At 72.6% G+C, this 56,947-nt stretch carries 49 protein-coding genes, 1 tRNA gene and 1 rRNA gene (1 of these 51 cut by a window edge); 31 read left to right on the forward strand and 20 right to left on the reverse strand.

Annotation, left to right across the window (positions count from 1 at the left end; translation table 11 throughout):
• From rrf to ACZ60J_RS26685, 4 genes are all read left to right on the forward strand, one after another.
• Positions 1-93 (forward strand): 5S ribosomal RNA (gene rrf / locus ACZ60J_RS26670); the annotation flags it as partial.
• 5 nt (positions 94-98) lie between these two features.
• A tRNA-Thr gene (locus tag ACZ60J_RS26675) sits at positions 99-174 on the forward strand.
• Positions 175-247: 73 nt separating this feature from the next.
• The gene (locus ACZ60J_RS26680) at positions 248-886 is read left to right on the forward strand and encodes a hypothetical protein (protein ID WP_469685621.1); all 639 of its coding nucleotides are present in this window, start codon (positions 248-250) and stop codon (positions 884-886) included.
• Positions 887-1,058: 172 nt separating this feature from the next.
• A complete protein-coding gene (locus ACZ60J_RS26685) occupies positions 1,059-1,250 on the forward strand; it encodes a hypothetical protein (protein WP_469685622.1) in 192 nt (63 codons plus the stop codon).
• A 20-nt stretch (positions 1,251-1,270) separates the two neighbouring features.
• Here the strand turns inward: ACZ60J_RS26685 and ACZ60J_RS26690 are convergent, their stop codons facing one another.
• Positions 1,271-3,793 carry a SpoIIE family protein phosphatase gene (locus ACZ60J_RS26690; protein ID WP_469685624.1) on the reverse strand — a complete coding sequence of 841 codons (2,523 nt, stop codon included), beginning with the start codon at positions 3,791-3,793 and terminating at the stop codon, positions 1,271-1,273.
• A gap of 222 nt (positions 3,794-4,015) precedes the next feature.
• On the opposite strand from ACZ60J_RS26690, the gene ACZ60J_RS26695 reads away from it, so the two are divergent.
• The 9 genes from ACZ60J_RS26695 to ACZ60J_RS26735 all read left to right on the forward strand — a co-directional run bounded on the left by ACZ60J_RS26695 (position 4,016) and on the right by ACZ60J_RS26735 (position 18,521).
• A complete protein-coding gene (locus ACZ60J_RS26695) occupies positions 4,016-9,526 on the forward strand; it encodes a HAMP domain-containing protein (RefSeq protein WP_469685626.1) in 5,511 nt (1,836 codons plus the stop codon).
• 229 nt (positions 9,527-9,755) lie between these two features.
• A complete protein-coding gene (locus ACZ60J_RS26700) occupies positions 9,756-10,442 on the forward strand; it encodes a response regulator (RefSeq protein WP_250751754.1) in 687 nt (228 codons plus the stop codon).
• A gap of 232 nt (positions 10,443-10,674) precedes the next feature.
• Positions 10,675-13,512 (forward strand): FtsK/SpoIIIE family DNA translocase, encoded by a 2,838-nt coding sequence (locus tag ACZ60J_RS26705; protein ID WP_469685628.1) that lies wholly within the window; start codon positions 10,675-10,677, stop codon positions 13,510-13,512.
• A gap of 235 nt (positions 13,513-13,747) precedes the next feature.
• Positions 13,748-14,644 carry a helix-turn-helix domain-containing protein gene (locus tag ACZ60J_RS26710; RefSeq protein ID WP_469685630.1) on the forward strand — a complete coding sequence of 299 codons (897 nt, stop codon included), beginning with the start codon at positions 13,748-13,750 and terminating at the stop codon, positions 14,642-14,644.
• A 126-nt stretch (positions 14,645-14,770) separates the two neighbouring features.
• Positions 14,771-16,264, forward strand: coding sequence for a 30S ribosomal protein S12 methylthiotransferase RimO (gene rimO / locus ACZ60J_RS26715; protein WP_469685631.1), 1,494 nt, complete (start codon positions 14,771-14,773; stop codon positions 16,262-16,264).
• Positions 16,261-16,917 carry a CDP-diacylglycerol--glycerol-3-phosphate 3-phosphatidyltransferase gene (pgsA, locus tag ACZ60J_RS26720; RefSeq protein WP_469685633.1) on the forward strand — a complete coding sequence of 219 codons (657 nt, stop codon included), beginning with the start codon at positions 16,261-16,263 and terminating at the stop codon, positions 16,915-16,917. The genes rimO and pgsA overlap by 4 nt, the downstream gene beginning before the upstream one ends.
• A gap of 47 nt (positions 16,918-16,964) precedes the next feature.
• Complete coding sequence (locus tag ACZ60J_RS26725; protein ID WP_469685634.1) at positions 16,965-17,519, forward strand: CinA family protein; 555 nt, start codon at positions 16,965-16,967, stop codon at positions 17,517-17,519.
• A 109-nt stretch (positions 17,520-17,628) separates the two neighbouring features.
• Positions 17,629-18,009 carry a helix-turn-helix domain-containing protein gene (locus tag ACZ60J_RS26730; protein ID WP_469685636.1) on the forward strand — a complete coding sequence of 127 codons (381 nt, stop codon included), beginning with the start codon at positions 17,629-17,631 and terminating at the stop codon, positions 18,007-18,009.
• A 194-nt stretch (positions 18,010-18,203) separates the two neighbouring features.
• On the forward strand, positions 18,204-18,521 hold the full coding sequence (locus ACZ60J_RS26735) for a hypothetical protein (protein ID WP_469685638.1): 318 nt from the start codon (positions 18,204-18,206) through the stop codon (positions 18,519-18,521).
• A 66-nt stretch (positions 18,522-18,587) separates the two neighbouring features.
• Here the strand turns inward: ACZ60J_RS26735 and ACZ60J_RS26740 are convergent, their stop codons facing one another.
• From ACZ60J_RS26740 to ACZ60J_RS26755, 4 genes are all read right to left on the reverse strand, one after another.
• Complete coding sequence (locus tag ACZ60J_RS26740) at positions 18,588-19,355, reverse strand: SDR family NAD(P)-dependent oxidoreductase (protein ID WP_469685640.1); 768 nt, start codon at positions 19,353-19,355, stop codon at positions 18,588-18,590.
• 36 nt (positions 19,356-19,391) lie between these two features.
• Positions 19,392-20,243, reverse strand: a complete 852-nt coding sequence (locus tag ACZ60J_RS26745) for an Fpg/Nei family DNA glycosylase (protein ID WP_469685642.1) — start codon at positions 20,241-20,243, stop codon at positions 19,392-19,394.
• A gap of 376 nt (positions 20,244-20,619) precedes the next feature.
• Complete coding sequence (locus ACZ60J_RS26750) at positions 20,620-21,093, reverse strand: hypothetical protein (protein ID WP_469685644.1); 474 nt, start codon at positions 21,091-21,093, stop codon at positions 20,620-20,622.
• A gap of 39 nt (positions 21,094-21,132) precedes the next feature.
• Positions 21,133-25,734: an ATP-dependent helicase gene (locus tag ACZ60J_RS26755; protein WP_469685646.1), complete on the reverse strand. Its 4,602-nt coding sequence runs from the start codon at positions 25,732-25,734 to the stop codon at positions 21,133-21,135.
• A gap of 80 nt (positions 25,735-25,814) precedes the next feature.
• Between ACZ60J_RS26755 and ACZ60J_RS26760 the strand changes: the two genes are divergently transcribed.
• The gene (locus ACZ60J_RS26760) at positions 25,815-26,663 is read left to right on the forward strand and encodes an AraC family transcriptional regulator (RefSeq protein ID WP_469685647.1); all 849 of its coding nucleotides are present in this window, start codon (positions 25,815-25,817) and stop codon (positions 26,661-26,663) included.
• 7 nt (positions 26,664-26,670) lie between these two features.
• On the opposite strand, the gene ACZ60J_RS26765 is transcribed toward ACZ60J_RS26760, so the two are convergent.
• Positions 26,671-27,474 (reverse strand): nucleotidyltransferase family protein, encoded by an 804-nt coding sequence (locus ACZ60J_RS26765; RefSeq protein ID WP_469685648.1) that lies wholly within the window; start codon positions 27,472-27,474, stop codon positions 26,671-26,673.
• A gap of 66 nt (positions 27,475-27,540) precedes the next feature.
• Here ACZ60J_RS26765 and ACZ60J_RS26770 point away from each other — a divergent pair, with 66 nt between their 5' ends.
• Together ACZ60J_RS26770 and ACZ60J_RS26775 are read left to right on the forward strand one after the other, a co-directional pair.
• On the forward strand, positions 27,541-28,260 hold the full coding sequence (locus ACZ60J_RS26770; protein WP_469685649.1) for an AzlC family ABC transporter permease: 720 nt from the start codon (positions 27,541-27,543) through the stop codon (positions 28,258-28,260).
• Entirely contained in the window at positions 28,257-28,565 is a 309-nt protein-coding gene (locus ACZ60J_RS26775; protein WP_250751798.1) for an AzlD domain-containing protein, read from the forward strand. Before ACZ60J_RS26770 ends, ACZ60J_RS26775 begins: the two co-directional genes overlap by 4 nt.
• On the opposite strand, the gene ACZ60J_RS26780 is transcribed toward ACZ60J_RS26775, so the two are convergent.
• A complete protein-coding gene (locus tag ACZ60J_RS26780; protein ID WP_469685650.1) occupies positions 28,534-29,523 on the reverse strand; it encodes a hypothetical protein in 990 nt (329 codons plus the stop codon). The genes ACZ60J_RS26775 and ACZ60J_RS26780 overlap by 32 nt on opposite strands.
• Before the next feature lie 81 nt (positions 29,524-29,604).
• On the opposite strand from ACZ60J_RS26780, the gene ACZ60J_RS26785 reads away from it, so the two are divergent.
• Both ACZ60J_RS26785 and ACZ60J_RS26790 read left to right on the forward strand, forming a co-directional pair.
• On the forward strand, positions 29,605-29,799 hold the full coding sequence (locus tag ACZ60J_RS26785; protein ID WP_214955542.1) for a DUF3046 domain-containing protein: 195 nt from the start codon (positions 29,605-29,607) through the stop codon (positions 29,797-29,799).
• A gap of 140 nt (positions 29,800-29,939) precedes the next feature.
• A complete protein-coding gene (locus ACZ60J_RS26790; RefSeq protein ID WP_469685652.1) occupies positions 29,940-31,202 on the forward strand; it encodes an AI-2E family transporter in 1,263 nt (420 codons plus the stop codon).
• On the opposite strand, the gene ACZ60J_RS26795 is transcribed toward ACZ60J_RS26790, so the two are convergent.
• Entirely contained in the window at positions 31,150-31,911 is a 762-nt protein-coding gene (locus ACZ60J_RS26795) for a Clp protease N-terminal domain-containing protein (RefSeq protein ID WP_469685654.1), read from the reverse strand. The genes ACZ60J_RS26790 and ACZ60J_RS26795 overlap by 53 nt on opposite strands.
• Positions 31,912-32,000: 89 nt before the next feature.
• Positions 32,001-32,561: a 2'-5' RNA ligase family protein gene (locus ACZ60J_RS26800; RefSeq protein WP_469685656.1), complete on the reverse strand. Its 561-nt coding sequence runs from the start codon at positions 32,559-32,561 to the stop codon at positions 32,001-32,003.
• 184 nt (positions 32,562-32,745) lie between these two features.
• Here ACZ60J_RS26800 and recA point away from each other — a divergent pair, with 184 nt between their 5' ends.
• The 3 genes from recA to ACZ60J_RS26815 all read left to right on the forward strand — a co-directional run bounded on the left by recA (position 32,746) and on the right by ACZ60J_RS26815 (position 37,186).
• Positions 32,746-33,858 (forward strand): recombinase RecA, encoded by a 1,113-nt coding sequence (gene recA / locus ACZ60J_RS26805; protein ID WP_469685657.1) that lies wholly within the window; start codon positions 32,746-32,748, stop codon positions 33,856-33,858.
• Positions 33,859-33,861: 3 nt separating this feature from the next.
• On the forward strand, positions 33,862-34,515 hold the full coding sequence (recX, locus tag ACZ60J_RS26810; protein ID WP_469685659.1) for a recombination regulator RecX: 654 nt from the start codon (positions 33,862-33,864) through the stop codon (positions 34,513-34,515).
• 124 nt (positions 34,516-34,639) lie between these two features.
• On the forward strand, positions 34,640-37,186 hold the full coding sequence (locus tag ACZ60J_RS26815; protein WP_469685661.1) for an FtsX-like permease family protein: 2,547 nt from the start codon (positions 34,640-34,642) through the stop codon (positions 37,184-37,186).
• Between the two features lie 676 nt (positions 37,187-37,862).
• Here the strand turns inward: ACZ60J_RS26815 and ACZ60J_RS26820 are convergent.
• The 8 genes from ACZ60J_RS26820 to ACZ60J_RS26855 form a co-directional block, all read right to left on the reverse strand.
• On the reverse strand, positions 37,863-38,252 hold the full coding sequence (locus ACZ60J_RS26820; protein WP_469686155.1) for a rhodanese-like domain-containing protein: 390 nt from the start codon (positions 38,250-38,252) through the stop codon (positions 37,863-37,865).
• Positions 38,243-38,788, reverse strand: a complete 546-nt coding sequence (locus ACZ60J_RS26825; RefSeq protein WP_469685663.1) for a cupin domain-containing protein — start codon at positions 38,786-38,788, stop codon at positions 38,243-38,245. The genes ACZ60J_RS26820 and ACZ60J_RS26825 overlap by 10 nt, the downstream gene beginning before the upstream one ends.
• A 73-nt stretch (positions 38,789-38,861) precedes the next feature.
• Positions 38,862-38,948 (reverse strand): putative leader peptide, encoded by an 87-nt coding sequence (locus ACZ60J_RS26830; RefSeq protein ID WP_311318651.1) that lies wholly within the window; start codon positions 38,946-38,948, stop codon positions 38,862-38,864.
• A 32-nt stretch (positions 38,949-38,980) separates the two neighbouring features.
• A complete protein-coding gene (locus ACZ60J_RS26835; RefSeq protein WP_469685665.1) occupies positions 38,981-40,564 on the reverse strand; it encodes an FAD-dependent monooxygenase in 1,584 nt (527 codons plus the stop codon).
• A 220-nt stretch (positions 40,565-40,784) separates the two neighbouring features.
• Complete coding sequence (locus ACZ60J_RS26840) at positions 40,785-41,654, reverse strand: amino acid ABC transporter permease (RefSeq protein WP_469685666.1); 870 nt, start codon at positions 41,652-41,654, stop codon at positions 40,785-40,787.
• A complete protein-coding gene (locus ACZ60J_RS26845; RefSeq protein WP_469685668.1) occupies positions 41,651-42,322 on the reverse strand; it encodes an amino acid ABC transporter permease in 672 nt (223 codons plus the stop codon). Before ACZ60J_RS26845 ends, ACZ60J_RS26840 begins: the two co-directional genes overlap by 4 nt.
• Before the next feature lie 116 nt (positions 42,323-42,438).
• On the reverse strand, positions 42,439-43,290 hold the full coding sequence (locus ACZ60J_RS26850; RefSeq protein WP_469685669.1) for a glutamate ABC transporter substrate-binding protein: 852 nt from the start codon (positions 43,288-43,290) through the stop codon (positions 42,439-42,441).
• Positions 43,291-43,394: 104 nt separating this feature from the next.
• Positions 43,395-44,180: an amino acid ABC transporter ATP-binding protein gene (locus ACZ60J_RS26855; protein ID WP_469685671.1), complete on the reverse strand. Its 786-nt coding sequence runs from the start codon at positions 44,178-44,180 to the stop codon at positions 43,395-43,397.
• 284 nt (positions 44,181-44,464) lie between these two features.
• Between ACZ60J_RS26855 and ACZ60J_RS26860 the strand changes: the two genes are divergently transcribed.
• The 3 genes from ACZ60J_RS26860 (at position 44,465) to ACZ60J_RS26870 (ending at position 47,795) form a co-directional block, all read left to right on the forward strand.
• The gene (locus ACZ60J_RS26860; protein ID WP_469685673.1) at positions 44,465-45,226 is read left to right on the forward strand and encodes a response regulator transcription factor; all 762 of its coding nucleotides are present in this window, start codon (positions 44,465-44,467) and stop codon (positions 45,224-45,226) included.
• Between the two features lie 12 nt (positions 45,227-45,238).
• Positions 45,239-46,657, forward strand: coding sequence for a sensor histidine kinase (locus ACZ60J_RS26865; RefSeq protein ID WP_469685674.1), 1,419 nt, complete (start codon positions 45,239-45,241; stop codon positions 46,655-46,657).
• A gap of 220 nt (positions 46,658-46,877) precedes the next feature.
• A complete protein-coding gene (locus ACZ60J_RS26870; RefSeq protein WP_469686157.1) occupies positions 46,878-47,795 on the forward strand; it encodes an ROK family protein in 918 nt (305 codons plus the stop codon).
• Positions 47,796-47,805: 10 nt separating this feature from the next.
• Here the strand turns inward: ACZ60J_RS26870 and ACZ60J_RS26875 are convergent, their stop codons facing one another.
• A complete protein-coding gene (locus ACZ60J_RS26875) occupies positions 47,806-48,801 on the reverse strand; it encodes a TAXI family TRAP transporter solute-binding subunit (RefSeq protein ID WP_469685676.1) in 996 nt (331 codons plus the stop codon).
• Positions 48,802-48,913: 112 nt separating this feature from the next.
• Here ACZ60J_RS26875 and miaB point away from each other — a divergent pair, with 112 nt between their 5' ends.
• Positions 48,914-50,428, forward strand: coding sequence for a tRNA (N6-isopentenyl adenosine(37)-C2)-methylthiotransferase MiaB (gene miaB, locus ACZ60J_RS26880; RefSeq protein WP_469685677.1), 1,515 nt, complete (start codon positions 48,914-48,916; stop codon positions 50,426-50,428).
• A gap of 74 nt (positions 50,429-50,502) precedes the next feature.
• The gene (locus ACZ60J_RS26885; RefSeq protein WP_469685679.1) at positions 50,503-51,210 is read left to right on the forward strand and encodes a class III extradiol ring-cleavage dioxygenase family protein; all 708 of its coding nucleotides are present in this window, start codon (positions 50,503-50,505) and stop codon (positions 51,208-51,210) included.
• 82 nt (positions 51,211-51,292) lie between these two features.
• On the opposite strand, the gene ACZ60J_RS26890 is transcribed toward ACZ60J_RS26885, so the two are convergent.
• A complete protein-coding gene (locus ACZ60J_RS26890; protein ID WP_469685680.1) occupies positions 51,293-51,538 on the reverse strand; it encodes an antitoxin in 246 nt (81 codons plus the stop codon).
• 22 nt (positions 51,539-51,560) lie between these two features.
• A complete protein-coding gene (locus ACZ60J_RS26895; RefSeq protein ID WP_469685681.1) occupies positions 51,561-51,779 on the reverse strand; it encodes a gliding motility protein in 219 nt (72 codons plus the stop codon).
• Between the two features lie 174 nt (positions 51,780-51,953).
• Here ACZ60J_RS26895 and miaA point away from each other — a divergent pair, with 174 nt between their 5' ends.
• From miaA to ACZ60J_RS26920, 5 genes are all read left to right on the forward strand, one after another.
• Positions 51,954-52,892, forward strand: a complete 939-nt coding sequence (miaA, locus tag ACZ60J_RS26900) for a tRNA (adenosine(37)-N6)-dimethylallyltransferase MiaA (protein ID WP_469685683.1) — start codon at positions 51,954-51,956, stop codon at positions 52,890-52,892.
• 127 nt (positions 52,893-53,019) lie between these two features.
• Positions 53,020-53,598, forward strand: a complete 579-nt coding sequence (locus ACZ60J_RS26905; RefSeq protein ID WP_469685684.1) for a hypothetical protein — start codon at positions 53,020-53,022, stop codon at positions 53,596-53,598.
• Positions 53,599-53,679: 81 nt separating this feature from the next.
• On the forward strand, positions 53,680-54,555 hold the full coding sequence (gene dapF / locus ACZ60J_RS26910; RefSeq protein ID WP_469685686.1) for a diaminopimelate epimerase: 876 nt from the start codon (positions 53,680-53,682) through the stop codon (positions 54,553-54,555).
• 140 nt (positions 54,556-54,695) lie between these two features.
• A complete protein-coding gene (locus ACZ60J_RS26915; RefSeq protein WP_469685687.1) occupies positions 54,696-56,795 on the forward strand; it encodes a RelA/SpoT family protein in 2,100 nt (699 codons plus the stop codon).
• 76 nt (positions 56,796-56,871) lie between these two features.
• Positions 56,872-56,947: the 5' portion of a M1 family metallopeptidase gene (locus tag ACZ60J_RS26920; RefSeq protein WP_469685688.1), read on the forward strand. 1,373 nt of this gene lie beyond the right edge of the window; only the first 76 of its 1,449 coding nucleotides appear in the window; the start codon lies at positions 56,872-56,874; its stop codon lies off the right edge, out of view.

Consider the following 56,947-nt stretch of genomic DNA (forward strand, 5'->3'; position numbering starts at 1 on the left):
CGCCCGGTTTACATTCCGAACCCGGAAGCTAAGCCTTTCAGCGCCGATGGTACTGCAGGGGGGACCCTGTGGGAGAGTAGGACGCCGCCGAACAACCCGCCCTTTTAGCTCAGTCGGTAGAGCGTCTCCATGGTAAGGAGAAGGTCAACGGTTCGATTCCGTTAAAGGGCTCCAAAAAGAGAAGGCCCCCGCCGTTGGCGGGGGCCTTTTTGCGTTCAAGGATGCTGTTCATGGGGAGGGACGTGTGATGTCGGATCAGACTCCGGCCGAGGCAGAGTTCGAGCAGGCCTGGGCCGATGCGAGGTATACCCGGGCGGTTCTGCCGGCCGTGGACGTGAACCGGATCCTGGAGGAGCGGTACGTCGCCGCCGAGCCGGTGGCGCTGGACCGGGCGGGGGTCTGGGACATGGAGGTCCGGAAGGCCGGCAATCCCGGGGCCTTCATTCCGTACGTCATCAAGGAGGGCTCTGCCTCCGCCTGGGTGCCGGGCGGCACGGGTGCGGAGCTGGGGGCCGCGTTCGTCAGGCAGTCGCAGCAGAGGCTGTGGCTCGATCCGGATGCGTACGGACTCGTGCTCGAAGAGACGTACCTGAACCACGAGAAGCAGGTGGTCACCTTCCTCGGCCGGGAGACCTTCTCGGACGCGCAGGGCGGTCCGCTGCACGCGGACGAGCGCCAGCCGCTGTTCCACGTGCAGCACGGGGTCGCGGGTACGGACGAGCAGCCGCTCAACACCTGGCGGATCGTGCTGCTGACCGACCGGCCGGACGACCGGCTCGTGAAGGTCTTCGACCGGATGGCCCGTGATCCTTGGCTGCCCGAGTTCGTCGAGCGCTACGTCCGGGACGTGCTCGGGATCGCGCTGACGCGCCGGGACGACGTCTGAAGGACGGCGTAGGAGAAGGGCCCCTGCCGGGTGGCGGGGGCCCTTTTGCGTGTGAGGGGGTCCGGGGCTTGGCGTCAAGCCCCGAATCTTCGGGCCGTGACCAGGGGCGGGGCTCGGGGCGCAATGGGATCAGCAGGAGTTCCCAGGCCCTCGATCCACGGGAGGAACGCTCATGAACACCGACCGGATCCGACACCTCGCCCACACGTTCAGGACGGCCCGGGCTGCCGACGGCGCCTCCCCGTCCTCCTCCAAGGCCCCGTCCGCGTCCCCTGACTCCGTCGTCGAGACGGGCAGTGCCCCCTGGACCGGGGAGATGGCGGCCCCGTCGTTCATGATCCTGGTGCCGGGGCCCCGCCGCTGAGGCGCACGGCGCGACGGTGCTCAGTCGCCGTCGCGCTGCCGGGGGATGCGGAAGGCAAGGATGGCCATGTCGTCGGAGGCAGGCTCGGCGGCGAAGCGTTCCACCGCGCGCAGGACGCGGGAGGCGACGGCGCCGGCGGTGAGGCCCGTACAGGTGGTGAGGACCTCGGCGAGGCCGTCGTCACCGAGCATGCGCGTGCCCTCGCGGCGTTCGGTGACGCCGTCGGTGACGCAGAGGAGCACGTCACCGGGGTCCAGGGTGAGGGTCTGCTCGTAGAGGTCCAGGTCGTCGAGGACGCCGAGGAGGGGCTGCGGGACGGCGGCGGAGGTGACCTCGCCGTTCGGGCGCAGACGCAGCGGCAGCGGGTGACCCGCGCAGACGACCTTCATGTGGGCGCCGCCGTCGGGCTGCGGGTACAGCTCGCCGTACAGGAGGGTGAGGAAGCGGCTGCGGTCGCCCTCGTCGAGGATGGCCGCGTTGAGGCGTTCCAGGACGGCCGGGCCGCCGAGGCCCTCGCGGGCCAGGAGGCGCAGGGCGTGGCGGGCCAGGCCGGTGACGGCGGCCGCCTCCGGGCCGGTACCGCAGACGTCGCCGATGGCGAACCCGTAGACGCCGGGGCGGATCGGGAAGACGTCGTAGAAGTCACCGCCCACTTCGTTGCCCTCGCCGGCCGCGCGGTAGATGACCTCGACCTCGATGCCGGGGATGGTCGGGGAGCCGGGAGGCAGCAGGCTGCGCTGGAGCGAACGGCTGATGGCGGTGCGCTCGGAGTACAGGCGGGCGTTGTCCAGGGCGAGGGCGGCGCGGCGGGAGAGGTCCTCCGCGAGTTCGAGGATCTCCTGCCGGAAGTGCTCCTCGGAGGGCTTGCCGAGGGTGAGCATGCCGATGACGCGGTTGCGGGCGAGGAGCGGGAGGACCACCGTCTCGCCGCCGACCGCGAGGGAGGTCTCGGGCCAGGGGCGGGCGCCGGACTCGCGGACCGGTTCGGGCGGGCTGACCTGGGCGAGCAGGGCCTTCAGGCCGTCGATGCGTTCCTCGTCCTCGTGCAGGACGTACGAGAGGAACGGGTCGGAGGCCTGGTCGGCGATCGTGTAGACGGCGCACCAGGTCGCGAGGGTGGGGACGGTCATCTGGGCCATGAGGGCCAGGGTCTGGTCCCGGTCGAGGGTGCCCGCGAGCAGGTCGGAGGCCTCGACGAGGAAGGAGAGGGAGCCCCGGCGCAGTCGTTCGAGCTCGCCGAGGCGGGCCGATTCCACGGCGAGGGCGATCCGGTCCGCGGCGAACTGCAGGCGCAGGGCGTCGTCGTTGGAGTAGCGGCCGGGGATTTCGGCGGCCACTCCGAGGGAGCCGGTGAGGCGGCCTTCGACCTTGAGGGGGACGGTGAGGGCGGAGCGCATGCCGGTGGATTCCAGGAGGGGTACCGCACCGGGGACGACGACGAGGTCCTCGTGGACGGCGGGCATGCGGGCGCTGCCCCAGCGGTTGGTGCCCGCTTCCACGGGGACGCGGGCGAAGCGCTGGCGGGTGGAGGGCAGGCCGGTGGTGGCGCGGACCTCGAGCTCGGTCTCGTCGTCGGTGGCGAGCAGGAGGAAGGCGGAGTCGGCGTCGAGGAGGTCGCGGGCGCGTTCCACGGTGCGCTGGAGGAGGCCGTCGAGGTCGTCGGGGGCGGGGGAGCCGATGAAGATCTCGAAGGGGTCCGTGGGGCGGGACTCGGTGAGCTGGCCGCCGTCCATGGGGACCCGTACGGGGCTCTGCAGCAGGGCCCGCTCGTCGTCGTGCACGAGCAGGCAGACGATGGAGGGCTCCCCGTGGGCGTCGCGGACCCGCAGGTGGGAGGCGTAGACGGGGATGACGCGGCCGTCGGCGCCGCGAATGCCGTAGCTGCCCTCCCAGCGGGACAGGCGCAGGGCCTCGGCGATCCCGGTACCGGTGCCGGGGGTCTGCGGCCAGGCGGCGAGCTCCGCGAGCGGGCGGCCCACGGCCTTCGAGGCGAGGTGGCCGAAGATGATCTCGGCGTCCTCGTTCCAGGCGGAGACGGTGCCGGCGGAGTCGATCTGCAGGACGGCGACGCGGACCCGGCTGTCGGCCAGGGGGAGGAGCTGGTCGGGGACGACGGGTCCCGCGGAGCGGGTACCGACCGGCCGGTCCGGCATGTCGAGCCGGAACCACACGTGCTTGTGCGTGGCCGTGTACTCGACGCCCCAGCGGGTGGCGAGGGCGGCGCAGAGCATCAGCCCGCGGCCGTTCTCGCGGTCCGGATCGGCGTACGGGCGCTCGCCGGGGTGCTGGAGCGGGAGCTCGCGCTCCGGGTAGCGGTCGGCGACCTCGACCCGTACGCCGTCCTCGGTGCGCAGGCACAGGACCTCGGCGCGGGTGCCGGCGTGGACCACGGCGTTGGTGACGAGCTCGCTGGTGAGGACCACCGCGTCGTCGACGATGTCCGCAAAACCCCAGCCCTGGAGGGTGTCGCGGACGAATGCGCGGGCAGCAGCGACTGAACGCCCCTGTGGATCGAAACTGGCAGCCGCCCGTGCCGTGATCACAAGTCTCCTTCGACGCGGTGGACAACGGATGCCAGGTTACTTACCTTCGCGGTCGCCATGGTGCCGTCGTCCGGGAATCCACCCGCAGGGTGCGGCCGGTGTGCGATGGTGCCGAAGTGTTATGGCCGGGTTCGGCCGGGGTGAAACACTGGGCAGGCTCGAAGCCGGGTAGTAAACGAGGTGCCCGGTGGTACGACGGTCGACCCTTTCGGGAGGGACACGGTGGAGGCTGGCGCGGCGGTGCGGCGTACGGGAACGCGCCCGAAGGGAGGACGCTCCCGGCGGGGCGTCACGACGGAAGTCGATACCGCGGCCCTGAACAGGCTGCTCACGGCCTTGGTCTCGATGCGGGACGGCAACTTCCGCAAGCGGCTGACGGTGTCCGGCGACGGGGTGATGGCGGAGATCGCCGCCGTCTACAACGAGGTCGCCGACCGCAATCTCCACCTGACGGGGGAGCTGTCCCGCGTGCGACGCATGGTCGGCCGCGAGGGCAAGCTCAGCGAACGGCTGGAAACAGGCGCCTGCGAGGGCTCCTGGGCTGCCGCGATCGACGCCTCGAACCAGCTCGTGGACGACCTGGCCCGGCCGGTGTCCGAGGTGGGCCGGGTGCTGTCGGCGGTCGCCGAGGGCGACCTCGACCAGCGCATGGACCTGCGGACCCAGGCCGCGGAGGGTGCCGGGCACCCGCTGCGCGGGGAGTTCCTGAAGGTCGGGCGGACGGTCAACAACCTGGTCGACCAGCTCTCCGCGTTCACCGACGAGGTGACGCGGGTGGCGCTGGAGGTCGGTACCGAGGGCAAGCTCGGCGGCCAGGCGCAGGTGCGCGGGATGTCCGGATCCTGGAAGGATCTGACCGACTCCGTCAACACGATGGCGTACCGGCTCACCGCCCAGGTGCGTGACATTGCTCTCGTGACGACGGCGGTCGCCAAGGGCGATCTGTCGCGCAAGGTCACGGTGCACGTGGCCGGCGAGATGCTGCAGCTGAAGAACACCGTGAACACGATGGTGGACCAGCTGTCCTCGTTCTCCTCCGAGGTGACCCGCGTGGCCCGCGAGGTGGGTACGGAGGGCGAGCTCGGCGGCCAGGCGAAGGTGCCCGGGGTCGCGGGCGTGTGGAAGGACCTGACCGACTCCGTCAACACCATGGCTGGCAACCTGACGGCCCAGGTGCGCGGCATCGCGCAGGTGACGACGGCGGTGGCCAACGGCGACCTGTCGCAGAAGGTCCGGGTCAGCGCGCGCGGCGAGGTCGCGCAGCTGGCCGAAACGATCAACCAGATGACCGAGACGCTACGGACCTTCGCGGACGAGGTCACCCGCGTGGCCAGCGAGGTCGGGGCTAAGGGCCTGCTCGGCGGGCAGGCGCAGGTGCCGGGTGCGGCCGGCACGTGGAAGGACCTCACCGACTCGGTGAACACGGTCTTCCGCAACCTCACCACGCAGGTGCGCGACATCGCCCAGGTGACGACGGCGGTGGCCAACGGCGACCTGTCGCAGAAGGTCACCGTGAACGTGGCCGGCGAGATGCTGGAGCTGAAGAACACCGTCAACACGATGGTGGACCAGCTCCAGTCCTTCGGTGCCGAAGTGACGCGGGTGGCGCGTGAGGTCGGTGTCGAAGGCGAGCTGGGCGGGCAGGCGCAGGTGCCGGGCGCGGCCGGCACGTGGAAGGACCTCACCGACTCGGTGAACACCGCCTTCCGCAACCTCACCGGGCAGGTCCGCAACATCGCCCAGGTGACGACGGCGGTGGCCAACGGCGACCTGTCGCAGAAGGTCACGGTCGACGTCTCCGGCGAGATGCTCCAGCTGAAGAACACCGTGAACACGATGGTGGACCAGCTGTCCTCCTTCGCCGACCAGGTCACGCGGATGGCGCGGGACGTGGGCACGGAGGGCCGGCTCGGCGGCCAGGCGCGGGTCGAGGGGGTGTCCGGCACCTGGAAGGAGCTCACCGACTCCGTCAACTTCATGGCCGGGAACCTGACCTCCCAGGTGCGCCAGATCGCGCAGGTGACCACGGCGGTGGCCCGCGGCGACCTCTCCCAGAAGATCGACGTGGACGCCCGCGGCGAGATCCTGGAGCTGAAGAACACCATCAACACGATGGTCGACCAGCTCTCGGCCTTCGCCGAGCAGGTGACCCGGGTGGCCCGGGACGTGGGTACGGAGGGCCGGCTCGGCGGTCAGGCGCAGGTGCCGGGTGTGGCCGGCGTGTGGCGCGACCTGACGGACTCCGTGAACGGCATGGCCGGGAACCTGACCTCGCAGGTCCGCAACATCGCGCAGGTCGCCACCGCGGTGGCGCGCGGCGACCTGTCGCAGAAGATCGAGGTCGACGCCCGGGGCGAGATCCTGGAGCTGAAGAACACCCTCAACACGATGGTCGACCAGCTCTCGAACTTCGCGGAGCAGGTGACCCGGGTGGCCCGGGAGGTGGGCACCGAGGGCATCCTGGGCGGCCAGGCGGAGGTGAAGGGGGTCTCCGGCACCTGGAAGGACCTCACGCAGTCCGTCAACTTCATGGCGAACAACCTGACCTCGCAGGTGCGCAACATCGCCGAGGTGACCACGGCGGTCGCCATGGGCGACCTCTCCAAGAAGATCACCGTCGATGCCAAGGGCGAGATCCTGGAGCTCGTCACCACGGTGAACACGATGGTGGACCAGCTGTCCTCCTTCGCCGAGCAGGTCACGCGGGTGGCCCGCGAGGTGGGTACCGAGGGCATCCTCGGCGGCCAGGCCCGGGTGCGCGGGGTCACCGGCATCTGGAAGGACCTCAGCGACAACGTCAACACCATGGCCGGCAATCTGACCGCCCAGGTGCGCGGGATCGCGCAGGTGTCGACCGCGGTGGCCAACGGCGACCTGACCAAGACGGTCACCGTCGAGGCGCGCGGCGAGGTCGCGCAGCTCGCCGACACCGTCAACACGATGGTCAAGACCCTGTCCTCCTTCGCCGACGAGGTCACGCGCGTGGCCCGCGAGGTGGGTACGGAGGGCCGCCTCGGCGGCCAGGCGCACGTGCCCGGGGTCTCCGGGACCTGGAAGGACCTCACCGACTCGGTGAACTTCATGGCCTCCAACCTCACCGGTCAGGTGCGGCAGATCGCCATGGTCACGACCGCCATCGCCAAGGGCGACATGACCAAGAAGATCGACATCGATGCGCGCGGGGAGATCCTGGAGCTCAAGACCACGATCAACACGATGGTCGACCAGCTCTCCTCCTTCGCCGACCAGGTGACCCGCGTGGCCCGCGAGGTGGGCACCGAGGGCATCCTCGGCGGCCAGGCCCGGGTCCGGGACGTGGACGGCACCTGGCGGGACCTGACCGAGTCCGTGAACGAGATGGCCGGGAACCTCACCCGGCAGGTGCGCGCCATCGCGGCCGTGGCCACCGCGGTGACGCGCGGCGACCTCAACCTGAAGATCGACGTGGACGCCGCCGGCGAGATCCAGGTCCTCCAGGACAACATCAACACGATGATCGCCAACCTGCGCGACACCACCCTGGCCAACAAGGAGCAGGACTGGCTCAAGGGCAACCTCGCCCGGATCTCGGCCCTGATGCAGGGCCGCCGCGAGCTGGACGACGTGGCCTCGCTGATCATGAGCGAGCTGACGCCGGTGGTCTCCGCGCAGCACGGGGCGTTCTTCCTGGCGCTGCCGACCGGGGGCACCACCGAGATCGGGACCGACGGGGGCGCTGACGGCTCGTACGAGCTGCGGATGCGCGGGAGTTACGCGTACGCCGGCGGGCAGATGCCCATCTCCTTCCGGCCCGGCGAGGGCCTGATCGGGATGGTCGCCGAGGAGAAGCGGATGGTGCTCATCGAGAACACCCCGCCCGGCTACCTGAAGATCTCCTCCGGGCTCGGCGAGGCACCGCCCGCGCACGTGATCGTGCTGCCGGTGCTCTTCGAGGGGAAGGTGCTCGGCGTCATCGAGCTGGCCTCCTTCCAGCCCTTCACGCAGATCCAGAAGGACTTCCTCAGCCAGATCGCCGAGATGATCGGCACGAGCGTCAACACCATCTCCGTCAACTCCAAGACGGAGATGCTGCTCAAGCAGTCACAGGAGATGACCGAGCAGCTGCGCGAGCGCTCCGACGAGCTGGAGAACCGGCAGAAGGCCCTCCAGGCGGCCAACGCCGAACTGGAGGAGAAGGCCGAGCTGCTGGCCCAGCAGAACCGGGACATCGAGGTGAAGAACACCGAGATCGAGGAGGCCCGGCAGGTCCTGGAGGAGCGCGCCGAGCAGCTCGCGGTCTCGATGCGGTACAAGAGCGAGTTCCTGGCGAACATGTCCCACGAGCTGCGGACCCCGCTCAACTCGCTGCTGATCCTGGCCAAGCTGCTCGCCGACAACGCGGACGGGAACCTCTCGCCGAAGCAGGTGGAGTTCGCCGAGACCATCCACGGGGCCGGCTCCGACCTGCTCCAGCTGATCAACGACATCCTCGACCTGTCGAAGGTCGAGGCCGGGAAGATGGACGTCTCCCCGACGCGGATCGCGCTGGTCCAGCTCGTCGACTACGTGGAGGCCACCTTCCGGCCGCTGACCGCGGAGAAGGGGCTCGACTTCTCGGTACGCGTCTCCCCGGAGCTCCCCGCCACCCTGCACACCGACGAGCAGCGGCTGCTCCAGGTGCTGCGCAACCTGCTGTCGAACGCGGTGAAGTTCACCGACACCGGGGCGGTGGAGCTGGTGATCCGGCCCGCCGGGGCCGATGTGCCCATCGCGATCCGCGAACAGCTCCTGGAGGCCGGTTCGCTGCGGGAGCCCGACGCCGACCTGATCGCCTTCTCGGTGACCGACACCGGGATCGGGATCGCCGCGAGCAAGATGCTGGTGATCTTCGAGGCGTTCAAGCAGGCCGACGGGACGACGAGCCGCAAGTACGGCGGCACCGGGCTGGGGCTGTCCATCAGCCGGGAGATCGCCCGGCTGCTGGGCGGGGAGATCCACGCGGCGAGCGAGCCCGGGCGCGGGTCGACCTTCACGCTGTACCTGCCGCTGCACCCGAGCGAGCTGCCCCCGCAGGGGTACGCGCCGCCGACGCCCGGCGGGGCGCGCGGGGAGCTGTACCGGCGCCCGGCCGCCGAGGAGGCGCGGCCCGAACTGCCGGCGGCCCCGGTGGCGCAGGGCCCCGTAGCGTCCGTGGGGCCGATGGCACTGCCGCGGGCCGGGGAACCGGCCGGGCAGGGGTCCTCGGCGCTGTTCCGGCGGCGCCGCAAGGCGATGGCCGAGCCGCCGCTGCGGGTGGACGTGCCCGGACAGGGCGACGCGGAGGCGTGGTCCGTCGAGGAACCGCTGCCTTCGACGCCGCGGACGTACGACTTCCACGGCGAGCGGGTGCTGATCGTGGACGACGACGTGCGCAACGTCTTCGCGCTGACCAGCGTGCTGGAACAGCACGGTCTGGCGGTGCTGTACGCGGAGAACGGCCGGGAGGGCATCGAGGTCCTGGAACAGCACGACGACGTGGCGCTCGTGCTGATGGACATCATGATGCCGGAGATGGACGGGTACGCGACGACCTCGGCGATCCGGCGGATGCCGCAGTTCGAGGGGCTGCCGATCATCGCGCTGACGGCGAAGGCCATGAAGGGCGACCGGGAGAAGGCGATCGAGTCCGGTGCCTCGGACTACGTGACCAAGCCGGTCGAGCCCGACTACCTACTGTCGGTCATGGAAGGACACATGCGCGGGGCCGGGGCGTGACCGGGCGGGCAGAGGGGGACTCCCGAGGGAACCTTCTGCCCTCCCACCACGTTTCCGCTTCGTGTGCTGTGACATCTTGGTGACAGGGTGTGGCGATCTCGGGACTGGGGCTACGATGACCGGCACAAGGACGGACGGCGCAAGGATGCCGTCCTCTGGGGCGGGGCCCGGCGCACAGGCCGGAGCCAGGAGCCGGGGAGGCCCCATGCCGGGGCGAGGAGGACAGGGCATGGTGCAGAAGGCCAAGATCCTCCTGGTCGACGACCGGCCGGAGAATCTGCTGGCGCTGGAGGCCATCCTCTCCGCGCTCGATCAGACACTGGTCCGGGCGTCGTCAGGGGAGGAAGCGCTCAAGGCGCTGCTGACGGACGACTTCGCGGTCATCCTGCTCGACGTGCAGATGCCGGGCATGGACGGGTTCGAGACGGCCGCGCACATCAAGCGGCGGGAGCGGACCCGGGACATCCCGATCATCTTCCTCACGGCGATCAACCACGGTCCGCACCACACCTTCCGCGGGTACGCGGCGGGCGCGGTGGACTACATCTCCAAGCCCTTCGACCCGTGGGTGCTGCGGGCCAAGGTCTCGGTGTTCGTCGAGCTGTATACGAAGAACTGCCAACTGCGCGAGCAGGCGGCGCTGCTGAGGCTCCAGCTGGAGGGCGGCGGCTCCAACGGCGCGGTGGACGGCTCCAAGGAGACGGCCGGCCTGCTGGCCGAGCTCTCCGCGCGGCTCGCCGCGGTGGAGGAGCAGGCGGAGGCGCTGACCAAGCAGCTCGGTGAGGAAGCGGCCGACCCCTCGGTGGTGGCGACCGCCGCGCACCTGGAGCGCAAGCTCACCGGACTGCGGCGGGCGCTCGACGCGCTGGAGCCCGGAACGGGCGGCGGGGCTCCCGTGCTGCCCGCTCACGGCTGAGGTCCACTGCCGGGCTCCGTGGAGGGGCCCGGACTCGTGGAGCCCGGTCATGACCCGGTAGGGGCGTGTGCGGGCCCGTTTGGCGGGCCGTCAGGTCTGGCGGAACGTCAGGGCGGGCCGCCGGTACGGGCCGAGCTCGCGGGCCTCTCCCACCCGAGACCCGGAACGACACGAACGGGTGAAGGGGTGGGCACGCGTGTCCACCGGCGCGCGCACCGGTAACCTCGGGCCCATGGCCTCAAGTACGTCCGGTAAGGGTTCCCAGAGCACGGCGGGCACCGCGAAGGGCCGCACCGGCCGGACGTCGGCGCCGGCGAAGAAGGCTGCCCCGACGCGCAAGCCGCCCGCCAAGAAGGCGGCGCCCGCCGCCAAGCGCGGCCCCGTCAAGAAGGTGCCGCCGAAGCCCGCTCCGTCCCCCACCGGGGGAGTGCTGCGGCTGGTGCGCGCCTTCTGGCTCGGCATCGCGCACGCCGTCGGCGCGATCTTCCGCGGCATCGGGCAGGGCGCGAAGAACCTCGACCCGGCCCACCGCAAGGACGGCCTCGCCCTGCTGCTGCTCGCACTCGCGCTGATCGTCGCCGCCGGGACCTGGTCGAACCTGAGCGGGCCCGTCGGAGACCTGGTCACCATGCTGGTCACCGGCGCCTTCGGGCGGCTCGACCTGCTCGTGCCGGTCCTGCTCGGCGTCATGGCGGTACGTTTCATCCGCCATCCCGAACAGGCCGACGCCAACGGCCGCATCGGCATCGGGCTCTCGGCCCTGGTCGTCGGAGTCCTGGGGCTCGTGCACATCGCCTGCGGAGCCCCCGGGCGCGACGAGGGCACCACCGCCATGCAGAACGCCGGCGGGCTGATCGGCTGGGGCGCCTCGAAGCCGCTGATCTTCACCATGGGTGCGCCGCTGGCCGTGCCGATGCTGGTGCTGCTCACCGTGTTCGGGCTGCTGGTGGTCACCGCTACCCCGGTCAACGCGATCCCGCAGCGGCTGCGGAGCGCGGGGATCCGCCTCGGGGTCATCGCCCCGAACGAACACGACGCCGAGTACGCCGCGTACGGGGACCCCGCGAGCGCGGCCTCGGCCGCCGCGGACCGGCACGATGCCGAGCAGTGGCGGGCCCGCTCCGGCGCTGCCGGGCCGGCAGACCCGGCGGAGGCCGCCGAGGAGGAGGCGCTCGCCCGGCGGCGGCGCCCCCGGCGGGCCGCGGGCCGGCCCATGGACCGCGGGATGGACGCCGTCGACGTGGCCGCGGCGGCCGCCGCCGCGCTGGACGGGGTGGTGTACGGCGGGATGCCGCCCTCCCCGCTGGTCGCCGACCTCACCCAGGGCATCTCGGGGGAGCGCGAAGGCCGCGAGGGGGTGGAGATCACCGCTCCGGTTCCGGCGGCCCGGGAGGAGGGCCCGTCCCGCGAGGCTGCCCGCGAGGCAGTCCGGGAGGAGAAGGCCGCCGGGGAGCAGAAGCCCGTCGATGCCGCGGCCCCGCCGCACGACACCACGGCGGCGGCCTCCGGGACGCTGTCCGTTCCCGACCTGACCAAGACCCCGCCCGCGCCCCAGGCGCTGCCGCCCCGCGCGGAGCAGCTCCAGCTGCGCGGGGACATCACGTACTCCCTGCCCTCGCTGGACCTGCTGGAGAAGGGCGGCCCGGGCAAGACCCGCAGCGCCGCGAACGACGCGGTCGTGGCCTCGCTGACGAACGTGTTCACGGAGTTCAAGGTCGACGCGAAGGTCACCGGTTTCACCCGGGGCCCGACGGTGACCCGCTACGAGGTGGAGCTCGGCCCGGCCGTGAAGGTCGAGCGGATCACGGCGCTGGCGAAGAACATCGCCTACGCCGTGGCCTCGCCGGACGTGCGCATCATCAGCCCGATCCCGGGCAAGTCGGCGGTCGGCATCGAGATCCCGAACACCGACCGGGAGATGGTCAACCTCGGGGACGTGCTCAGGCTGGCGGACGCGGCCGAGGACGACCACCCGATGCTGGTGGCGCTCGGCAAGGACGTCGAGGGCGGCTACGTCATGGCCAACCTCGCGAAGATGCCGCACGTGCTGGTCGCCGGAGCCACCGGTTCCGGCAAGTCCTCCTGCATCAACTGCCTGATCACCTCGGTGATGGTGCGGGCCACCCCGGAGGACGTCCGAATGGTGCTCGTGGACCCCAAGCGGGTGGAGCTGACGGCGTACGAGGGCATCCCGCACCTGATCACGCCGATCATCACCAACCCCAAGCGGGCCGCCGAGGCACTGCAGTGGGTCGTGCGCGAGATGGACCTGCGCTACGACGACCTGGCCGCCTTCGGATACCGGCACATCGACGACTTCAACCAGGCGATCCGCGACGGCAAGATCAAACTGCCGCCGGGCAGCGAGCGGGAGCTCAGCCCGTACCCGTACCTCCTGGTGATCGTCGACGAGCTCGCCGACCTGATGATGGTGGCCCCGCGCGACGTGGAGGACTCGATCGTCCGCATCACCCAGCTGGCCCGCGCGGCCGGCATCCACCTGGTGCTCGCGACCCAGCGGCCCTCGGTGGACGTGGTGACCGGCCTGATCAAGGCGAACGTGCCCTCGCGGCTCGCCTTCGCCACCTCCTCGCTCGCCGACAGCCGGGTCATCCTCGACCAGCCGGGCGCGGAGAAGCTCATCGGCAAGGGCGACGGTCTGTTCCTACCCATGGGCGCGAACAAGCCGGTGCGGCTGCAGGGCGCCTTCGTCACCGAGGACGAGATCGCCGGCATCGTGCAGCACTGCAAGGACCAGATGGCCCCGGTCTTCCGCAACGACGTCACCGTCGGACAGAAGCAGACGAAGGAGATCGACGAGGAGATCGGCGACGACCTCGACCTGCTGTGCCAGGCGGCCGAGCTGGTGGTCTCCACGCAGTTCGGCTCCACCTCGATGCTCCAGCGCAAGCTGCGCGTCGGGTTCGCGAAGGCCGGGCGGCTGATGGACCTGATGGAGTCCCGGGGGATCGTCGGACCGAGCGAGGGGTCGAAGGCGCGCGACGTGCTGCTGAAGGCCGACGAACTCGACGGCGTGCTCGCGGTGATCCGCGGGGAGACTCCCGAGTAGGGAGACGTCCGCGTACGGAGACTTCCGAGGAACGGGCAAAGGATCGGGGGCAACCGTTTCCCCCGGTCGTGTGTCTAGTTGAGGGAGTGGCGGTCCTTTCCGGGCCGCCGCACCGGGCGGGAGCCCCCTGGCCATTCGTATGGCGTAGGGAGGCGCCCCTCCGGTTGCTCCACCCTTTCGTCACCCCCCTAGACTGGACTTCCAGCAGGTGGCTACACGCTCGAAAGGCGCCCTCGTGTCCATCGGCAACGCCAACTCCCCCGAAGAAGAGCGGCCTTCGACCGACGACCGGTCCGAGGACCGCCTCGTCGAACGTTCCGTCGAAGAGCCGTCCATCGGGACGGCCCTCAAGAAGGCCCGGATCGCCGCCGGGCTGACTGTCGACGAGGTCAGTTCCACCACCCGCGTGCGCATTCCGATCGTGCACGCGATCGAAACCGACGATTTCACGCGCTGCGGCGGCGACGTCTATGCCCGCGGCCACATCCGTACGCTCGCCCGTGCCGTAGGGCTCGATCCGGAACCCCTGATCGAGAGCTACGACGCGGCCCACGGCGGCCGGCCGGCACCCACCCCCGCCGCGCCGATGTTCGAAGCCGAGCGGATCCGCCCCGAACGGCAGCGGCCCAACTGGACCGCCGCCATGGTCGCCGCCATCGTCGCCGTGATCGGCTTCGTCGGCTTCACGGCCTTCGGCGGCGCCGACGAGAAGTCCAAGCGGCCGGTGGCGGAGGGTTCCGCCGCACCGAAGCCCGCACCCACCCCCAACGCGTCCAAGCCGTCGGTCCAGGCACCGCCGGCGCCCACGGCTCCCAAGCCGGAGCCTTCGGACAGCGCCATCGCCGCCGCGCCCAAGGACCTCGTCACGGTCGTCCTGACGGCCAACGACGGCGAGAGCTGGATCTCGGCCAAGGACCACAGCGGCCGGCTCCTCTTCGACGGCACCCTCGAACAGGGTCAGTCGAAGACGTTCACGGACAAGGAGTCCATCGACCTGGTGCTCGGCGATGCCGGGGTCGTGAAGCTCTTCGTGAACGGCAAGGAGATCAAGGACGAGTTCCAGCCAGGACAGGTGGAACGTCTCACTTACACCAAGGACGACCCGCGTCAGGGCCAGGCCCAGGCGGGCTGACCGGCCGGGCTGACCAGCAGGGAATAAAACGTTCCGGATCCCCGGGGTGCCGCGCCGCACCCCGGGGATCTTGTCGTCCGGGACGGGAGGCGGGGGCCGGTGCCGGGACGAAGTAGTCTTGAGTCCATGCCCGAACGCCGTACCGTCGCCCTTGTCACTCTTGGCTGCGCCCGTAACGAGGTGGACTCGGAGGAGCTCGCAGGCCGCTTGGCGGCGGATGGCTGGGAGCTCGTCGAGGACGCCGCCGATGCGGACGTAGCCGTCGTCAACACCTGTGGCTTCGTCGAAGCCGCCAAGAAGGACTCCGTAGACGCCCTGCTCGAAGCCAACGATCTCAAGGATCACGGCAAGACCCAGGCCGTCGTAGCCGTCGGCTGCATGGCCGAGCGCTACGGCAAGGAACTCGCCGAAGCGCTCCCCGAAGCCGACGGAGTACTCGGCTTCGACGACTACGCCGACATCTCCAACCGCCTCCAGACCATCCTGAACGGCGGCAGCGTGGAGGCCCACACCCCGCGCGACCGGCGCAAGCTGCTGCCGATCAGCCCGGCCGAGCGCCAGGCCACCCCCGTGGCCCTGCCCGGGCACGCCCAGGAGCCCGAGGCGGCGCCCGCCGACCTCCCGGACGGGGTCGCCCCCGCCTCCGGTCCTCGCGCCCCGCTGCGCCGCCGCCTGGACAAGAGCCCGGTCGCCTCGGTCAAGCTCGCCTCCGGCTGCGACCGCCGCTGCTCCTTCTGCGCCATCCCGTCCTTCCGCGGCTCCTTCATCTCCCGCCGCCCCAGCGACGTGCTGGGCGAGACGCGCTGGCTCGCGGAGCAGGGCGTCAAGGAGATCATGCTGGTCTCCGAGAACAACACCTCGTACGGCAAGGACCTGGGCGACATCCGCCTGCTGGAGACCCTGCTGCCCGAGCTGGCCGAGGTGGACGGCATCGAGCGCGTCCGCGTCAGCTACCTCCAGCCCGCCGAGATGCGGCCCGGCCTGATCGACGTACTCACCTCGACCCCCAAGGTCGTCCCGTACTTCGACCTCTCCTTCCAGCACTCGGCCCCCGACGTGCTGCGCGCCATGCGCCGCTTCGGTGACACCGACCGCTTCCTGGAGCTGCTGGACACCATCCGCAGCAAGGCCCCGACGGCCGGCGTCCGGTCCAACTTCATCGTCGGCTTCCCCGGCGAGAGCGAGGCCGACTTCGCCGAGCTGGAGCGCTTCCTCACCAGCGCGCGGCTCGACGCCATCGGCGTCTTCGGCTACTCCGACGAGGACGGCACCGAGGCCGTCACGTACGAGAACAAGCTCGACGAGGACACCATCGCCGAGCGCCTCGCCCACATGCAGCGCCTCGCCGAGGAGCTCACCTCGCAGCGCGCGGAGGAGCGGATCGGAGAGACCCTGGAGGTGCTCGTCGAGACGGTCGTCCCGATCGACGAGGCGGAGGAGGGCGAGGGCGCCTACGGGCGCGCCGCCCACCAGGCACCCGAGACCGACGGCCAGGTCGTCTTCACCGACGGCGCGGGCCTGGTCCCGGGGCGTATCGTCACCGCGAAGGTGGTCGGCACCCTGGGTGTGGACCTCGTCGCGGAGCCCCTGGGCGTGGATCTTGAGGAGGCGGCCGGATGACCGGAGCCCCGGCATCTGCGGCGGGCGGGACCGGCCGCCGGCCCGCGCCCGGCGCGAAGCTGGGCGCCGCGGCGGTCAATCAGGCCAGCCTGTGGAACATCGCCAACATCCTGACGATGATCCGGCTGGTCCTGGTGCCGGGATTCGTGATGCTGCTGCTCGCCGACGGGGGCTACGACCCCCAGTGGCGGGCGCTGGCGTGGGCGGCGTTCGCCGTCGCCATGATCACCGACATCTTCGACGGGCATCTGGCCCGTACGTACAACCTGGTCACCGACTTCGGCAAGATCGCCGACCCCATCGCCGACAAGGCGATCATGGGGTCGGCATTGGTGTGTCTGTCCTGGCTCGGCGATCTGCCCTGGTGGGTCACCGGGGTGATCCTGGGCCGGGAACTCGGGATCACGCTCATGCGTTTCTGGGTCATCAGGTACGGAGTGATTCCGGCGAGCCGGGGCGGGAAGCTGAAGACCCTGGCCCAGGGCACGGCCGTGGGCATGTACGTGCTCGCGCTGACCGGGCCGCTGGCGACACTGCGGTTCTGGGTGATGGCGGTCGCCGTCGTCCTGACCGTCGTCACCGGTCTGGACTACATCCGGCAGGCCGTCGTGCTCCGGCGCAAGGGGCTCGCCGCGGAGCGTGCCGCGCGGTGAACCTGCCGGGGGATGGCGCGGGGCGGCAAGAGACGGGTGGATCTTCGGTGACCGGTGAAGCGCTGCGGAATGCGGTCGGGTCCGCCGGGGCCGGTGGGGTGGCTGCGGCCGAGGTGCTGAGCCTCCTTGCGGAGAGTAACGGTACGGTTGCGGTCGCGGAGTCGCTGACCGGCGGCATGGTCGCCGCGGAGCTCACGGCCGTCCCCGGGGCCTCCAAGTCCTTCCGCGGGTCGGTCACGGCGTACGCCACCGAGCTGAAGCACCAGGTGCTCGGAGTGGACGCCGGGCTACTCGCGGCCGAAGGCGCGGTGAACCCGCAGGTCGCGGAGGAGATGGCGGCCGGAGTGCGGCGCGTGCTCGGTGCCTCCTGGGGCATCGCGACCACCGGAGTGGCCGGTCCCGAACCGCAGGACGGGCAGCCGGTCGGCACGGTTTTCGTCGCCGTGGCGGGTCCCCGGGGCAGGAAAACGGCCCGGCTGAGGTTGAAAGGCTCCCGCGCGGAAATTCGTAGGGAGAGTGCACGGACAGTGCTCGAGCTGCTCGCGAGCGAACTCCGCGAGAATCTGCGGGGGCAGGATACGGAACAGGACGGGGGGATTTGATGTTTGCAGCCCTGAGTGAACACGACATCGCTCCCCGCACGGCCGCCGCGCGAGGCGGTACGGTGGGGCGTGAAGGTTACGGCTACACGGTCAGAGGAGGGAGCCACCGATGATTCTGCTCCGTCGCCTGCTGGGTGACGTGCTGCGTCGGCAGCGCCAGCGCCAGGGCCGTACTCTGCGCGAAGTCTCCTCGTCCGCCCGAGTTTCGCTCGGCTATCTCTCCGAGGTGGAGCGGGGGCAGAAGGAGGCATCTTCCGAGCTGCTCTCCGCGATCTGCGACGCGCTTGACGTACGGATGTCAGAGCTGATGCGGGAAGTCAGCGACGAGCTTTCGCTCGCCGAGCTGGCCCAGTCCGCCGCGGCGAGCGAACCGGTGTCCGCACCGGTCCGCCCGATGCTCAATGCGGTATCCGTGGCCTCGGTCACGGGTGGCCCGGAACGGGTGACCATCAAGGCACCTGTGGAAGCGGTGAATGTCGTAGCCGCGTGATGCGTGCGTGCGTGCTGAGCGTATGAGTGTGGCCGGAGCCCCGGCCGGTGCCCTTGGGCGCCGGGCGGGGCTCCTTGCCGTTCCGGGTGCGGGTGCGGTGCCGGTGCTGCCTCGGTGGCGGCGCGAGGGGGTGCGGGTGGGGGCGGGGTGCGGGAGGATGGGCCCGTTCGGGTCTCCGGCCCCTGGAGGTGGCCGTGCAGCGGTTGCTGGGTATACCCGTGGGTCTGGCCCTCGCGCTGTCGGTGGGCGTCCTGTGGTGGTGGGCCGTGCTGCGGCTCGTGCTGGCGCCGGCCGAGGCCGGGCCGGTGGAGGGGGCGATAGCCGTCGGGGGGTGGGGGCTGGGGCTGCTGCCGGTCCACTGCGTGCCGGGGCCGGTCGGCGGACGCCGCCGCCGTGGGGCGGCGGGTGGTCGTGGTGACGGGGGCGGAGCCGAGGGTGACGGCGGGGAGCCGGCCGGTGCCGGGCCGGCGGTGGTCGGGGAGCCGGGTGGCGGGGCGTCTGGGGGTTGGTGATCGTGGGCTTGGGCTTGGGCTTGGGCTTGGGCTTGGGCTTGGGCTTGGGCGGCGGGTGGCCGGTGGTTACCAGGGCATGGAGACTCCTCCGTTCGGGCGAAGGATCTGGCCCGTCATGAAGGACGAGGCGTCTGAGGCGAGGTAGAGCACCGCCTGGGCTATGTCCTCGGGCTCGCCCACGCGGCGTAGCGGGGACATCCGGGTCATCATCGCTTCGGTCTGCTCCTGGACCTCGGGGCTGTGCCGGCCGGTCATCGGGGTGCGGATCCAGCCGGGCGCGACGGCGTTGACGCGGATGCCGTGCGGGCCGGCCTCGGTGGCGAGGGTCTTGGTCAGCTGGACGACGGCGGCCTTGGCGGCGCTGTAGCAGAGCAGGCCGGGCTGGGCGGCGTCCACGGCGCCGGAGGCCATGGTGATGATCGAACCGGGCCGGCCGGCCGCGATCATGGCGCGGGCCGCCTCCTGGCAGGTGCGCAGCACCCCCTTGAAGTTGATGTCCAGGACCCGGTCGAGGTCCTCGTCGGACGTCTCCAGGACGCTGCTGCTGTGCATGACCCCGGCGATCGCGGCGGCGATGTCCAGCGGACCGGCCTGGGTGATGGCCGCCTTGATCGCGGCGCGGTCGGTGACGTCCAGGGGGTGGGCGGTGGCCCGGCCGCCGGCCTTGGCGATCAGCTCGACCGTCTCCTGGAGGCCCTGGGCATCGCGGTCCGCGCAGTGCACGGCGGCTCCGGCCTCGGCGAGCAGTACGGCGGTGGCCCGGCCGATGCCGCTGGCGGCGCCGGTGATCAGAGCGGTGCGGCCGGTGAGTTCGTACGCGCTGGGTGTAGGCATGCGGGGACGGTACGACCGTATCTGACGGGGCGTCAACTAAGGTGTCGGTCCGGATTGGCAACGGGGACACCAGTACGTGGGCCGGTCGTCCTGCGGAGCCTCGCGGACGGGGGCGCCGCAGCGCAGGCAGGGGCGGTGGGCGCGGCCGTAGACGAACAGGTCCTGGCCGGGGCGGCGGCTGCCGGTGGTGTTGCGGTGGCGGCCGGGGGCCTTGTTCGCTTCGAGGAGCCGGTGCGCGGCCGCGGCGAGGCGGGGGAGCGTGGTGGGCGGCAGATCGCCCACCGGGGTCCAGGGAGTGACCTGGGCGAGGAAGCAGAGCTCGGACTTGTAGATGTTGCCGATGCCGGCCAGGTTGCGCTGGTCGAGGAGGGCTTCGCCGAGGGGGCGGGCGGGGGCGGTGAGGAGGTTCGCGGCGGCGGTGGCCTCGTCCCAGTCGGGGCCGAGGAGGTCGGGGCCCAGGTGGCCGACGGCGCGGTGTTCGTCGGCGGTGCGGAGCAGTTCGACGACGGGGAGGCGGTAGCCGACGGCGGTGCGGTCGGCGGTGGCGAGGATGACGCGGATCTCGTGGGCGGGGCCGGGCAGGCGGGGGGACCCGGTGGGGGTGGTGTGCAGGATGCGCCAGGCGCCGTCCATGCGGAGGTGGGTGTGGAGGGTGAGGAGGGTTTCGGCCCGGGCCGCCGGTCCGCCGGTTTGTCCGCCGTCGGCTGTCGGGCGGCCGAAGCGCATGAGGAGGTGCTTGCCCCGGGGGACGACGGCGAGGGTGGTGAGGCCGGTGAGGTCCGCGGTGGCGAAGCGGGGGACGCGGAGGTCGGAGCGGGTGAGTTCCCTGCCCGCCAGGGCTTCGCGGAGCCGGGCCGCGACGTGATAGACGCTGTCTCCTTCGGGCATGGGTTCATTCTCCTGCGGAGTCGGGCCGGTGGGGCGGGGCCGGGGGCGCCGCCGCTGCGCGGTGCTTGCTCCCCGCCCCACCCTTCCTCCGTTCCCCGGGGCTGCGCCCCGGACCCGCCTCGGGGCTGCGCCCCCGACCCGCCTCGGGGCTGTGCCCCGGCCCCCCGGGCTGCGCCCCGGACCCGCCCGGGCCATGCCCCGCCCCCCCGGTGCTGTGCCCTGGCACGCCTCGGGGCTGTGTGCCGGACTCGTTGGGGCTGTGCCCCGGAACCCGGGGGTTGTACTCCGGACTGCTTGGGGCTGTGTCCCGGGCCCCCTGAGGATGTTCCCGTGGGGCTGGGCCCTGGGCTGCTGTGAGCCGCTTGGGTGGGGTGGGCTAGCGGAGTGGGCCGCGCTCGTCGATGAAGGTGGGCGGCGGTGACAGGAACACGTTGGGGTTCGTGGGGCCGTAGGCGATGTTGAAGGTGTCCAGCCAGTACGACCAGTCCTGCATGCCCGCCGCGCTGCTGAAGCGGTAGTTCAGCTGCCAACGCACCCACTGCCCCGGGCGGAGACGTACCGCCGGCGGCCGGCGCGGGCGGGGCGGCAGTCCGAGCAGGGGGGCCACCCGGGGAAGCACCCGTAGGCGGCCGTCCGTCTCCCGGAGGTCGACGGCCAGCCTGTGGCGCTCCTCCTGGGTTTCCTGCGGCTCGAAGTGGTGGCTTTCGTGCATGCGGACTACGTGCGCGAGGGGAGCCGGAGCCGGAGGCAGCACGAAGCCCGCCGGGGCGGCGTTCCGGCGGGCGGCGGCCTCGCCTCCCCGGGAGTGTTTTGTCCATGACGTTCTGATCCACTGGACCGTGATCTCCACAGCACCCTCCTCCCGGCGAAGGATACGGAGAGCGGCGGGTCAGTGGCGGAGGCGGAGGCCCTGGGGGGTGGCATGGAAGCCGGAGGCTTCCGTGGGTGGGGCGTAGGGGGAGGTGAGGGCGGGGGCGGCGTTGATGCGTTCCACCGTGAGGGTGGGGAGGGTGCCGTTGCGGGAGGCGGTGGTGAGGGCCGTCAGGGCGGCCGTCAGGCGGGGGTCTTCCGGGTCGGGCCAGGCCAGGAGGGTCTTGCCGCCGCGCTCCAGGTAGAGGGTGAGTTCGCCGTCGACCAGGACGACCAGGGAGCCCGCCTTGCGGCCCGGCTTGTGGGTGGCGCCGGTCGGGGGCTCCGGCCACGGGAGGGCGGCGCCGTAGGCGTTCGCCGGGTCGGCTGCGGCGAGGACCACCGCCGCCAGCGGGGGCGGGGTGCGCTCGGCGGCGCGGAGACGGTCGACCGCGCCGTCCATGGCGAACTGGGCCGCGCCCAGGCCTTCGACCACGTAGCCCCTGCGCGCCTGGCCGCTGTCCTCGAAGGCCGAGAGGACGCGGTAGACCGCGCTGAAGCCGCCTTCCACGCCTTCCGCTGCGACCGCGCCCCGGGTCACCACCCCATGGCGGTCCAGCAGGGTGCGGGCCAGGGCGTGTGCGCGGTGCGTCGGGTCCGGGGCGTGGACCGGGAGCAGGGACCAGCGGCCCGACACCGTGGGCGGGCCCGTACGGGACGAGGGGCCGGTGAGGGTGCCGTAGCGGCCGCGGGGGATCGTACGGCGGGCACGGTGGGCGGTGGCGCCCGCCGTGCGGCCCGAGCCGAGGAGGGAGCGCAGAGGGGCCAGGGTGTCGTTGGTCAGGCGGCCCGACCAGGCCAGGTCCCAGACGGCGGAGGAGAGGTCCGCGTCCGAGGCGTCCGGGTGCAGGGAGCGGGCCCGGTCCGTGAGCTGGCGGAAGAACAGGCCGTATCCGCCGGACAGGGCGGAGAGGACCGCTTCGTGGAGCGGGGTGAGCTCCAGGGGGTGTGGGGGCGGCAGGAGCAGGGGGGCCGCGTCCGCGAGGTAGAGGGAGACCCAGCCGTCCTTGCCCGGCAGGGCGCCCGCGCCCGCCCAGACGACCTCGCCGGTGGTGGTGAGCTCGTCGAGGAGGGTGGGGGAGTACCCCGCGACGCGGGAGGGGAGGATCAGGCGTTCGAGGGCGGAGGCGGGCACCGCGGCGCCCTGGAGCTGTTCGATCGCCCGGGCCAGGCCGTCGATGCCGCGCAGGGCTCCGCCCAGGTGCTGCCACTGGGGGAGGAAGGTGGCGAGGGAGGCGGGAGGAACCGGCTCCAGTTCCTGGCGCAGAGCGGCCAGGGAGCGCCGCCGCAGCCGTCGCAGAACCGTGGCGTCGCACCATTCCTGGCCGATGCCCGCCGGGTGGAACTCGCCCTGCACCACCCGGCCGGCCGCCGCGAGCCGGTGCAGCGCACCGTCCGTCACGGCCGTGCCCAGCCCGAAGCGGGCGGCGGCGGTGACCGTGGTGAAGGGGCCGTGGGTGCGGGCGTACCGGGCCAGGAGGTCGCCGAGCGGGTCCTTCACCGGCTCGGTGAACGCCTCCGGGACACCCACCGGGAGCGCCGTGCCCAGCGCGTCGCGCAGCCGGCCGGCGTCCTCGACGGCCGCCCAGTGGTCCTCGCCCGCGATCCGGACCCGGATCGCCCGGCGGGAGGCGCCGAGGGACGGCGCCCACTCCGCTTCCGCCCCGCGGGCGGCCAGCTCGGCCGGGGTGAGCGGGCCCAGCAGGCGCAGCAGGTCGGCCACCGACTCGGCGTCCTTGGCCCGCCGGTCCCCGGTCAGCCACTGGAGCTCCTGCTCCAGCTCCGCCAGTACCTCCGCGTCGAGCAGTTCGCGGAGCTCGGCCTGGCCGAGCAGCTCGGCCAGCAGCCGGGAGTCCAGCGACAGTGCGGCCGCCCTGCGCTCGGCGAGGGGCGAGTCGCCCTCGTAGAGGAACTGGGCGACGTACCCGAAGAGGAGGGAGCGGGCGAAGGGGGACGGTTCGGGCGTCGTGACCTCGACGAGGCGGACCCGGCGTGCCTCGATGTCTCCCATCAGCTCGGTCAGGCCCGGCACGTCGAAGACGTCCTGCAGGCACTCCCGTACGGCTTCCAGCACGATCGGGAAGGAACCGAACTCGGAGGCCACCTGGAGCAGTTGCGAGGCGCGTTGCCGCTGCTGCCACAGGGGGGTGCGCTTGCCCGGGTTGCGACGGGGCAGCAGCAGGGCGCGGGCCGCGCACTCGCGGAAGCGGGAGGCGAACAGGGCGGAGCCGCCCACCTGGTCGGTGACGATCTGCTGGACGTCCCCGTGGTCGAAGGCGACGTCCGCCGCGCCCAGCGGGGGCTTCTCGTCGTCGAAGTCGAAGGCGGCGGAGCCGCCCCGCGCGGGGTCGTGGTCCAGCAGGTCCAGGTCCATGCTCAGCAGGTCCGCGTCCGGCAGGCGGAGCACGATGCCGTCGTCGGCGTGCATGACCTGCGCGTCCATCCCGTACCGCTCGGAGAGCCGGGCGCCGAGCGCCAGCGCCCAGGGGGCGTGCACCTGGGCGCCGAACGGGGAGTGGACGACGACCCGCCAGTCGCCGAGCTCGTCGCGGAACCGCTCGACGACGATGGTCCGGTCGTCCGGTACGTGGCCGCAGGCCTCGCGCTGTTCGGCGAGGTAGGACAGGACGTTCTCGGCGGCCCAGGCGTCCAGGCCCGCCGCCAGCAGGCGCAGCCGGGCGTCCTCGGGCGCGAGGCCGCCGAGCTCCCGCAGGAACGCGCCGACCGCGCGGCCCAGCTCCAGCGGGCGGCCCAGCTGGTCGCCCTTCCAGAACGGGAGGCGGCCCGGGACGCCGGGAGCGGGGGTGACCAGGACGCGGTCGCGGGTGATGTCCACGATCCGCCACGAGGTGGTGCCGAGGGTGAAGACGTCGCCGACGCGGGACTCGTAGACCATCTCCTCGTCGAGCTCGCCGACCCGGCCGCCGCCCTTCTTCGGGTCGGACCCGGCCAGGAAGACGCCGAAGAGCCCGCGGTCCGGGATGGTCCCGCCGGAGGTGACCGCGAGCCGCTGGGCGCCGGGCCGGCCGGTGATCGTACCGGCGACGCGGTCCCATACGACACGGGGCCTGAGCTCGGCGAACGCGTCCGAGGGGTAGCGGCCCGCCAGCATGTCCAGCACCGCCGTGAAGGCCGAGTCGGGCAGCGCCGCGAAGGGGGCCGCCCGGCGCACCAGGGCGAGCAGGTCGTCGAGCTGCCAGGTGTCCATCGCGGTCATCGCGACGAGCTGCTGGGCGAGGACGTCCAGCGGGTTGGAGGGGATCCGCAGGGACTCGATCGAGCCCGTGCGCATCCGCTCGGTGACCACGGCCGCCTGGACGAGGTCGCCCCGGTACTTGGGGAAGACGACACCGGTGGAGACCGCGCCCACCTGGTGCCCGGCGCGGCCCACCCGCTGCAGCCCGGAGGCAACCGACGGCGGGGACTCCACCTGGATGACGAGGTCCACGGCGCCCATGTCGATGCCGAGCTCCAGGCTGGAGGTGGCGACCACGGCGGGCAGCCGGCCCGCCTTCAGGTCCTCCTCCACCAGCGCCCGCTGCTCCTTGGAGACCGAGCCGTGGTGGGCGCGGGCCATCAGCGGCGGGGCGCCCTGGGCGGCGCCCGACTGGGCCATGATCTCGGCCGGGGGCGGGCCCTCGGGCAGCGGGCCGCCCGTGGCACGCTCGTACGCGATCTCGTTGAGCCGGTTGCACAGCCGCTCGGCGAGGCGGCGGGAGTTGGCGAACACGATGGTGGACCGGTGGGCCTGCACCAGATCGGCGATCCGCTCCTCCACCTGCGGCCAGATGGAGGGCTTGTCGCCGCCCTCCTTGCCCTCGGTGGCGGGCGATCCGCCCAACTCCCCCATGTCCTCGACCGGGACGACCACCGACAGGTCGAACTCCTTGGTGGAGGGCGGCTGGACGATCTCCACCTTGCCGCGCGGAGCGAGGTAACGGGCCACCTCCTCCACCGGGCGGACCGTCGCCGAAAGGCCGATCCGGCGCGCGGGGCGGGGCAGCAGCTCGTCCAACCGCTCCAGGGACAGCGCGAGATGGGCGCCGCGCTTGGTGCCGGCGACCGCGTGCACCTCGTCCAGGATCACCGTCTCGATCCCGGACAGGGCCTCGCGGGCGGCCGAGGTCAGCATCAGGAACAGCGACTCGGGCGTGGTGATCAGGATGTCCGGCGGCCGGGTCACCAGCGCGCGCCGCTCGGCCGGCGGGGTGTCGCCGGAGCGGATCCCGACCCGGATCTCGGGCTCGGGCAGGCCCAGGCGCACCGATTCCTGCCGGATACCGGTCAGCGGGCTGCGGAGATTGCGCTCCACGTCCACCGCCAGGGCCTTCAGGGGCGAGATGTACAGCACCCGGCAGCGCTTCTTCGGATCCGCCGGGGGCGGGGTCGAGGCGAGCTGGTCGAGGGCGGCGAGGAAGGCGGCCAGGGTCTTGCCGGAGCCGGTGGGAGCCACCACCAGCACGTCCGAACCCGCACCGATGGCCCGCCAGGCGCCCTCCTGGGCCGCGGTGGGCGAGACGAAGGCCCCCGTGAACCAGGAACGGGTCGCGGGGGAGAACGAGTCGAGCGCAGTACCGGACATGCCCCCATCGTGCACCCACCCGCTGACAACGGGCCGGACCTGTGGAAACACCCCGGCCGGGCCGGGCGCAGAATGGGGGCATGGGGACCGGGACCGGATCGGACGAGGGCCGTCGGGAGTGGGCGCGGCACTGGCAGTACGCGGAACTGCCCGGGCTGGACCTGCTGCGCGCCCACTACGTGCGCCACACCTTCCCGCGCCACGCCCACGACGGGTACGTCATCGCGGCCGTCACCGGCGGCATCGAGGAGATCGGCCTGCCCGGGGACACCCTGCAGGCCGGGCCCGGCAGCGTCGTCCTGATCAACCCCGAGGTCCCGCACACCGCACGCGCCGGGGTTCCCGAGGGCTGGGCCTACGCCACCCTCTACCCCTCCCGGGCGCTGATCGCCGAGGTCGCCACCGAGATCGGGACCCTGCGCGGGACCCCCGGCTTCACCGCCGCCATGGTCACCGACCCGCAGGCCTCGCGGGCCATCACCGAGGTCCACCGGGCGGCCGAGGCCGGCAACGCGCTGGCCGCCGACACCCTGCTGCGCGGAGTGGTGGCCCGGATGCTGACCCGGCACGCCGGGCCGCTGCCCGCCCGGACGGCGGGCCGCGCGGGCGCCGCCGACGCCGAGCGGGCCCGGGCCGTACTGGAGGAGCGGATGGCGGATCCCCCGTCCCTGGAGCAGCTCGCGGCGGAGCTGGGGACCAGCCCCTTCGCCCTGCTGCGCGCCTTCCGGGACCGGTACGGCATGCCCCCGCACACCTGGCTGACCGACGCCCGGGTCCGGCGGGCGCGCCGGCTGCTCGACGCCGGGATCCCCCCGGCGGAGGCAGCCGTCACCGTCGGCTTCACCGACCAGCCGCACCTGAACCGGCACTTCACCCGCATCGTGGGGGTCCCCCCGGGGGCGTACCGGCGGGGGCGGGCGGCCGGTTAGGTCGTCTCTATGCGGCCAGCGCCGCGCGGGTCTCCTCGATCAGGGTGCGGGCCTCGGCCACCGTGGCCGTCAGGGACTCGGGAGTGGTGCCCTGGGCGCCCAGCAGGGTGCGGACGCGGTCGCCGAAGCCGGCGGGGGCCGACGGCAGGAGTTCCGCCGCGGCCAGGGCGCCCTTCTCGTTGAGGCACCAGCGGCGGTCCGCCGCGTACAGGGCCTGGACGAGGATGCCGAAGGCGCGGGAGAGGCAGAGGGAGACGTACAGGGCGTCCGCGCGGGCCGCGCCCTTCGCGGCGCCCGCGGCGAGGAACTCCGCCTCCCAGGCCCCGGCGATCAGGGCGTCCCGGAGCGGCTCCGGGTAGGCCGAGACCGTGGTGCGCAGGGCGGTCAGTTCGCCCGTCGGGTCCGCGAGGACCTGGCCCAGGGCCACCTCCCCCGGGTAGCAGGGGGACCAGAAGCCGAGCGGGTGGCCCGGCTGCACGCCCACCTCGTAGCGGCCCTCGCGGCAGTCCCGCCATACGCTCTCGACCCGGTCCAGGTCCCGCAGGATCCAGTCCACCGCCACGCCGTCGACACGCAGCCAGGCTCCGCCGTTGACCCAGGGGCCCCAGCCGCCCGGACCGGCCACCTCCACGTCCGGTCCGGCCAGTGCGCCCAGTGCGACCAGGTCGAGGGTGCCGCGGTAGTAGACGCCGAGGTCCCAGTCCGATTCGGGGCGGTGCTCGCCGCGGGCCCGGCTGCCGCCGAGCATGACTCCGCGCACGCCGGGCACCTCGGCCAGCCGGTCCGCCATTTCCTTGATCACTTCGTGCATGGTGCAAGAACGTACAAGACCGGGATGGCGTGGCCACGTAATTTTCGGGGCGTGGGAGAACAGAGGATGGTCATACGAGAAGGACCCGGCCGGGAGGCACCCGGCGGGGCGCCCGCGGCGGACAAGCCGCGCGCTGCCGTCGTCCGGGACGCGCTCGGTGTCGGAGTGGCGGTCGGGCTGTCGGGATTCGCCTTCGGGGTGACCGCGGCCGGGGCCGGGGTCAGCACCCTCCAGGCGTGCGTGCTGAGCCTCCTGGTGTTCACCGGGGCCTCGCAGTTCGCTCTGGTCGGAGCCCTGGCCGCCGGCGGGAATCCGTTCACGGCCGCCGCCGGGGCCTTCTTCCTCGGGACCCGCAACGCCTTCTACGGGCTGCGGCTGTCCCAGCTGCTCGCGCTGCCCAAGGGCGTGCGCCCCTTCGCCGCGCACTGGGTGATCGACGAGACCACCGCCGTGGCCCTGGCCCAGCCCGACCGGAAGTCCGCGCGGCTCGGGTTCACCGTGACCGGGCTGAGCCTCTACGCCCTGTGGAACCTCACCACCCTGCTCGGCGCGCTCGGCGCCGAGGCCATCGGGGACACCAGGGCGTGGGGGCTGGACGCCGCCGGGCCCGCCGTGTTCCTCGCGCTGCTCGCGCCGATGCTGAAGACCGGCACCGAACGGGCCGTCGCCGGGCTCGCCCTCGTCCTCGGGCTGGGCCTGCTGCCCGTACTGCCCGCCGGGGTGCCCGTGCTGATCGCGGCGCTGGCCGCGCCGATCGTGCTGTGGATGAAGGGACGCCGCCCGTGAACGTCTGGATCGCCATCGGGATCACCGTCGTCGGCTGCTACGCCGTGAAGCTCGCCGGACTGCTCGTCCCCGCCGGAGCCCTGGAGCGGCCCGCGGTGCGCAAGCTCGCCGCCCTGCTGCCGGTCGCACTGCTCGCCGCGCTCACCGCGCAGCAGACCTTCGCCACCGGGCAGGAGCTCGTGCTCGACGCCCGCGCGGCCGGGCTCGCGGCCGCCGCGGTCGCGCTGGTGCTGCGGGCCCCGTTCCTCGTCGTGGTCGCCGCGGCCGTCGCCGTCACCGCGGGGCTGCGGGCCCTGGGAGGCTAGGCCCCGGGAGCCGGCCGTACGCGCGCAGGGTCAGCAGCGCCTCCAGCGTGGCGATCGGGCGCCGCTCCAGCGAGCTGCCCGGCGCCCACCCGTCGCGCCGCACCGGCCAGCCTCCGTCCGGCTGCTGCAGGCCGGCCAGGAAGTGCAGCGAGCCGTACAGCTCCGCGTCCGTGAACCAGCCGCGGGCGACGGACTCCGGGCGGCGGGCGAAGTCGTACGGGTACAGGTGCTCGCCCGCCGTGCGGTCGGGGAGCGGCGGGTGCGCGTGCGGCCGGCCCGGATCCAGTACGACGAGCCGGTGGTCGCGGACGAGCCGGCCCAGCCGGTCGGCGGCGGCCGCGGCCCGGGCCCGGTCGGGCACCCCGTCGAGGAAGGCCACCGCGCCCTGGACCTCGTACGGGTTCCAGTGGCGCAGGTTCTCCACCCGGTCCCAGCAGAAGTCCGTCGCCCGGAACAGCCACGCGTGCCACACCCGGTTGCGGTGCAGGATCCCCACGACGGGGCCGGTGGCCAGCAGGTCGCCCGGCGGATCGTCCTGCAGCGGGTGGTAGGGGGCCGCCGGGTAGCCGCCGGAGGCCGGAGCGGTCGCGGGGAGCGCCCCGTCCGGGGTGGAGATCCGGGTCAGGTGGGCGCAGAGCCGCTCGATGCGCTGTCCGGCGCAGCGGCCAAGGTCGTCCAGGACGCGCAGGGCGTGGGCGGTGTGCAGCGGGTGGCTCAGCGGACCGCGCAGATCCGGGTCGAGGGCGTGGCCGTACCCGCCGTCGCCGCCGAGGTGGGCGCCGAGGGCGGCATCGACCGGGTCCGCGTCCCCGCCGAGGAAGTGGAACGCGAACCGCCGCTGTTCCAGCACGCGGGCCGTGAGCCAGATGAACTGCTCGGCGCGGGCGAGCGCGCTCGTCGCCGTGGCCGCTGTGGTCCCTGTGGTCGCCGCCGGGGCGCGGGCTTCGTCTCCAGGCATGCCAGGAACCGTAGGGGCCCCGGCCGCGCAGAGGTGGCCCGAACGGGGACGGTGCACTCTCCGGGGCGGGATACTGGGGGCATGCGGTTGACGATTTTCTGGGAGCGGATGGCCGAGCACTTCGGTGCGGGCTACGCGGACTCCTTCGCGCGGGACCACGTCATGACGGAGCTCGGGGGGCGCACCGTCCACGAGGCGCTGGACGCGGGCTGGGAGGCCAAGGACGTGTGGCGCGCGGTGTGTTCGGCCGTGGACGTGCCTGCTTCGCTGCGCTAGCGGGGCACGGCCGGTGCCCTGGCAGGGCGACCCGTGCGCGGGCCGGCGGCCGGCCGGGGTGCGGCTCGGGCGAGCGCCGCGCCGGTGGGTCCGGGCGACCGCTTGGCGGTACGCGGCGCCGGTGGGACAGACTTGGCGGCGTGGCAGCCACCGAAGAGACGACCGACCAGCCCGAAGGCCCCCGGCGCGCTCGTCCGCCCGGCCCGGCGACCCCGGCGGACGCGGGAGACCCCCCGGCCGGGGCTCCGGGTACGGGGGACCCCGGAGCGCCGGGCGGCCCCGCCGAGGGCGCGGCCGCGGATGCCCGGATGCCGCGCTGGCTGCCGCGCGCGGTGGTCCTCGTACTGGCCCTGGTGGCCTGCTTCCAGCTCGGCAGCTGGGCCTTCCACCAGCTGATCGGGCTGCTCGTCAACATCCTGATCGCGTTCTTCCTCGCACTCGCGATAGAACCGGCCGTGGCCCGGATGGAGGCCCGCGGCATGCGCCGCGGGCTCGCCACCTTCCTGGTGTTCCTCGGAGTGTTCGTCGCGTCCGTCGGATTCCTCGTCCTGCTCGGCTCGGTCCTCGCCGCGCAGATCGTCGACCTGGTGGAAGGCTTCCCCGGCTATCTCGACTCGCTGATCGGCTCGATCAACGACACCTTCCACACGGACCTGTCCCGGCTGGACATCCAGGACAGCCTGTTGCACTCCGACTGGCTGCAGAAGTACGTGCAGAACAGCGCGAGCGGCGTGCTCGACGTGTCCGCCACCGTGCTCGGCGGACTGTTCAAGCTGCTGACGATCGGTCTGTTCTCCTTCTACTTCGCCGCCGACGGGCCGCGACTGCGCCGCGCACTGTGCTCCGTACTCCCGCCCAGGAAGCAGGCGGAGGTGCTGCGGGCGTGGGAGATCGCCGTCACCAAGACGGGCGGGTACCTCTACTCGCGCGGGCTGATGGCACTGATCTCCGGGATCGCGCACTACATCGTCTTCGCGGTGCTGGGCGTGCCGTACGCGCCCGCGCTCGCGGTGTGGGTGGGGCTGGTGTCGCAGTTCATCCCCACCATCGGCACCTACCTGGCGGGCGCGCTGCCCATGCTGATCGCCTTCACGGTCAACCCCTGGTACGCGCTGTACGTCCTCGGATTCGTGGTGGTGTACCAGCAGTTCGAGAACTACGTGCTGCAGCCGAAGCTGACGTCGAAGACGGTGGACATCCACCCGGCGGTGGCCTTCGGATCGGTCATCGCCGGCACCGCCCTGCTGGGCGCGGTCGGGGCGCTCATCGCGATCCCGGCCGTCGCCACGATGCAGGCCTTCCTCGGCGCGTACGTGAAGCGGTACGCGCTGACGGGCGACGCGGACGCCTCTACTTCCCGGCCTCGTCCGCGGAGGCGAGTACGGCTGCCAGGGCGTCGTTGACCCAGTTCTCGACGGCGTCCTTGTCCACGCCGAGGCCGCTGAGGGTTCCGCTGCCGTTCTCGAGCTCCAGGAGCGCGAGCAGGACGTGCTCGGTGCCCACGTAGTTGTGGCCGAGCCGCAGGGCCTCGCGGAAGGTGAGCTCCAGGGCCTTCTTCGCGGAGGCGTCGAAGGGGACCAGGGCGGGGAGCTCCGCCGCGGCCGGAGGCAGGCCGGCGGTCGCGGCGGCGCGCACGGCGTCGGCCGTGACGCCCTGGTCGGCGATGGCGCGGGCGGCGAGGCCGTCGGGTTCGGCCAGCAGGCCGAGGACGAGGTGCTCGGTACGGATCTCGCTGTTGCTCGCGGCGCGGGCCTCGTTCTGCGCGGTCACGATCACGTTGCGCGCGCGGGGCGTGAAGCGGCCGAAGCCCTGGCTGGGGTCGAGCCCGGCGTCACCCTCCTTGTCGGCCTTGGGAACGAAGCGCTTCTGGGCGGCCTGGCGGGTGACGCCCATGCTGCGGCCGATGTCGGTCCAGGAGGCGCCGGAGCGGCGGGCCTGGTCGACGAAGTGGCCGATGAGGTGGTCGGCGACGTCCCCGAGGGCCTCGGCGGCCACGACTGCGCCGCTGAGCTGCTCCAGGGTGTCGGTGTGGACCTTCTTGATGGCCTCGATGAGGTCGTCGAGGCGTACCGGATTGGTCATGCGAACGGGTTCCACCGAAGGGTTCGTCATGGGTGCAACCCTAGGTTGACAGTCGAGAGGGTGTCAACCCTGGGTTGTCACTCGTCGGGCTCCCGCGGTGCTCGGGACTCCCGCGGCGCTCACGCCTCCCGCAGCCTGAAGCTCGCGCGCTCCCGCCAGGCCGTCCCGTCGTAGGCGACCAGGTCGACGGTGCGGACGCGGGCGGCGAGGGGGAGCCGGCCGGTCAGGTCGGCCTCGGCGGCGTCCAGGTCCGCCTCGGCGGCGCGCTGGGCCACCGTGAGGTGCGGGGCCGGGTCCCCGTAGCGGCCGCCGTAGGGCTTGACGTCGGGCCAGCGGTCGGTGATCGCGCGGGTCAGCCGGCGCAGCGGGGCGTCCGGCTCCGGGGCGAGGTAGAGCATCCCCGGGAACCGGCCGGTCCGCTCGAAGCGCAGGTCGAAGGCGTGGTGGGGGCTCAGGGCGGCGGCGATCCCGGCGCGGACCGAGGCGTCGACCAGACCCTCCGGGAGGAACGGGTAGAGCACGCTCACGTGCGCCGGGACCCCGGCCCCGGCCCGGGCCGCGGGGTCGATCCGGTCCCGCCAGTCCCGGACGGCGGGTTCCGCTTCGGGGATCCGCACGATGAGCGCGGTGCGCCCGGCGGGGAACATGCTGGAGGTGGTGTCGTCCGCGGTGGCCTTCATGGGACCGGATCATGTCAGCCGCCGGTGGGGCGGACGGGTCCGGCGTGGCGCGCTTGACAGGGAAATCGAACACGCATTCTTATTGGTTATCCACAGCCAAAACGGACGTGGGACCGCGTTGTCAGTGGCAGGCGTTAGCGTCAATGGCGTGAAGCGATCGACTCAAGCAAATCGGGTGGAACCCATGGCAGGCAACGACCGCGAGAAGGCTCTCGAAGCCGCGCTCGCACAGATTGAACGGCAGTTCGGCAAGGGTGCCGTGATGCGTCTCGGCGACAAGCCGAACGATCCCATCGAGGTCATCCCCACCGGATCGACCGCGCTGGACATCGCGCTCGGCGTCGGCGGACTGCCGCGCGGCCGTGTGATCGAGGTGTACGGGCCGGAGTCCTCCGGTAAGACGACCCTGACGCTGCATGCCGTGGCCAACGCGCAGAAGGCCGGCGGCACCGTCGCCTTCGTGGATGCCGAGCACGCGCTCGACCCCGAGTACGCCAAGGCCCTCGGCGTCGACACGGACAACCTCATCCTGTCCCAGCCGGACACCGGCGAGCAGGCGCTGGAGATCGTGGACATGCTGGTCCGCTCCGGTGCGCTCGACCTCATCGTCATCGACTCCGTCGCGGCCCTCGTGCCCCGCGCGGAGATCGAGGGCGAGATGGGCGACTCGCACGTGGGTCTCCAGGCCCGTCTGATGAGCCAGGCCCTCCGGAAGATCACCGGTGCGCTCAACCAGTCCAAGACCACCGCGATCTTCATCAACCAGCTCCGCGAGAAGATCGGTGTGATGTTCGGCTCGCCGGAGACCACCACCGGTGGCCGCGCGCTGAAGTTCTACGCCTCCGTGCGCCTCGACATCCGGCGCATCGAGACCCTCAAGGACGGCACGGACGCGGTCGGCAACCGCACCCGCGTCAAGGTCGTCAAGAACAAGGTCGCGCCCCCCTTCAAGCAGGCCGAGTTCGACATCCTCTACGGCATGGGCATCAGCCGCGAGGGCGGCCTGATCGACATGGGCGTGGAGCACGGCTTCGTCCGCAAGGCCGGTGCCTGGTACACGTACGAGGGCGACCAGCTCGGCCAGGGCAAGGAGAACGCGCGGAAGTTCCTGTGCGACAACCCCGCCCTCTCCGACGAGATCGAGCGCAAGATCAAGGAGAAGCTGGGCGTCGGTGTCCGCAAGGACGCCGCCGAGGCCGGTGAGGCCGGCGCGGACGCGTCCGCCGAGACCGCCGCGGTGCCCGCCCCCGCGTCGAAGGCCAAGACCGCGGTCAAGGCCGCCGTCGCCAAGAGCTGACCCGTGTGGGAGCAGGAAAGGGGCGGCGCCGAAGGCGCTGAGGACCGCCGTGAGGGCAGTCGCCGGGGCCGCCGCGAGAGCGGCGGCCGGGGAGGCCGCCGTACGGAGGGCCGCGAGGGCCGGGAGGACCGGGAAGGCCGGGAAGGCCGCCAGGAACTGCCGCCCCAGAGTCCCGAGGAGCAGGCGCGGGCGATCTGTCTGCGCCTGCTCACCGGGATGCCGCGCACCCGGCGGCAGCTCGCGGACGCCCTGGCCAAGCGGGACATCCCCGAGGAGGTGTCGGAGCAGGTCCTCTCCCGGTTCGAGGAGGTGGGCCTGATCGACGACGCCGCCTTCGCCGGGGCCTGGGTCGAGTCCCGGCACCGGGGCCGGGGACTGGCCCGCCGGGCGCTCGCACAGGAGCTCCGTACCAAGGGGGTGGCACCCACCCTCGTCCAGGAGGCCCTGGAACAGCTGGACTCCGACCAGGAGGAGGAGACCGCCCGGGAGCTCGTGGAGCGCAAGCTCCGCGCGACCCGGGGCCTGGAGCGGGACAAACGGATCCGGCGCCTCGCCGGAATGCTCGCCCGCAAGGGATACCCCGAGGGCATGGCCCTGCGGGTGGTCCGCCGCGCGCTGGAGGCCGAGGGCGAGGACTCCGAAGAACTGACGTTCTGACGGCCCGGCGGGGGGATACCGGGCCGGGTGGTGCGCCGGATCGTGTGGGGTGGGGTTAGCCCCCGGCCGGGGACGCCGGGGCGCTCCAATGTCCCAAGACGGCCCCGGCGGCAGAGTTTTCACCATGATGCTGCGCTACGCACTCCAGACCGTCCGAGACCGCAAAGCCGGTTTCCTCGGCGCCTTCCTCGCCCTGCTGTGCGCGGCGGCCCTCGTGACCGCCTGCGGAACCCTCCTGGAGACGGGGCTCCGCGGGACGATCGCCACCGAGCGCTACGCGGGCGCCCCGGTCGTCGTCTCCGCCGACCAGAACGTCCATGCGACGACGGTCAAGGAGAAGAAGGGCAAGTCCAAGACGAAGCACAAGGCCAAGCCCGTCGCCGAACGGGCCTGGCTGCCCGCCACCCTCGTGGACACCGTCCGCGCCGTGCCCGGAGTCGAGCGGGCCGTCCCCGAACTCACCTTCCAGGCCGTACCGCTCACCCGGGGCGGCCCCGGCGGCGACGGCGCACAGGCCTCGTACGGGCACGCCTGGAGCTCGGCCGCGCTCACCCCCTTCACGCTGGCCGAGGGCCGCGCACCCCAGGGTGGTGACGAGGTCGTCGTCGACCGCGGACTCGCCGCCCGCGCGGCCCTGAAGCCCGGCTCCGAGCTCACCGTGCAGTCCACCGGCGCGCCCAAGACCTACACGGTCAGCGGGATCGCCGCCACGGCCGGCGGGAGCCTCGCGCACCAGAGCGCGCTGTTCTTCGGCGACGCCGAGGCGCAGCGGCTAGCCGTCCGCGACGGCCGGGTCAGCGCCATCGGGGTACTGCCCCGGGGCGGAGTCGACGCCGGCGAGCTGGCCGGACGGATCCGCCAGGCGCTCCAGGGCACCACCGCGCAGGTGGCCACCGGCGACGGCCGGGGCCCCGTGGAGTTCCTCGACGCGGCCGGGGCCCGGATCAAGCTGGTCTCCATGGGCGGCGCGATGGGCGGTACCTCGCTCCTCGTCGCGGTCCTCGTGGTCGTCGGCACCTTCTCCCTGTCGATCCAGCAGCGCCACCGCGAGCTCGCCCTGCTCCGCGCCATCGCCGCCACCCCCAAGCAGCTGCGGCGCATGATCGGCCGCGAGGCGCTGCTCGTGGGGCTCGCCGCCGGAATCGCCGGAGCCCTCGCCGGGCTGCCCCTGGCCGCCTGGCTGCACGGCCGGTTCGTCGAAGCCGGGGTCGTCCCGGTGACCCTGGAGCGCACCGCCGGCATCTTCCCGATGATCGCCGCCGTCGGCGCGAGCCTGCTCGGAGCATGGGCCGCGGCCCGGATCACCGCACGCCGGGTGGCTCGCGTCCGTCCCGCCGAAGCACTCGCCGAGGCCGCCGTCGAGCGGAAGCGGCCCGCGTGGACGCGGCTCACCGCCGGGGCGCTGCTGCTCGCGGCCGGGGCGGTGCTCGTCGCCGTACTCAGCACGCTGCGCACCGAGCCGGCTTCGACTCCGGTCACCTTCCTCGCCGTCGTGGTGCTCGCCGGAGCCGTCTCACTGCTGGGCCCGCTGATCGTCAAGGGCGCGGCCGCACTGCTCGCCGGGCCGCTGCGGCTGGCAGGCCCGGGCGGCCGGCTGGCCACCGCCAACCTGCGCGGCAACGCGACCCGGATGGCCTCCGCGGTCACCCCGCTCACCCTGCTGATCGGGATGGCCTGCACCGTGCTCTTCGTCACTCCGACGCTCGGCGACGCCGCCCGGGCGCAGGCCCGTGAGGGAGTACGGGCCGAGTGGGTGCTCCAGGGACGGGGGCCGGGGGTCCCCGGCGCCGCCGTCGAGCGGATCCGCCGGACCCCCGGGGTCCTCGCGGCCACCGAGATCGTGCACACGTCGATCCGGGTGGGGCTGACGAAGTACGCCGCGCAGGGCGTGACCCCGGCCGGGCTCGACCGGACCTGGGACCCCCGGGTGACGGCCGGGAGCCTGGCCGGGTTCGGGGAGCGGAGCGTCGCGGTGAGCGAACTGGCCGCGGACCAGCTGGGCCTGAAGCCGGGCAGCCCGCTCTCGCTGACGCTGGGCGACGGAACGCCCGTCACCCTGACCGTGTCCGCGGTGTACGCGCGGGGACTGGGCTTCGGCGACGTGACGCTGCCGCACGGCCTGACGGCCGCGCACGTCGACGATCCGCTGGCTTCGAGCGTGCTCGTGGCGGGGCCGGCGGCGCGGGAGGTGCTCGCCTCGGCGGTACGGGAGTACCCGGGCGTGGCCGTGTTGTCGGCAGCCGAAGCGGACGGCGCGCGGGCGGAGCGGCAGGCGGCCGGGTCGGAGATCAACCTGCTGGCGATGGGGCTCGTCCTGGCCTTCACCGCGATCGCGGTGGCCAACACGCTGGCCATGTCCACGGGGGAGCGGCTGCGGGAGTTCGCGATGCTGAGGCTCGCGGGGGCGACGCGGAGGCAGGTGCGGGGGATGCTGCGGGCCGAGGCGCTGGCGGTGCTCCTGATGGGGGTGGTGCTGGGGTCGGGGATCGCGCTGGCCGTCCTCACCGCGTTCAGCGTGGGCATGACGGGGTCGGCAGCCGCGGTGGTGCTGCCGCTGGTGTACGGGGTCGTCGTGGGCGGGGCCGGGCTGGTGGCGCTGTGCGCTACGGGCTTCGCCGGGCGGGTGGCGATGCGGCCGCGGCCGGTGGACCTCGCGGCGGCCAAGGCCTAACCCCGGGGCGGCCCCCGGCCCCGGCCCCCGCCTCCGGCGCCGGTGGGCCGGGGGCCGTCGCTTTGGGCCGCCCCGGGCCCGGGGTGAGTGTCCCGCTCCGCGGAGAGAAATCCCCTACCCGCCCTTCCACCGTTCCCCGGGCGCCGCCCGGACCCGCGCCTCAAACGCCGGCGGGGCTGGGGGAAGGCCCCGGTCCTCAAACGCCGGCGGGGCTGGGGGAAGGCCCCGGTCCTCAAGCGCCGGCGGGGCTGGGGGAAGGCCCCGGTCCTCAAGCGCCGGACGGGCTGGAGGGGCCCGGGCTGCGCCCGGACCCCCTGGGGCTCCGCCCCAGACCCCGCGCCTCAAACGCCGGCGAGGCTGGATTGTGCCGCGCAGCGGCAAAACCAGCCCGTCCGGCGTTTGAGGCGCGGGGGTCCGGGGACTGGTCCCCGGCAACGGCGCCGCACGCGGCAACGGGTCCGGGCGCAGCCCGGGGAACGGGCGAAGGGTGGGTAGGGGACCCCAGCCCCGCAGGGCACGCCCAGCCGCACCCGCCCACCGGCCCCATGCCGAGACGGCAGAGGCAGCAGCCCCGACCGGCCACCGACGGACGGAGTCCGGCGCAGCGCCGCGAAGCCCGCGCAGCGGTGCGAGCGACGCGTCAAGAAGGGACCTGTGCAGCGGTGCGAGCGGTGCGTCAGGAAGGCTGCGTGACGGGCAGGCCCGCTGCCTTCCAGGACTGGAAGCCGCCCGTGAGGTCCGTCGCGTTGGGGAGGGACAGGGCGTGGAGGGAGGCCGCCGCGAGGGTGGAGGCGTAGCCCTCGTTGCAGATGACGATGATGCGGACGTCGTGGTCCACCGCCTCCGGGAGGCGGTGCGAGCCTTCGGGGTCGAGGCGCCATTCCAGTTCGTTGCGCTCGACCACCAGCGCGCCCGGGATCAGTCCGTCCCGCTCCCGCAGGGCCTGGTACCGGATGTCGACCAGCAGGGCCCCGGTCAGGGACTCCGCGTACGCCTGGGCCGCGTCCACGCGGGTGTACGTGGTCCGCAGCCGGTCGACGAGGGCGTCGATGCCGCTCACTGCCAGTCCGCCGGACGCTCGACCTGCTCCAGCGTGAGCACCGGGCCGGTGCGGCTGTAGCGGCGGATCAGGGGCAGCGGCGGGTAGTACGCGTGGACGGAGATCGCGTGCTCGGTGACGGACTCGTTGAGCACCTCGTGGACGTGGTGCTCGCCGAAGGCCCGCCCGGTGCCCGCGCCCAGCCGGCGCGTGCGGTCCACGTCGGGGGCCAGGGAGAGGGACTGCCAGCCCTCCGACGGGAGGCGGACCGCAAGGGAGTTCTCCGTGAGGTGTCCGCGTGCGGTGGTGAACGCGCCCCGCGACTCGGCGTGGTCGTGCCAGCCGGTGCCGGTGCCGGGCGGCCAGCCGATCAGCCAGGCCTCGCTGCCGCCCGGGCCGTCGAGCCGGATCCACGTCCGGCCTTCGGGATCGAGGGGGAGGGAGGCGATCAGTTCGGGGTCGGAGGCGATGCGCCGGGTGAAGGCGAGGAGATCCGCAGCCGAGAGGGCCGGGGTGGCAGCCGGAGCCGCCGCCGGGGCAGGGGCGTGCGTGGGTGCAGGCATGGAGGATGACCGTCCTGGGGGTTCGCGAGAGCGCGCGGCAGACCCGCATGGGGGCGCGCGAGGGAAGGGCGAATCAGCAGGAAGGGCGACACACGCAGCCCGCGTAGCGGAGCAGGTCCATATGGACCCTCCGCCACAGGCGTACGTCGTTGCCGGTCATGTCCGCGAGTGAAGCACGACTCGGCCGGAGGGTCAATCGATCACGGGTGCGGCGGCGGGCAGGGCCCGGGGGCTCGGGGCTGGTGCGGCCGTCGGGGCTCCGTGCCGGACCGAGTCCGCGGCCTCGTACAGCCCGGCCGGGTCGACCCCGGCGAAGGTGGCCGCGAGGTGTCCGTCGGGTCGTACGAGGAGCACGGTGTGGGCCGCCGCCCCGGGGTATCCGTCCGCCACGAGCAGTTCCGCCCGGACGGGCAGCGCGGAGACGGCCGCCGCGAGGCGGGGCATCAGGCCGGCGCCCAGCCAGTGCCGCCGGTCCCATACCCCGGTGCCCGGGGCGACGAGGATCACGAGGAGCCGGCCCCGCCCCAGCTGGTCGCGCAGCGGCACCGTCGAGCCGTCGGGCGCGGTGACCGGGACGTTCTCGACGGACCCGCCCGGCTCGGTGGCGGTGGGTACGTCGTGGACGGCCACGGGCGGGGCGTACACGGGCTCCGCGCCGAGCGGGCCCCGCCCCAAGTGGCCGTCAGTGAGGAGGAGTTCGGCGGCGCGCGAGGCTCCGGGGAGGTACGTGCGCAACCCGCCCCCGGTGCGCAGCGCGGGCATGGCCTGGTCGGCGGCGCGCAGCCGGGCGGACACCGCCCTGCGGCGCTCGGCCTCGTAGCTGTCGAGGAGGGCTTCGGAGGCCCCCTGGTGCCAGGCGAGGGAGAGCTTCCAGGCGAGGTTCTCGGCGTCCCGGAGGCCCTCCTGCACGCCCTGGGTGCCGAGCGCGCCGAGCAGGTGCGCCGCGTCCCCGGCGAGGAAGCAGCGGCCGTCGCGCCAGCGCCGGGCGAGCCGGTGGTGCAGGGTGTGGACCCCGGTGTCGAGGAGCTCGTACGGGGGTGTCGTGCCCCCGCACCACGCCGCGAGGCTGTCGCGGATGAGGGTCACCAGCGCGTCGGGGGTGACCAGGTCCCCGCGCGCGGGGAGCAGCCAGTCCAGCCGGTACACCCCGTCGGCCAGCGGCCGGGCGGTGACTTCCTCGGGCGGGCTGCGGTCGAGCAACGCCTCGCCCGGCCAAGGCAGTTCGGTGCGCAGGGCGGCCACGGCGTGCCGCTCGACGGCGGTGCGGCCGGGGAAGCGGATGCCGAGCAGCTTGCGCACGGTGGAGCGGGCCCCGTCGCAGCCCACCAGGTGGCTGCCGCGCCACCACGTGGTCTCGGCGCCCCGGGTGTGGGCGGTCACCCCGCGGTCGTCCTGCTCCAGGGCGTCGAGCTTGCTCTCGGTGACCAGCTGGACCAGGGGATGTGCGGCTGCGGCGTCGCGCAGTCCGCGGGCCAGGGCGTGCTGGGGCAGGTGGATCGGGGCCGGGCCGTCCTCGAAGGTGATCCGCTGGGACTCGCGGCCGCGCCGCATGGTGCGCCAGGCGGCGAAGTACGCACCCTCGTCGCGCAGCGTCGTACAGCCCAGCCGGTGCACCATCGCGGCGGTGTCGGCGTGCAGGGCGACGGTGCGCGCGGGGCGGGGTTCGTCCTTGCCGGATCCCTCGTCGAGCACGACGCAGGGCACGCCCTGGCCGGCCAGGGCGAGGGACAGGGACAGCCCGACGGGTCCCGCGCCGACGACGATCACCGGGTCCATGATGTGGCTCCCGGTGTCCGGTATGTGATCACAGAACGTATGCAACCCACTGGAGGTGCCTGCGTCAAGTGACGCCGGGCCGGACAATGCCGTGTGGTGCGGCGGATGAGTTCCGCCGCACCACATGTGTCCCGCCAGTGTACTGACCGGCTGTCAGGCCGGGTGCCGGACGTGAGTCCGAGCAGATGTCCGAGGTTCGCCGGGATTGACCGAGGGTCGGTCAGACGGCGGAGCCTGCGTCGAACCGGGTGGCCGGGACGGTCGCGTCCGTGGTCCGCTTCGACTTCCGTAGACGGCCCTCCATCCAGGAGGCGAAGCTGGTGAGGGCGAAGTTCATCACGATGTAGATCGCGGCGATCACGATGAGGGTCGGGATGACGTTGCTGTAGTTGGCGGCGATCTGCCGGTTCATCGACAGCAGTTCGGCCAAGCCGAGGATCGCGCCGCCGAGCGCGGTGTCCTTGAGGATGACGACGAGCTGGCTGACCAGGGCCGGCAGCATCGCCGTGACCGCCTGCGGGAGCAGGACGTACGTCATGACCTGGCCCTTGCGCATGCCGATCGCCTTCGCGGCGTCGGTCTGGCCGTTCGGGAGCGACTGCACGCCGGCGCGGACGATCTCGCCGATGACCGCGGAGTTGTACAGGACCAGGCCGGTGACCACCGCGTACAGCGGCCGGATCTCGGAGTCGACGCCCGTGAACTTCACGTAGAAGGCGGAGCCGAAGAGCATGAGCATCAGCACCGGGACGGCGCGGAAGAATTCGACCCACGTGCCCACGACGGCGCGTATCCACACGTGGTCGGAGAGTCGGCCGATGCCGAGCAGGGCGCCCAGCGGCAGGGCGATCACCATGGCGATGGCGCCGGCCTTCAACGTCTCGCCGATGCCGGGCAGCAGGAACGTGGTCCAGACGTCGGCCTCGGTGACGAAGGGGCTCCACTTGTCCGCTTCGAGCTGCCCGTTGTCCGCGAGGGCGGAGAGCACCCACCACGCGAGGGCGGCGGCCACGACGAGGAAGATCCCGCTGTAGATCCAGTTGCGCACCTTGGCCCGGGGGCCAGGGGTGTCGTACAGCACGGAGCTCATCGCTTCACCGCCACTCGCTTGGCCACCCAGCCCAGCAGAAGGCCGGTGGGCAGAGTCAGGATGACGAAGCCGAGGGCGAACACCCCGAAGACGGCGAAGATCGCGGCCTCGTTCTCGTTTACTTCCTTCATCACCAGGGCTGCTTCGGCCACACCGATGGTCGCCGCCACCGTGGTGTTCTTGGTGAGGGCGATGAGCACGTTGGCGAGTGGCGCGATGACGGCCCGGAACGCCTGGGGGAGCACGACCAGCGTGAGGACCTGGAAGAAGCTCAGGCCCAGGGCGCGGGCCGCCTCGGCCTGTCCGACCGGGACCGTGTTGATGCCCGAGCGGATCGCCTCGCACACGAAGGTTCCCGTGTAGGCGATGAACCCGAGGACCGCGAGCCGGAAGCCGATCTCCTTGAAGGTGTCGCCGCCCAGCGTGACGCCCAGGGTCTGGTTGAGGCCCAGCGAGCAGCCGATGATCAGCACGGTCAGCGGGGTGTTGCGCACGAGGTTCACGTACGCGGTGCCGAAGCCCCGCAGCAGCGGGACCGGACTGACCCGCATCCCGGCCAGTACGGTGCCCCAGATCAGGGACCCGACCGCCGAGTAGAGGGTGAGCTGAACCGTCACCCAGAAGGCTCCGAGCACGTCGTACTGCCCGGAATCAAGAAAATCGAACACGATGGCCTGCGCTCTCCCCAGGATGGCCAGGTTGGCCGGTGGGGCACGGCGCCGCCCGCGGCAGGCGGGCGGCGACGCTCCTCACCGATGGATCGGCCGGCGGACCGGCCGCCGGGTCAGCTGCCTTCGGTGACCGCGGGGGCCGGCTCGGCCTTGTAGCCGGCGGGGCCGAAGTTCTTCTCGACGGCCGCGGTCCAGGCACCGTCCGCCTGCATCTTCTTGATGGCGGCGTTGACCTTGGTCTGGAGCTCCTTGTCGCCCTTCTTCAGACCGATGCCGTAGTTCTCGTTGCTCAGGCTCAGCCCGACCAGCTTGAACTTGCCCTTGTTCTTGTCCTGCGAGGCGTAACCGGCCAGGATCACGTTGTCCGTGGTCAGCGCGTCGACGGACTTGTTCTCCAGGCCGGTCAGGCACTCGGAGTAGCCACCCTGCTGCAGCAGGTCGGCCTCGGGGGCCAGCTTGGTCTTGACGTTCTGCGCGGACGTGGAGCCGGTGACCGAGCAGAGCTTCTTCTTGTTGAGGTCCTCGGCCTTGGTGATCGAGGTGTCGTCGGCGCGGACCAGCAGGTCCTGGTGCGCGAGGAAGTACGGGCCGGCGAAGTCGACCTTCTCCTTGCGCTTGTCGTTGATCGAGTAGCTCGCCACGACCAGCTTCACGTCGCCGTTGGAGATCAGGTTCTCGCGCTCGGCGCTGATGGCCTGCTTGAACTCGATCTGGTCCGGCGCGTAGCCGAGCTCCTTGGCCACGTACGTCGCCACGTCCACGTCGAAGCCCGTGAACTTGCCGTCGGGGGTCTTCAGGCCCACACCCGGCTGATCGAACTTGATGCCGATGACGATCTTGTCCTTCTTGCCGCCCGACGAGCCGGCGTCGCCGGGCTTGGTGCTGTCGCTGCTGCCGCAGGCGGTCGCGGTCAGGGCAAGTGCAACGGCGACGGCGGCGGCCGCGCCGACCTTGGAGAGCTTCATGGTGGACTTCCCTCGAAGTGAGACGTGAGACAGCGGTGAAGTGAACGTGCAGACGTGCGTTCCTGGACGACGATCCGTCACCGGATCACTACCAGATGCGAAGGTCAGTGGTGCAGGATCTTCGAGAGGAAGTCCTTGGCGCGGTCGCTCCGCGGGTTGCTGAAGAACTGCTCGGGCGTGGCCTCTTCGACGATCTTTCCGTCGGCCATGAACACCACGCGGTTCGCTGCGGAGCGGGCGAAGCCCATCTCGTGCGTGACGACGACCATGGTCATCCCCTCCCGGGCGAGCTGCTGCATGACCTCCAGCACCTCGTTGATCATCTCCGGGTCGAGGGCCGAGGTCGGCTCGTCGAAGAGCATCACCTTCGGGTCCATGGCCAGCGCGCGGGCGATCGCCACGCGCTGCTGCTGGCCGCCCGAGAGCTGGGCCGGGTACTTGTCGGCCTGCGAGCCGACGCCCACCCGGTCGAGGAGGGACTTGGCCTTCTCCATCGCCGCCGCCTGGTCCGTCTTGCGGACCTTGAGCTGACCCAGCATCACGTTCTGCAGCACCGTCTTGTGCGCGAAGAGGTTGAACGACTGGAAGACCATGCCCACATCGGCGCGCAGCTTCGCCAGTGCCTTGCCCTCCGACGGCAGTTGCTTGCCGTCGACGGTGATGCTGCCCGAATCGATCGTCTCCAGGCGGTTGATGGTCCGGCACAGCGTCGACTTGCCCGACCCCGAAGGGCCGATCACCACGACGACCTCACCGCGGGCAATGCTCAGATCGATGTCCTGAAGCACGTGCAGCGCGCCGAAGTGCTTGTTGACGTTGCTCAGCACGACCAGGTCGTCCGCGGCACCGGCCGCGTCCCGCACGTCCTTGGTCACTGATACTCCGCTCATCGGCTTGTGGCTCCGTCCTCCTCGGTTGGGAGGACAGTAGTGACGTGGCGCGCACAGCGTCAGTACATCTGAGGGAGAATTGAGCATAACGATCCGGCCTCGCACCGATACGCTCCGTACGCGCGGACGTCCGGCGCCGGCCCCGGCCGTACCGGGTGGATAACGGAACCCCCGACGAGCCGGAACCGTCTTGACGTGGGAGTCCGCATCGGCGTGGATGCTTGGTGGCCCATGATGTCCGCCATGCGAACGCGAAGAGACCGAGAGATGGAGAGGGGGACGACATGAAACTGCTGCTCGTCGAGGACGACGACCACGTCGCCGCCGCCCTGTCCGCGATCCTCGCCCGGCACGGCTTCAAGGTCACCCATGCCCGCAGCGGCGAGGAGGCCCTGCAGGCCCTGCTGTCGGCGGGCGCCCCGCCGCAGGCCTCTCCGTACGGGGTGATCCTGCTCGACCTCGGCCTGCCCGACCAGGACGGCTACGAGGTGTGCGGCAAGATCCGCAAGCGCACCAGCACGCCCGTCATCATGGTCACCGCGCGGGCCGACGTGCGCTCCCGCATCCACGGGCTCAACATGGGCGCCGACGACTACGTCACCAAGCCCTACGACACCGGCGAACTCCTCGCCCGCATCCACGCGGTGGCCCGCCGCACCGGCGCCTCCGAGGAGACCGCCGCCGCAGGCCCCGCCGGCACGCCCGGTGTGGTCCGGCTCGGGAGCGTGGGCATCGAGCTGTCCACCCGACGGGTCAGCGTGGACGGCGTCGACGTGGCGCTCACCCGCAAGGAGTTCGACCTGCTGGCGCTGCTCGCGCAGCGCCCCGGCGTGGTCTTCCGCCGCGAGCAGATCATCAGCGAGGTGTGGCGCACCAGTTGGGAGGGCACCGGCCGGACCCTCGAGGTGCACGTGGCCTCGCTGCGGTCCAAGCTGCGCATGCCCGCGCTCATCGAGACCGTCCGCGGTGTCGGGTACCGGCTCGTGGTGCCGCCCGCCCCGGCGGCCTCCGCCCCGCCCGCCGCCTCCGCTCCGCCCGCCGTCTAGCGGCGACCCGTCGTGCGCGCCCGTCTGCTCCCGCTGCTCGTCGTCCTGATGGCGGGCGTCCTGATCGCCTTCGGCTTCCCGCTCGCCGTGGCCCTCGCGGCCGGGCAGCAGCAGCGGGTGGTCGTCGACCGGATCGACGACAGCGCCCGCTTCGCCGCGCTCGCGCAGTTCGTCATCGACGCCGAGGGCTCGAAGTCCAGCGGAGCCGGTGAACGCCGGGAGACCCTCCAGCACGAACTGGCCCGCTACCAGGAGCTGTACGGGATCCGCGTCGGCATCTTCCGCCGCGACGACAACGCCATCGCCCGGTCCCCCAGCTGGTGGGAGCTGCCGGAGAAGGGGGAGGGGCGCGTCGCCTTCACCGAGGCGCTCGCGGGTCGGCGCAGCCACGACCCCGGCCAGGTGTGGCCCTGGCAGACCCACGGCAAACTCCTCGTCGTTTCACCGGTCGTCCTCGACGGGGACGTGGTCGCCGTGGTCGCCACCGAGTCGCCCACCGGCCAGATGCGCGCCCGGATCCTGCAGGGCTGGCTGGTGATCGCCGCCGGGCTCGGCGCGGCCATGCTCGTGGCCTTCGGCGCCGCCCTGCGGCTGACCAGCTGGGTGCTCAAGCCCGTCGGGACCCTGGACGCCGCCGCCCACGGCATCGCCACCGGGCGGATGAACTCCCGCGTCGCGGTGGGGGGAGGCCCCCCGGAACTCAGGCGGCTGGCCCGCTCGTTCAACGAGATGGCCGACAACGTCGAGGAAGTGCTGGAACAGCAGCGCGCCTTCGTCGCCGACGCCTCCCACCAACTGCGCAATCCGCTCGCCGCACTGCTCCTGCGGATCGAGCTGCTCGCCCTCGAACTGCCCGAGGGCAACGAGGAGATCGCCTCCGTACGGACCGAGGGAAAGCGCCTGACCCAGGTCCTGGACGACCTCCTCGACCTGGCCCTGGCCGAGCACGCCACCGCCGAGATCAGCCTGATCGACATCGCCGGGCTGGCCGCCGAGCGGGTGACCGCCTGGCGCCCGTTCGCCGAGGAGAAGGGCGTGCGGCTCACCAGGACGGGGCGCAGCGCCGCCACCGGCTGGGCGGACCCGATCGCGCTCTCCAGCGCGCTCGACGCCGTCGTCGACAACGCCCTCAAGTTCACGCCGGAAGGAGAGGACGTCGAGGTGGCGCTCTCCGTGGAGGGCGACCGGGTGCTGATCGTGGTCGCCGACCGGGGCCCCGGGCTCACCGAGGAGGAGCTGCTGCGGATCGGGGACCGGTTCTGGCGCAGCGGACGCCACCAGAACATCAAGGGCTCCGGGCTCGGCCTCTCCATCGCCCGGATCCTGCTCGGCGCGGGCGGGGGGTCCCTCTCCTACGAGAAGAACCCGCCGCACGGGCTGCGCGTGACGCTGGCCGTCCCGCGCACCGATCCGGCGGCCGCCCCCGAGTGAACCGCGGGGCAGCTGCCCGGGCGGCGGAGGGCGGCGCCGCGGGTGCCGCCGAGGGAGCGGCGGGTGCCGTCCGGAACCCCGCGAGAGTACGGCGCCGACGGCGGCCGCATACTGAAACGGACCCCTTTCCTGGAGCGCCGCCGTGACCACACCCGCCCCCACCTCCGCATTCCCCGCCCCCCGCGCCGGTGCGCCGGCCGACTCCGGCCCGACGGTCGCGATCGACATCGGCGGTACGAAGGTCGCCGGAGCGCTGGTGGACTCCGACGGGGCGATGACGGCCACCACCCGCCGGCCCACCCCGCGCGGCACCGACGCGGACACCGTGTTCGCCGCCGTCGCGGAGGTCGTCGCCGAGCTGGCGCAGTCCCCGCTGTGGGGATCGGCCGTCCGGTGCGGGATCGGCAGCGCGGGACCGGTGGACACCGCGCGCGGCACGGTCAGCCCGGTCAACATCGGCGCCTGGCGGGGCTTCCCCGTCCAGGCCCGGGTGGAGGCCGAGCTCGCACGGCACGGGGCCCGCATCCCGACCGTCCTGGCCGGCGACGGGGTGGCGATGACCGCCGCCGAGCACTGGCTGGGCGCCGCCCGCGGGCACGCGAACGCGCTGTGCATGGTGGTCTCCACCGGCGTCGGCGGCGGACTCGTCCTGAACAACCAGCTGCACCCCGGCCCCACCGGGAACGCGGGTCACATCGGCCACATCAGCGTCGCCTTCGACGGGGAGCCCTGCGCGTGCGGAGGCCGCGGCTGCGTGGAGTCCCTCGCCTCCGGCACCGCCATCGCAGCCTGGGCCCTGGCCCAGGGCTGGGTTCCGGCCGGGGACGCCACCGCGGCCGGGGTGGCCGCAGCCGCTGCCGCGGGCGATCCCGTCGCGCTGGCCGCCTTCGACCGCGCGGGCCGGGCGCTGGCCGCAGCCATCGCGGCCACCGCCACCCTCGTCGAGACCGACATCGCCGTCATCGGAGGCGGCGTCGCCGCCTGCGGGGACACCCTCTTCGGGCCGGTCCGCGCGCACCTGGCCTCGTACGCGACCCTGTCCTTCGTCCAGGACCTCCAGGTCGTCCCGGCGGCGCTGGGCACCCACGCGGGCCTGATCGGGGCCGCGGCCGCGGCGACGATGCTGCTGCGGTCCTGAGGGAGGTGCCTCAGGGCTTGACGGAGCGGTAGTAGCGGGCCGCGCCCTCGTGCAGCTGCAGGGGATCCGTGTAGATCGCCGTCCGCAGGTCCACGAGCTGGGCGGCGTGCACCTGGCGCCCGATCTCGTCCCGGCTGTCGATCACCGTGCGCGTGAACTGCTCCGTCAGCTCGGCGCCCGTGTCGTCCCGGGTCACCAGCAGGTTCGGCACCGCGACGGTGGACACCGCGGAGTTGCTGCGGGCGCGCTCGTAGGCGTCCTGGGGCATCACCGCAGCCCGGTAGTACCGGGCGGGGCTGCCGCTGGCCTGGAGCGCCTCCACCAGGTCGCCGAGCTGCACGAGCCGGATCTCGAACCGCTCCGAGAGCTCCCGCACAGCGGTGGTCGGCAGCCCTCCCGACCAGAAGAAGGCGTCGATCCGGCCGGCCTCCAGCTCCGCCGGCACGGTGTCGATGCCGATGGCCACCGGGGTGACGTCGCGCGCGGGGTCCAGCCCCGCGGCACTGAGCATCCGCTCGGAGATCAGCCGCACGCCCGAGCCCTCCTGGCCGACGGCGACCCGCTTGCCGCGCAGGTCCCGGGTGGACTGGACGGGAGAGCCGGCGGGCACCACGAGCTGGACGTAGTCGTCGTAGAGGCGGGCCAGGCCGCGCAGCCGCTCCGCTCCGGGTTTCCGGTCGACCTGGTACTTGGCCACCGCGTCGGCCGTCGCCACCGTGAAGTCGGCCTCGCCCGCGGCCACCCGCTGCAGGTTCTGCTGCGACCCCTCGCTCGCCTCCAGCCGGACCCGTACCCCGGGCACGTGCTCGGCGAGCTCCTTCTCCAGCAGCAGCCCGTAGCGGTGGTAGACCCCTTGCTGGACGCCGGTGCTGAGGGTGATCTCACCCGTGAGCTCCGTCCGGCCGAAGGGCCGCAGCCACCAGACGAGGGCACAGAGCACCGCCAGGACGGCCACCAGGGCCCGCAGGGCACGGCGCCTGCTGATCCGGGGCGGTACGAGAGGCATGGCCGCGATCCTGCCACCGACCAGCCGTCCTGTCACGGCCCGCCCGGCCCTGCGGGCCCGCTCCGGCTCGCACCCGGCCCGGGCCGCCACGCCCGACCCGTACCCTTGACGGGTGAGTACCGAGAGCGGCGAGGCGACTGTGGTGAAAACGTACGAGGTCCGGACGTACGGCTGTCAGATGAACGTGCACGACTCCGAGCGGCTGTCCGGCCTGCTGGAGGACGCCGGGTACGTCCGCGCGCCCCAGGGCTCCGACGGCGACGCGGACGTCGTCGTGTTCAACACCTGCGCCGTCCGCGAGAACGCCGACAACAAGCTCTACGGCAACCTCGGCCGGCTCGCGCCGATGAAGACCAAGCGCCCCGGCATGCAGATCGCCGTCGGCGGCTGCCTCGCGCAGAAGGACCGCGACACGATCGTGGACCGCGCCCCCTGGGTCGACGTGGTCTTCGGCACGCACAACATCGGCAAGCTGCCCGTCCTGCTGGAGCGCGCGCGCATCCAGGAAGAGGCGCAGATCGAGATCGCCGAATCGCTGGAGGCCTTCCCCTCCACGCTCCCGACCCGGCGCGAGTCCGCGTACGCCGCCTGGGTCTCGATCTCCGTCGGCTGCAACAACACCTGCACCTTCTGCATCGTCCCGGCGCTGCGCGGCAAGGAGGAGGACCGCCGTCCCGGCGACATCCTCGCCGAGGTCGAGGCCCTGGTCGCCGAAGGCGTCTCCGAGATCACCCTGCTCGGCCAGAACGTCAACGCCTACGGCTCCGACCTGGGCGACCGCGAGGCCTTCTCCAAGCTGCTGCGCGCCTGCGGCGCCATCGAGGGCCTGGAGCGGGTCCGCTTCACCTCCCCGCACCCCCGCGACTTCACCGACGACGTGATCGCGGCGATGGCCGAGACCCCCAACGTGATGCCGCAGCTGCACATGCCGATGCAGTCCGGATCGGACACGATCCTGAAGGCGATGCGCCGCTCGTACCGACAGGAGCGCTTCCTCGGCATCATCGAGAAGGTCCGCGCCTCCATCCCGCACGCCGCGATCTCCACCGACATCATCGTGGGCTTCCCCGGTGAGACGGAGGAGGACTTCCAGCAGACGATGCACGCGGTACGCGAGGCGCGCTTCGCGAACGCCTTCACCTTCCAGTACTCCAAGCGCCCCGGGACCCCGGCCGCCGACATGGAGGGGCAGATCCCCAAGGAGGTCGTCCAGGAGCGGTACATGCGCCTGGTCGCCCTCCAGGAGGAGATCTCCTGGGACGAGAACAAGAAGCAGGTCGGCCGGACCCTGGAGGTCATGGTCGCGGAGGGCGAGGGCCGCAAGGACGGCGCCACGCACCGGCTGTCCGGACGGGCCCCCGACAACCGGCTGGTCCACTTCACGAAGCCGGACGAAGAGGTCCGCCCGGGCGACGTGGTGACGGTCGAGATCACCTACGCGGCCCCCCACCACCTCCTGGCCGAGGGGCCGACCGGGGCGGTACGCCGTACGCGTGCGGGCGACGCCTGGGAGAAGCGCAACGCGGCTCCGGCGCAGCCGAAGGGCGTCCTCCTCGGCATCCCGACCCTGGGCGTCCCGGCCCCCCTCCCGGTGGCGGCATCGGGCTGCGCCAGCCCCGCGTCCTGACGCGCCGCGGTGCGGGCCCGGCGTAGGCAGGGAGTCGGCCCCGGCCGCGCCCGGCTACGGCTACGCTGCGGATCATGCTCGTAGCCGCCGCCGTCTGCCCCGCCCCGCCGATGCTCCTGCCGGAGCTCGCCACGGGAGCCGCCGCCGAACTCGGCGACGCCCGGACCGCGTGTTCCGACGCGCTGTCCGTGCTCGCCGCCTCCCGGCCCGATCTGCTCGTCGTCGTCGGAGCCTGCGAGCCCGACCACCACGGCGCCTACCCCCAGGGTGCCCGCGGCACCTTCCGCGGATTCGGCGCCGGGGCCGACGTACGGCTGGGCGAGGGCGAGGAGGGGCCGCGGCTGCTGCCCACCCCGCTCGCCGTGGGCGCCTGGCTGCTCGGCCGGGCCGGCTGGGGCGCCACGCCCCTGGAGGGCTTCGGGGTCGCGGGACCGCTGGACACCGCGGGGTGCCTGGAGGCGGGCCGCGAGCTCGCCGCGCGCGAGGAGCGGGTCGCCCTGCTCGTCATGGGCGACGGCAGCGCCTGCCGGTCCCTCAAGGCCCCCGGATACCTCGACGAACGCGCCGCCGCCTTCGACGCCGAGGCCGCCCGCGCGCTCGGAGCTGCCGACCTGCCCGCCCTCGCGGCCCTCGACGCGGAACTCGCCGCCGAGCTCCAGGCGGCCGGACGGGCCCCCTGGCAGGTGCTCGCCGGCGCCGCCGAGGGTGCGGGGCTGGAGGGGCGGCTGCTGTACGAGGACGCCCCGTACGGGGTCGGGTACTTCGTCGCCGCCTGGTCGTAGCGACGTAGCGGTAGCCGAACGACACGCAGAAGGGGCGCGGCACCGAGTGGTGCCGCGCCCCTTGCGTCGTTCCCGGACCGCGTCAGGAAGCGGCCGGCGGTGTCGGCCCGCCGGGTGCGTCCTTGTGCGCGATCTTGCCCAGGGCGTCCTTCGCCTTGTCCGTGCCGCTAGAGATCTGGCCGCTGTACTTGCCCTTGGTCTTGGAGTCGACGGCCTTGGCCACCTTCTCCAGATTCTGGGAAATCTTGCCCTCGTGCTGTGCAGCGAGGTCGCCGACCTTGTCCTTCGCGGGCGCGAGCTTGGCCTTCAGATTGTCCAGCAGGCCCATGGGTCACCTTCCAATGGCGAGGCTACGTGCGGGCACCCTCTGCGGCCTCGCTGTCCGCGGTGGCCTCCGCCGACTGCTGCTTCGGGATCTCGACGGCCTCCGCCGCCGCACTCTCCTCCGCCACAGCCTGCTCGGTCCCGGCCTCGTCGGCCGTCGCGGACTCCACCGTCAGATCCGCAGCGACGGCCTCTTCGGTCGTCGCCTGGGTCTTGCGGCCGAGAAGCCGGTCCAAAATGCCCATGTCTACTCCTATAACGTTACTCGTGTGAGTGAAGTTCCGCCGTGGGCGGACCGCCGCACGGCAGGCGCGCGCCCGGCCGGAACCCCGCCAGGGCAACGACCCCGGACCGGTCCCGTCACGTAGCTCGATCGGGTACATGGCAGCGTCTTGACGAGGGGCTGAGAGACTGGTGCGGTGAGGAAAGCAGCCCCCGCCCCGCGGGTCATCGCCGTCGTCGGACCCACCGCGGCCGGAAAGTCCGATCTGGGCGTAGCCCTGGCCCGTCATTTCGACGGCGAAGTCGTCAACGCCGACTCGATGCAGCTGTACCGGGGGATGGACATCGGTACCGCCAAACTGACGACCGAGGAGCGCGGAGGGGTCCCGCACCACCTCCTCGACATCTGGGACGTCACCGAGACGGCGAGCGTCGCCGAGTACCAGCGCCTCGCCCGCGCCGAGATCGACAAGCTGCTCGCGCAGGGCCGTACGCCGGTCCTCGTCGGCGGTTCCGGCCTCTACGTGCGCGGCGCGCTCGACGCCATGGAGTTCCCCGGCACCGACCCCGAGGTCCGGGCCCGGCTGGAGGCCGAGGTCACCCTGCGCGGCCCCGGCGCCCTGCACGCCCGGCTCGCCGCCGCCGACCCGGCCGCCGCACAGGCCATCCTGCCCAGCAACGGCCGCCGCATCGTGCGCGCGCTGGAAGTCATCGAGATCACCGGGCGGCCGTTCACCGCCAACCTGCCCGGCCACGAGTCCGTCTACGACACGGTCCAGATCGGCGTGGACGTGGCCCGGCCCGAGCTCGACGAGCGGATCGCACTGCGCGTGGACCGGATGTGGGAGGCCGGGCTGGTGGACGAGGTCCGCGCGCTGGAGGCCGTGGGCCTGCGGGACGGGGTCACCGCCCCCCGGGCGCTCGGCTACCAGCAGGTGCTGGCCGCGCTCGCCGGGGAGTGCACGGAGGAGGAAGCGCGCGCCGAGACGGTCCGCGCCACCAAGCGGTTCGCCCGCCGGCAGGACTCCTGGTTCCGCCGTGATCCGAGGGTGCACTGGCTCAGCGGGGCCGCCGAGGACCGCGCGGAACTCGCCGGACTCGCGCAGTCGTTGGTCGAACGAGCGGTCACAGCCTGATCACGTGATGGCATCGGGACGCCCCGCACGCCCGTCCGGGGCCTGACGGCGTGCCATCATCAAACTTCCGACGGTGCCGTCACCGGCGGTGAACGGCGGCGTACGAAGTCACAAGTGGGGAGGGCGCGTGGCGATGGAGGCCGGCCCTCGTGACACCGGTCGGGACGACACCCGGCGGGAAACGGACCCGACGCTTCGCAGCGCCCTCGCCGACGGTGAAGGCCTGCCCGGCGCAGCTCCGGCGGACGCCGACGCCCTCGGACTGCCCGCGGACGCCGACGGACTGGGACTGCCCGCGGATCCCGCCCGGCTGACCCCCGACGGCCCGGACGCGCCGGACTCCGCGGAGGCGGAGGCCGCCGCCGCCCCCGCGTTCGAGGTGGAACTGCGCCCGCAGCGCCGGCTGAGGCTGTGGCAGATCGCCCCCATCGTGATGCTGGCCGCGGCCGGGTCCCTGATGTTCGCCTTCCCGCTCGCCTTCGAGTTCGGCGACGGCGGAGCGGTCGTCGCCATGCTCGGATTCCTCATCAGCTGCTGCGCGGGCGGCTGGGGCATGATGGCCGCGCGCCGCGTGGGCTACGCCCTGCCGGGGCTCCCGGCCCGCGGCTCGGGGCAGCGGCCCGACTGGCGCCTCGCCCTGCTGTACGCACTGGTCGCACTGGGTGTCGTCGCGCTCGCGGTGTACCGGGTGGCCCGGCTCCGCTAGGGGCCGGGTACGGCCCGGCTCCGCCGGGTCCTACGGGTGGCCGCCCGGCTCCGTGAGCTGCGTGCTCGGTACCATGGGCGGGTGACGCAGACCAGCCTCTCCTTCCTCAAGGGCCACGGCACCGAGAACGACTTCGTGATCGTCCCGGACCCGGACAACGCCATCGAGCTGCCGGCCTCCGCCGTCGCGCGGCTGTGCGACCGGCGGGCCGGAATCGGCGCCGACGGCGTGCTGCACGTCGTGCGCTCCGCCGCGCACCCCGAGGCGGCGCACCTGGCCGACGAGGCCGAGTGGTTCATGGACTACCGCAACAGCGACGGCTCCATCGCCGAGATGTGCGGCAACGGCGTCCGCGTCTTCGCCCGCTACCTCCAGCACGCCGGGCACGTGGAGCCGGGCGACCTGGCCGTCGCCACGCGCGGCGGGGTCAAGCGGGTGCACCTCGACAAGACCGGCGACGTGACCGTCTCCATGGGCCGCGCCGAGCTGCCCGAGGGAGAGGTCACCGTCTCCGTCGGCGAGCGCTCCTGGCCCGCGCGCAACGTCAACATGGGCAACCCGCACGCGGTGGCCTTCGTCGAGAGCCTGGACGACGCCGGGACGCTGTTCGACCCGCCCCCGTACAGCCCTGCGTCCGCCTACCCGACGGGCGTCAACGTCGAGTTCGTCGTCGACCGCGGCCCCCGCCACGTCGCCATGCGCGTCCACGAGCGCGGTTCCGGCGAGACCCGCTCCTGCGGCACCGGCGCCTGCGCGGTCGCCGTGGCCGCCATCCGCCGCGACGGCGCCGACCCGGCCGTCACCGGCGCGCCCGCCACGTACACCGTCGATCTGCCCGGCGGCACCCTGGTCATCACCGAGCACACCGACGGGCGGATCGAGATGACCGGACCCGCCGTGATCGTGGCCGAGGGCGAGTTCGATCCCGCCTGGCTCACCGAAACGGCTTTCGCCTGAAGCTTCCCTCTAATGGGTGATCCGTTTCACGCTGAGCGAGAGGTGGACTGCGCCACGTGGTGGGGTCGGTAGCATCAGGCACCGGCCCTGCGGGCGCACCCCATGCCCACCACCGCCGGTCGAAGCCGTCGGAGGTGCCCATGAGTGCAGAGGCCACGAACCCCGAAGCACGTCCCGAAGCGCTCCCCGAACTTCGCAGACGCGGCCGGACCAGGCTTGACCTGCGACGACTCGGACGCGCTGCGCTGCTCGGCCCCACGCCCAGGGACCGGCTGCCGGACGCCATCGGCCATGTCGCCGAAGCGCACCGCGCCCATCACCCCGACGCGGACCTGTCGATCCTGCGCCGCGCGTACCTGCTCGCCGAGACCTCGCACCGCGGCCAGATGCGCAAAAGCGGTGAGCCGTACATCACACATCCGCTCGCCGTCACGCTCATCCTGGCCGAACTGGGCGCCGAGACCACGACCCTGACGGCCTCGCTCCTCCACGACACCGTCGAGGACACCGACGTGACCCTCGATCAGGTCCGCGAGGAGTTCGGCGACGAGGTCTGCTTCATCGTCGACGGGGTCACCAAGGTCGAGAAGATCGACTACGGCGCCGCAGCCGAGCCCGAGACCTTCCGCAAGATGCTCGTCGCCACCGGCAACGACGTCCGCGTGATGTCCATCAAACTCGCCGACCGGCTGCACAACATGCGCACCCTCGGGGTGATGCGGCCCGAGAAACAGGCACGCATCGCCAAGGTCACCCGCGACGTGCTCATCCCGCTCGCCGAACGGCTCGGCGTGCAGGCCCTGAAGACCGAGCTCGAGGACCTCGTCTTCGCGATCCTGCACCCCGAGGAGTACGAGCACACCCGCGCCCTCATCGCGGCCCACGCGGGAGAACGCGACCCGCTGCCCGCCATCGCCGACTCGGTACGGGCCGTCCTGCGCGAGGCGGGCATCGCCGCCGAGGTGGTGGTGCGGCCCCGGCACTTCGTCTCCGTGCACCGGATCTCCCTCAAACGCGGGGAGCTGCGCGGCTCCGACTTCGGTCGCCTGCTGGTCCTCGTGGGGGAGAACGCGGACTGCTATGCCGTGCTGGGGGAGCTGCACACCTGCTTCACCCCGGTCATCTCCGAGTTCAAGGACTTCATCGCCTCCCCGAAGTTCAACCTCTACCAGTCCCTGCACACGGCCTTCGCGACCCCCGAGGGGTCCGTCGCGGAGGTCATCGTGCGGACCCGGCAGATGCACCGGGTCGCCGAGGCGGGCGTGGTCGCGCTCGGCAATCCGTACACCTCCCCGCAGCAGGCCGAGTCGGCCGACCCGATCGAGGCGGCCGACTGCGAGGAGGAGCGGGTCGACCCGACCCGGCCCGGCTGGCTCTCGCGGCTGCTCGACTGGCAGCAGTCGGCACCCGACCCCGACACCTTCTGGGACGTCCTGCGCTCGGAGCTGGCCCAGGACCGTGAGATCACGGTGTTCCGGGCCGACGGGGGCACCTTGGGGCTGCCGGCCGGCGCCAGCTGTATCGACGCCGCCTACGCGCAGTACGGCGAGGCGGCCCACGGCTGTATCGGCGCCCGGGTCAACGGGCGCCTGACCTCCCTGTCCTCCCGGCTCTCGGACGGGGACACCGTCCAGCTCCTGCTCGCGCACGACGCCTCCTCGGGGCCCACCGCCGACTGGCTGGACCACGCCAAGACCCCGGCCGCCCGGATCGCCGTCAGCAGCTGGCTGGAGTCCCACCCCGACGGGGCCCGGCCCGCCGACGCCGCACCGCGGCCGCCGCTCTCGGTGATCGGCCTCCGCAGCGGCGGGGGCAACGCCGTGGCCGACCTGCCTGACGCCACCGTGCGGCTCGCGGGGTGCTGTACGCCGGTCCCGCCGGACGCCGTGGAGGGGTTCGTCGTACGCGGCGGGGCCGTCACCGTGCACCGGATCCGCTGCGCGACCGTGGCCCAGATGCGGGCGGTGGGGCGGACCCCCGTCGCCGTGCACTGGCGGGCGACCGCGGACTGCCGGGTCACCCTGCTCGCCGAATCGTTCGGCCGCCCCCACCTGCTGGCCGATCTGACCGAGGCCATCGCCCGCGAGGGGGTCGAGGTGGTCTCCGCGACGGTGGAGCCGCCGGTCGAACAGCGGGTCCGGCACAGCTACACCCTGCAGCTCCCCGACGCGACGGGTCTCCCGGCGCTGATGCGGGCCATGCGGGACGTGCCGGGGGTCTACGACGTCAGCCGGGCGTAGCCCGCCCGACCCCTTTCGGGTGGAGCCGTCGCGCGCCGTTCGCGGGCGCGTGGCGGGCGCTGATAAGCGGTGGGGGATGCAGCTCACCTCCCCGCGCGTGCGCGCCGCCCTGCTGGCCGCGGCCTCCCTCACCCTCGTCGCCGCCGTCGTGC

Source organism: Streptomyces sp. NPDC104226, assembly GCF_055584085.1.

Coding starts and splice junctions, on each gene's coding strand:
- ACZ60J_RS26680 (WP_469685621.1), top strand. CDS start 248: ATGTCGGATCAGACTCCGGCCGAGGCAGAGTTCGAGCAGGCCTGGGCC.
- ACZ60J_RS26685 (WP_469685622.1), top strand. CDS start 1,059: ATGAACACCGACCGGATCCGACACCTCGCCCACACGTTCAGGACGGCC.
- ACZ60J_RS26700 (WP_250751754.1), top strand. CDS start 9,756: ATGGTGCAGAAGGCCAAGATCCTCCTGGTCGACGACCGGCCGGAGAAT.
- ACZ60J_RS26705 (WP_469685628.1), top strand. CDS start 10,675: ATGGCCTCAAGTACGTCCGGTAAGGGTTCCCAGAGCACGGCGGGCACC.
- rimO (WP_469685631.1), top strand. CDS start 14,771: ATGCCCGAACGCCGTACCGTCGCCCTTGTCACTCTTGGCTGCGCCCGT.
- pgsA (WP_469685633.1), top strand. CDS start 16,261: ATGACCGGAGCCCCGGCATCTGCGGCGGGCGGGACCGGCCGCCGGCCC.
- ACZ60J_RS26730 (WP_469685636.1), top strand. CDS start 17,629: ATGATTCTGCTCCGTCGCCTGCTGGGTGACGTGCTGCGTCGGCAGCGC.
- ACZ60J_RS26740 (WP_469685640.1), bottom strand. CDS start 19,355: ATGCCTACACCCAGCGCGTACGAACTCACCGGCCGCACCGCTCTGATC.
- ACZ60J_RS26745 (WP_469685642.1), bottom strand. CDS start 20,243: ATGCCCGAAGGAGACAGCGTCTATCACGTCGCGGCCCGGCTCCGCGAA.
- ACZ60J_RS26755 (WP_469685646.1), bottom strand. CDS start 25,734: ATGTCCGGTACTGCGCTCGACTCGTTCTCCCCCGCGACCCGTTCCTGG.
- ACZ60J_RS26760 (WP_469685647.1), top strand. CDS start 25,815: ATGGGGACCGGGACCGGATCGGACGAGGGCCGTCGGGAGTGGGCGCGG.
- ACZ60J_RS26765 (WP_469685648.1), bottom strand. CDS start 27,474: ATGCACGAAGTGATCAAGGAAATGGCGGACCGGCTGGCCGAGGTGCCC.
- ACZ60J_RS26770 (WP_469685649.1), top strand. CDS start 27,541: ATGGTCATACGAGAAGGACCCGGCCGGGAGGCACCCGGCGGGGCGCCC.
- ACZ60J_RS26780 (WP_469685650.1), bottom strand. CDS start 29,523: ATGCCTGGAGACGAAGCCCGCGCCCCGGCGGCGACCACAGGGACCACA.
- ACZ60J_RS26785 (WP_214955542.1), top strand. CDS start 29,605: ATGCGGTTGACGATTTTCTGGGAGCGGATGGCCGAGCACTTCGGTGCG.
- ACZ60J_RS26795 (WP_469685654.1), bottom strand. CDS start 31,911: ATGACGAACCCTTCGGTGGAACCCGTTCGCATGACCAATCCGGTACGC.
- ACZ60J_RS26800 (WP_469685656.1), bottom strand. CDS start 32,561: ATGAAGGCCACCGCGGACGACACCACCTCCAGCATGTTCCCCGCCGGG.
- recA (WP_469685657.1), top strand. CDS start 32,746: ATGGCAGGCAACGACCGCGAGAAGGCTCTCGAAGCCGCGCTCGCACAG.
- ACZ60J_RS26815 (WP_469685661.1), top strand. CDS start 34,640: ATGATGCTGCGCTACGCACTCCAGACCGTCCGAGACCGCAAAGCCGGT.
- ACZ60J_RS26825 (WP_469685663.1), bottom strand. CDS start 38,788: ATGCCTGCACCCACGCACGCCCCTGCCCCGGCGGCGGCTCCGGCTGCC.
- ACZ60J_RS26830 (WP_311318651.1), bottom strand. CDS start 38,948: ATGACCGGCAACGACGTACGCCTGTGGCGGAGGGTCCATATGGACCTG.
- ACZ60J_RS26835 (WP_469685665.1), bottom strand. CDS start 40,564: ATGGACCCGGTGATCGTCGTCGGCGCGGGACCCGTCGGGCTGTCCCTG.
- ACZ60J_RS26840 (WP_469685666.1), bottom strand. CDS start 41,654: ATGAGCTCCGTGCTGTACGACACCCCTGGCCCCCGGGCCAAGGTGCGC.
- ACZ60J_RS26850 (WP_469685669.1), bottom strand. CDS start 43,290: ATGAAGCTCTCCAAGGTCGGCGCGGCCGCCGCCGTCGCCGTTGCACTT.
- ACZ60J_RS26855 (WP_469685671.1), bottom strand. CDS start 44,180: ATGAGCGGAGTATCAGTGACCAAGGACGTGCGGGACGCGGCCGGTGCC.
- ACZ60J_RS26860 (WP_469685673.1), top strand. CDS start 44,465: ATGAAACTGCTGCTCGTCGAGGACGACGACCACGTCGCCGCCGCCCTG.
- ACZ60J_RS26875 (WP_469685676.1), bottom strand. CDS start 48,801: ATGCCTCTCGTACCGCCCCGGATCAGCAGGCGCCGTGCCCTGCGGGCC.
- ACZ60J_RS26885 (WP_469685679.1), top strand. CDS start 50,503: ATGCTCGTAGCCGCCGCCGTCTGCCCCGCCCCGCCGATGCTCCTGCCG.
- ACZ60J_RS26890 (WP_469685680.1), bottom strand. CDS start 51,538: ATGGGCCTGCTGGACAATCTGAAGGCCAAGCTCGCGCCCGCGAAGGAC.
- ACZ60J_RS26895 (WP_469685681.1), bottom strand. CDS start 51,779: ATGGGCATTTTGGACCGGCTTCTCGGCCGCAAGACCCAGGCGACGACC.
- ACZ60J_RS26915 (WP_469685687.1), top strand. CDS start 54,696: ATGAGTGCAGAGGCCACGAACCCCGAAGCACGTCCCGAAGCGCTCCCC.